Source organism: Mesorhizobium sp. LCM 4576 (genome assembly GCF_001854815.1).
In the GTDB taxonomy this organism is placed as follows: Bacteria; Pseudomonadota; Alphaproteobacteria; order Rhizobiales; family Rhizobiaceae; genus Mesorhizobium; species Mesorhizobium plurifarium.
Genome location: NZ_MDDT01000017.1, coordinates 1 through 57,671, shown reverse-complemented (window position 1 = coordinate 57,671; position 57,671 = coordinate 1). Strand labels below are relative to the sequence as shown.

General features: G+C 64.7%; 54 protein-coding genes (1 of these 54 running past the window's edge). 25 read left to right on the top strand and 29 right to left on the bottom strand.

The genetic code is table 11. The features are described from left to right. The 4 genes in view from LCM4576_RS09100 to LCM4576_RS09085 are tightly spaced (each overlapping or abutting the next) and all read right to left on the bottom strand, a layout consistent with a single transcriptional unit that may run on beyond the window. On the bottom strand, positions 1-815 hold the 5' portion of the coding sequence (locus tag LCM4576_RS09100; protein ID WP_071031796.1) for an ABC transporter permease. It extends 322 nt beyond the left edge of the window; the window shows 815 of its 1,137 coding nt (coding positions 1-815); the start codon lies at positions 813-815; the stop codon falls past the left edge of the window. Further along, positions 812-1,732 (bottom strand): ABC transporter ATP-binding protein, encoded by a 921-nt coding sequence (locus LCM4576_RS09095; RefSeq protein ID WP_071031795.1) that lies wholly within the window; start codon positions 1,730-1,732, stop codon positions 812-814. Before LCM4576_RS09095 ends, LCM4576_RS09100 begins: the two co-directional genes overlap by 4 nt. After that, on the bottom strand, positions 1,729-2,682 hold the full coding sequence (locus tag LCM4576_RS09090) for an HlyD family secretion protein (protein ID WP_071031794.1): 954 nt from the start codon (positions 2,680-2,682) through the stop codon (positions 1,729-1,731). The genes LCM4576_RS09095 and LCM4576_RS09090 overlap by 4 nt, the downstream gene beginning before the upstream one ends. Next, positions 2,679-3,383 carry a DUF1956 domain-containing protein gene (locus LCM4576_RS09085; RefSeq protein ID WP_071031793.1) on the bottom strand — a complete coding sequence of 235 codons (705 nt, stop codon included), beginning with the start codon at positions 3,381-3,383 and terminating at the stop codon, positions 2,679-2,681. The genes LCM4576_RS09090 and LCM4576_RS09085 overlap by 4 nt, the downstream gene beginning before the upstream one ends. Before the next feature lie 92 nt (positions 3,384-3,475). On the opposite strand from LCM4576_RS09085, the gene LCM4576_RS09080 reads away from it, so the two are divergent. Further along, positions 3,476-3,949, top strand: a complete 474-nt coding sequence (locus tag LCM4576_RS09080) for a CYTH domain-containing protein (RefSeq protein WP_040984866.1) — start codon at positions 3,476-3,478, stop codon at positions 3,947-3,949. Beyond that, positions 3,946-4,878, top strand: coding sequence for a CHAD domain-containing protein (locus LCM4576_RS09075; protein WP_071031792.1), 933 nt, complete (start codon positions 3,946-3,948; stop codon positions 4,876-4,878). Before LCM4576_RS09080 ends, LCM4576_RS09075 begins: the two co-directional genes overlap by 4 nt. Positions 4,879-5,067: 189 nt before the next feature. Here LCM4576_RS09075 and LCM4576_RS09070 read toward each other — a convergent pair whose 3' ends face one another. Then, positions 5,068-5,853 (bottom strand): helix-turn-helix transcriptional regulator, encoded by a 786-nt coding sequence (locus tag LCM4576_RS09070; RefSeq protein ID WP_071031791.1) that lies wholly within the window; start codon positions 5,851-5,853, stop codon positions 5,068-5,070. 112 nt (positions 5,854-5,965) lie between these two features. Here LCM4576_RS09070 and LCM4576_RS09065 point away from each other — a divergent pair, with 112 nt between their 5' ends. Both LCM4576_RS09065 and LCM4576_RS09060 read left to right on the top strand, forming a co-directional pair. After that, positions 5,966-6,826: an SMP-30/gluconolactonase/LRE family protein gene (locus tag LCM4576_RS09065; protein ID WP_071031790.1), complete on the top strand. Its 861-nt coding sequence runs from the start codon at positions 5,966-5,968 to the stop codon at positions 6,824-6,826. Between the two features lie 326 nt (positions 6,827-7,152). Then, complete coding sequence (locus LCM4576_RS09060) at positions 7,153-8,073, top strand: DMT family transporter (RefSeq protein WP_071031789.1); 921 nt, start codon at positions 7,153-7,155, stop codon at positions 8,071-8,073. 112 nt (positions 8,074-8,185) lie between these two features. Here the strand turns inward: LCM4576_RS09060 and LCM4576_RS09055 are convergent, their stop codons facing one another. The 3 genes from LCM4576_RS09055 to LCM4576_RS09045 all read right to left on the bottom strand — a co-directional run bounded on the left by LCM4576_RS09055 (position 8,186) and on the right by LCM4576_RS09045 (position 9,602). Continuing rightward, on the bottom strand, positions 8,186-8,455 hold the full coding sequence (locus LCM4576_RS09055) for a helix-turn-helix domain-containing protein (RefSeq protein ID WP_040984856.1): 270 nt from the start codon (positions 8,453-8,455) through the stop codon (positions 8,186-8,188). Positions 8,456-8,544: 89 nt separating this feature from the next. Next, entirely contained in the window at positions 8,545-9,246 is a 702-nt protein-coding gene (locus tag LCM4576_RS09050) for a phosphatase PAP2 family protein (protein ID WP_071031788.1), read from the bottom strand. Positions 9,247-9,263: 17 nt separating this feature from the next. Beyond that, positions 9,264-9,602, bottom strand: a complete 339-nt coding sequence (locus LCM4576_RS09045; RefSeq protein WP_040984852.1) for a hypothetical protein — start codon at positions 9,600-9,602, stop codon at positions 9,264-9,266. A gap of 533 nt (positions 9,603-10,135) precedes the next feature. On the opposite strand from LCM4576_RS09045, the gene LCM4576_RS09040 reads away from it, so the two are divergent. Beyond that, positions 10,136-12,133 carry a PhoX family phosphatase gene (locus LCM4576_RS09040; RefSeq protein WP_071031787.1) on the top strand — a complete coding sequence of 666 codons (1,998 nt, stop codon included), beginning with the start codon at positions 10,136-10,138 and terminating at the stop codon, positions 12,131-12,133. Positions 12,134-12,188: 55 nt separating this feature from the next. On the opposite strand, the gene LCM4576_RS09035 is transcribed toward LCM4576_RS09040, so the two are convergent. Next, on the bottom strand, positions 12,189-12,869 hold the full coding sequence (locus LCM4576_RS09035) for a GNAT family N-acetyltransferase (RefSeq protein ID WP_071031786.1): 681 nt from the start codon (positions 12,867-12,869) through the stop codon (positions 12,189-12,191). After that, positions 12,866-13,357 (bottom strand): MarR family winged helix-turn-helix transcriptional regulator, encoded by a 492-nt coding sequence (locus LCM4576_RS09030; RefSeq protein ID WP_071031785.1) that lies wholly within the window; start codon positions 13,355-13,357, stop codon positions 12,866-12,868. Before LCM4576_RS09030 ends, LCM4576_RS09035 begins: the two co-directional genes overlap by 4 nt. Before the next feature lie 233 nt (positions 13,358-13,590). Between LCM4576_RS09030 and LCM4576_RS09025 the strand changes: the two genes are divergently transcribed. After that, a complete protein-coding gene (locus LCM4576_RS09025) occupies positions 13,591-14,628 on the top strand; it encodes a phosphatidylglycerol lysyltransferase domain-containing protein (protein ID WP_071031784.1) in 1,038 nt (345 codons plus the stop codon). A 259-nt stretch (positions 14,629-14,887) separates the two neighbouring features. Here the strand turns inward: LCM4576_RS09025 and LCM4576_RS09020 are convergent, their stop codons facing one another. The 8 genes from LCM4576_RS09020 to LCM4576_RS08985 form a co-directional block, all read right to left on the bottom strand. Further along, the gene (locus LCM4576_RS09020) at positions 14,888-15,685 is read right to left on the bottom strand and encodes an ABC transporter permease (protein WP_071031783.1); all 798 of its coding nucleotides are present in this window, start codon (positions 15,683-15,685) and stop codon (positions 14,888-14,890) included. Continuing rightward, on the bottom strand, positions 15,682-16,608 hold the full coding sequence (locus LCM4576_RS09015) for an ABC transporter ATP-binding protein (RefSeq protein ID WP_071031919.1): 927 nt from the start codon (positions 16,606-16,608) through the stop codon (positions 15,682-15,684). Before LCM4576_RS09015 ends, LCM4576_RS09020 begins: the two co-directional genes overlap by 4 nt. Positions 16,609-17,026: 418 nt before the next feature. Beyond that, complete coding sequence (locus LCM4576_RS09010; protein WP_071031782.1) at positions 17,027-17,548, bottom strand: phospholipase D-like domain-containing protein; 522 nt, start codon at positions 17,546-17,548, stop codon at positions 17,027-17,029. Beyond that, positions 17,518-18,723: a phospholipase D-like domain-containing protein gene (locus LCM4576_RS09005; RefSeq protein WP_071031781.1), complete on the bottom strand. Its 1,206-nt coding sequence runs from the start codon at positions 18,721-18,723 to the stop codon at positions 17,518-17,520. The genes LCM4576_RS09010 and LCM4576_RS09005 overlap by 31 nt, the downstream gene beginning before the upstream one ends. 733 nt (positions 18,724-19,456) lie before the next feature. After that, on the bottom strand, positions 19,457-20,194 hold the full coding sequence (msrA, locus tag LCM4576_RS09000) for a peptide-methionine (S)-S-oxide reductase MsrA (RefSeq protein ID WP_071031780.1): 738 nt from the start codon (positions 20,192-20,194) through the stop codon (positions 19,457-19,459). A gap of 316 nt (positions 20,195-20,510) precedes the next feature. After that, positions 20,511-20,795: a hypothetical protein gene (locus LCM4576_RS08995; RefSeq protein WP_071031779.1), complete on the bottom strand. Its 285-nt coding sequence runs from the start codon at positions 20,793-20,795 to the stop codon at positions 20,511-20,513. 88 nt (positions 20,796-20,883) lie between these two features. After that, on the bottom strand, positions 20,884-21,588 hold the full coding sequence (locus LCM4576_RS08990) for a thioredoxin family protein (protein ID WP_071031778.1): 705 nt from the start codon (positions 21,586-21,588) through the stop codon (positions 20,884-20,886). A gap of 246 nt (positions 21,589-21,834) precedes the next feature. Beyond that, the gene (locus LCM4576_RS08985) at positions 21,835-22,935 is read right to left on the bottom strand and encodes a TadE/TadG family type IV pilus assembly protein (protein ID WP_244510727.1); all 1,101 of its coding nucleotides are present in this window, start codon (positions 22,933-22,935) and stop codon (positions 21,835-21,837) included. A 360-nt stretch (positions 22,936-23,295) separates the two neighbouring features. Between LCM4576_RS08985 and lepA the strand changes: the two genes are divergently transcribed. After that, positions 23,296-25,101, top strand: a complete 1,806-nt coding sequence (gene lepA, locus LCM4576_RS08980; RefSeq protein ID WP_071031776.1) for a translation elongation factor 4 — start codon at positions 23,296-23,298, stop codon at positions 25,099-25,101. A gap of 12 nt (positions 25,102-25,113) precedes the next feature. Here the strand turns inward: lepA and LCM4576_RS08975 are convergent, their stop codons facing one another. Next, positions 25,114-26,865, bottom strand: coding sequence for an NACHT domain-containing NTPase (locus LCM4576_RS08975; RefSeq protein WP_198540226.1), 1,752 nt, complete (start codon positions 26,863-26,865; stop codon positions 25,114-25,116). Positions 26,866-27,092: 227 nt separating this feature from the next. Between LCM4576_RS08975 and LCM4576_RS36770 the strand changes: the two genes are divergently transcribed. The 10 genes from LCM4576_RS36770 to LCM4576_RS08925 all read left to right on the top strand — a co-directional run bounded on the left by LCM4576_RS36770 (position 27,093) and on the right by LCM4576_RS08925 (position 38,247). Then, positions 27,093-27,605 carry a hypothetical protein gene (locus LCM4576_RS36770; protein WP_071031774.1) on the top strand — a complete coding sequence of 171 codons (513 nt, stop codon included), beginning with the start codon at positions 27,093-27,095 and terminating at the stop codon, positions 27,603-27,605. Between the two features lie 11 nt (positions 27,606-27,616). Next, positions 27,617-28,126: a hypothetical protein gene (locus LCM4576_RS08965; protein WP_071031773.1), complete on the top strand. Its 510-nt coding sequence runs from the start codon at positions 27,617-27,619 to the stop codon at positions 28,124-28,126. A 196-nt stretch (positions 28,127-28,322) separates the two neighbouring features. Next, the gene (locus LCM4576_RS08960) at positions 28,323-28,670 is read left to right on the top strand and encodes a hypothetical protein (protein ID WP_071031772.1); all 348 of its coding nucleotides are present in this window, start codon (positions 28,323-28,325) and stop codon (positions 28,668-28,670) included. 264 nt (positions 28,671-28,934) lie between these two features. Beyond that, positions 28,935-29,561, top strand: a complete 627-nt coding sequence (locus LCM4576_RS08955; RefSeq protein WP_071031771.1) for a CDGSH iron-sulfur domain-containing protein — start codon at positions 28,935-28,937, stop codon at positions 29,559-29,561. A 100-nt stretch (positions 29,562-29,661) separates the two neighbouring features. After that, complete coding sequence (locus LCM4576_RS34565; protein WP_083354596.1) at positions 29,662-30,036, top strand: endonuclease domain-containing protein; 375 nt, start codon at positions 29,662-29,664, stop codon at positions 30,034-30,036. Between the two features lie 165 nt (positions 30,037-30,201). Next, on the top strand, positions 30,202-32,223 hold the full coding sequence (locus tag LCM4576_RS08945) for a hydantoinase/oxoprolinase family protein (RefSeq protein WP_071031769.1): 2,022 nt from the start codon (positions 30,202-30,204) through the stop codon (positions 32,221-32,223). A 249-nt stretch (positions 32,224-32,472) separates the two neighbouring features. Beyond that, the gene (locus LCM4576_RS08940; RefSeq protein ID WP_071031768.1) at positions 32,473-34,647 is read left to right on the top strand and encodes a malate synthase G; all 2,175 of its coding nucleotides are present in this window, start codon (positions 32,473-32,475) and stop codon (positions 34,645-34,647) included. Between the two features lie 520 nt (positions 34,648-35,167). Further along, positions 35,168-35,758, top strand: a complete 591-nt coding sequence (locus LCM4576_RS08935) for a DUF308 domain-containing protein (RefSeq protein ID WP_071031767.1) — start codon at positions 35,168-35,170, stop codon at positions 35,756-35,758. A 24-nt stretch (positions 35,759-35,782) separates the two neighbouring features. Next, positions 35,783-36,391: a TetR/AcrR family transcriptional regulator gene (locus tag LCM4576_RS08930; protein WP_244508188.1), complete on the top strand. Its 609-nt coding sequence runs from the start codon at positions 35,783-35,785 to the stop codon at positions 36,389-36,391. Between the two features lie 536 nt (positions 36,392-36,927). Continuing rightward, positions 36,928-38,247 (top strand): serine hydrolase, encoded by a 1,320-nt coding sequence (locus LCM4576_RS08925; protein ID WP_244510725.1) that lies wholly within the window; start codon positions 36,928-36,930, stop codon positions 38,245-38,247. Positions 38,248-38,284: 37 nt separating this feature from the next. Here LCM4576_RS08925 and LCM4576_RS08920 read toward each other — a convergent pair whose 3' ends face one another. From LCM4576_RS08920 to LCM4576_RS08905, 4 genes are all read right to left on the bottom strand, one after another. Then, positions 38,285-39,814 carry a YifB family Mg chelatase-like AAA ATPase gene (locus LCM4576_RS08920; RefSeq protein ID WP_071031765.1) on the bottom strand — a complete coding sequence of 510 codons (1,530 nt, stop codon included), beginning with the start codon at positions 39,812-39,814 and terminating at the stop codon, positions 38,285-38,287. A gap of 146 nt (positions 39,815-39,960) precedes the next feature. Further along, positions 39,961-40,902, bottom strand: coding sequence for a glutathione synthase (gene gshB, locus LCM4576_RS08915; RefSeq protein ID WP_071031764.1), 942 nt, complete (start codon positions 40,900-40,902; stop codon positions 39,961-39,963). Between the two features lie 222 nt (positions 40,903-41,124). Continuing rightward, positions 41,125-41,535 carry a GtrA family protein gene (locus LCM4576_RS08910; protein WP_407067366.1) on the bottom strand — a complete coding sequence of 137 codons (411 nt, stop codon included), beginning with the start codon at positions 41,533-41,535 and terminating at the stop codon, positions 41,125-41,127. A 65-nt stretch (positions 41,536-41,600) separates the two neighbouring features. After that, positions 41,601-42,605, bottom strand: coding sequence for a glycosyltransferase (locus LCM4576_RS08905; protein ID WP_071031762.1), 1,005 nt, complete (start codon positions 42,603-42,605; stop codon positions 41,601-41,603). 128 nt (positions 42,606-42,733) lie between these two features. Here LCM4576_RS08905 and LCM4576_RS08900 point away from each other — a divergent pair, with 128 nt between their 5' ends. The 8 genes from LCM4576_RS08900 to LCM4576_RS08865 all read left to right on the top strand — a co-directional run bounded on the left by LCM4576_RS08900 (position 42,734) and on the right by LCM4576_RS08865 (position 52,208). Then, positions 42,734-44,530 carry a polysaccharide biosynthesis protein GtrA gene (locus LCM4576_RS08900; RefSeq protein ID WP_071031761.1) on the top strand — a complete coding sequence of 599 codons (1,797 nt, stop codon included), beginning with the start codon at positions 42,734-42,736 and terminating at the stop codon, positions 44,528-44,530. Positions 44,531-44,696: 166 nt separating this feature from the next. Further along, positions 44,697-46,046: a bifunctional diguanylate cyclase/phosphodiesterase gene (locus LCM4576_RS08895; protein WP_071031760.1), complete on the top strand. Its 1,350-nt coding sequence runs from the start codon at positions 44,697-44,699 to the stop codon at positions 46,044-46,046. Between the two features lie 296 nt (positions 46,047-46,342). Beyond that, the gene (locus LCM4576_RS08890) at positions 46,343-47,110 is read left to right on the top strand and encodes an SDR family NAD(P)-dependent oxidoreductase (RefSeq protein ID WP_071031759.1); all 768 of its coding nucleotides are present in this window, start codon (positions 46,343-46,345) and stop codon (positions 47,108-47,110) included. Then, on the top strand, positions 47,107-48,042 hold the full coding sequence (locus LCM4576_RS08885) for a 2-dehydro-3-deoxygalactonokinase (RefSeq protein ID WP_071031758.1): 936 nt from the start codon (positions 47,107-47,109) through the stop codon (positions 48,040-48,042). Before LCM4576_RS08890 ends, LCM4576_RS08885 begins: the two co-directional genes overlap by 4 nt. Continuing rightward, on the top strand, positions 48,039-48,674 hold the full coding sequence (locus LCM4576_RS08880) for a 2-dehydro-3-deoxy-6-phosphogalactonate aldolase (RefSeq protein WP_071031757.1): 636 nt from the start codon (positions 48,039-48,041) through the stop codon (positions 48,672-48,674). Before LCM4576_RS08885 ends, LCM4576_RS08880 begins: the two co-directional genes overlap by 4 nt. Before the next feature lie 2 nt (positions 48,675-48,676). Then, positions 48,677-49,549 (top strand): SMP-30/gluconolactonase/LRE family protein, encoded by an 873-nt coding sequence (locus LCM4576_RS08875; protein ID WP_371410017.1) that lies wholly within the window; start codon positions 48,677-48,679, stop codon positions 49,547-49,549. A gap of 104 nt (positions 49,550-49,653) precedes the next feature. After that, on the top strand, positions 49,654-50,706 hold the full coding sequence (locus LCM4576_RS08870; RefSeq protein WP_040986455.1) for a D-alanine:D-lactate ligase-like protein: 1,053 nt from the start codon (positions 49,654-49,656) through the stop codon (positions 50,704-50,706). Positions 50,707-50,939: 233 nt separating this feature from the next. Further along, a complete protein-coding gene (locus LCM4576_RS08865) occupies positions 50,940-52,208 on the top strand; it encodes a low temperature requirement protein A (protein WP_198540225.1) in 1,269 nt (422 codons plus the stop codon). A 72-nt stretch (positions 52,209-52,280) separates the two neighbouring features. Here the strand turns inward: LCM4576_RS08865 and LCM4576_RS08860 are convergent, their stop codons facing one another. The 6 genes from LCM4576_RS08860 to dnaK all read right to left on the bottom strand — a co-directional run. Further along, positions 52,281-52,568 carry a DUF1330 domain-containing protein gene (locus tag LCM4576_RS08860; protein ID WP_040986451.1) on the bottom strand — a complete coding sequence of 96 codons (288 nt, stop codon included), beginning with the start codon at positions 52,566-52,568 and terminating at the stop codon, positions 52,281-52,283. Between the two features lie 41 nt (positions 52,569-52,609). Continuing rightward, positions 52,610-53,293, bottom strand: a complete 684-nt coding sequence (pyrF, locus tag LCM4576_RS08855; protein WP_071031917.1) for an orotidine-5'-phosphate decarboxylase — start codon at positions 53,291-53,293, stop codon at positions 52,610-52,612. Positions 53,294-53,316: 23 nt separating this feature from the next. Continuing rightward, positions 53,317-53,913 (bottom strand): NADPH-dependent FMN reductase, encoded by a 597-nt coding sequence (locus LCM4576_RS08850; protein ID WP_071031754.1) that lies wholly within the window; start codon positions 53,911-53,913, stop codon positions 53,317-53,319. A gap of 143 nt (positions 53,914-54,056) precedes the next feature. Beyond that, positions 54,057-54,662 (bottom strand): phospholipid N-methyltransferase PmtA, encoded by a 606-nt coding sequence (pmtA, locus tag LCM4576_RS08845; protein ID WP_071031753.1) that lies wholly within the window; start codon positions 54,660-54,662, stop codon positions 54,057-54,059. A 148-nt stretch (positions 54,663-54,810) separates the two neighbouring features. After that, a complete protein-coding gene (dnaJ, locus tag LCM4576_RS08840) occupies positions 54,811-55,938 on the bottom strand; it encodes a molecular chaperone DnaJ (RefSeq protein ID WP_071031752.1) in 1,128 nt (375 codons plus the stop codon). 201 nt (positions 55,939-56,139) lie between these two features. Continuing rightward, a partial coding sequence (gene dnaK, locus LCM4576_RS08835; RefSeq protein WP_071031751.1) for a molecular chaperone DnaK occupies positions 56,140-57,671 on the bottom strand: 1,532 nt, incomplete at its 5' end.

The window sequence follows — 57,671 nt, the reverse complement described above, 5'->3', positions numbered from 1 at the left end:
ACCAGCACCGAGGAGAGCAGYAGCGTCAGGCTGCCGACGAAGGGGATGCCGAACAGGAGCTTCGCCGCCACCAGCACCACCWCCACCTGCACGGCGCCGACCACGAGGTAAGGCAGCACCTTGCCCAGCATGATCTCCAGCGGGCTTGACGGCATCGCGAGCAGGTTTTCCATCGTGCCGCGCTCGGTTTCCCGGGTCAGCGCCATTGCCGTCATCATCACCATGGTCATCTGCAGGATGACGCCGAGCAGGCCGGGCACGATGTTGTATTGCGAGACGCCTTCCGGATTGTAGCGCCGGTGCACGACGACATCGAGCTGGCCGCGCGCCGCTTCCCTGGCCGCGTCCTGGGTGCCCTGAGCCCTGAGCAGCGCCTGGCTGGCCACGGTGCCGAGCGTCGAGATGGCGCCGCTGGCAACGGACGGGTCGGTGGCGTCGGCCTCGATCAGTATCTGCGGATTGTCGCCGCRCTCGACGCGGCGCGCGAAATCGGCGGGAATGGTGACGACGAAGGAGACATCGCCGCGCGCCATCAGGAATTCGGCTTCCGCCGCACTTTGCGCCACATGGTCGAAGCGGTAGTAGCCGGTGGTCTGCAGCGCCGAGACCATCGCCCGCGTGTAGGGACCGCTGCTGGTCGCCACCAGCGCCGCCGGCAGGCTCTTCGGGTCGTTGTTGATCGCAAAGCCGAACAGCACGAGCTGCATCAGCGGCACACCCAGCATCATGGCGAAGGTGATGCGGTCGCGCCGCATCTGGATGAACTCCTTGATGAGCAGCGCGCCCAGCCTGGCGAAGGAGAAGACCGCGTTCATGCCATGTTGTCCTTCGAGCCGGACATGAACTGGATGAACACATCCTCCAGGCTGGTCTCGCCCGGCGTCACCGTCACGTCCTTGTGCTCCTTCTCGACATCGGCGAGCGCCTTCTCGAGCGCCGCGTTGTCGGAGCCGACGACATGCAGCGTCGCGCCGAACGGCGCCACCTGGTCGACGCCCGGCCGTCMCTGCAGCGCCTCGGCCACCTGGTCGAGCTTCGGCCCCTGCAGCACGAAGGTGGTCAGCCCGGCATTCTTCACCACCTCGTCCACCGTGCCGGTGGCGAGCATCTTGCCGTAGGAGATGTAGCTGATGCGGTGGCAGCGCTCGGCCTCGTCCATGTAATGGGTGGAGACGAGAACGGTCAGCCCGCCGCCGGCCAGCCGATGGATCTCGTCCCAGAACTCGCGCCGCGCCTTCGGATCGACGCCCGCCGTCGGCTCGTCGAGCAGAAGCAGCTTCGGCTTGTGCATGATGCAGGCGGCCAAGGCCAGCCGCTGTTTCCAGCCGCCGGAAAGCGTGCCGGCCAGCTGGTTGCGGCGGCTGGCCAGGCCGAGTTCTTCCAGCGTCCTCGCCACATGTTGCTCTACCGGCTTCAGCCGGTAGAGCCGCGCCACGAATTCGAGGTTCTCGCCGATCGTCAGATCCTCGTAGAACGAGAATTTCTGCGTCATGTAGCCGACCTCGCGCTTGATCCTGAGCGCGTCGGTAAGGATGTCGAAGCCAAGCACCGTGCCTTCGCCCTCGTCCGGCGTGAGYAGTCCGCACATGATGCGGATGGTCGTCGTCTTGCCCGAGCCGTTCGGCCCGAGGAAGCCGACGATCTCGCCTTCGGCGACCGTCATCGTCACATGGTCGACGACGGTCTTGTCGCCGAAGCGCTTGACCAGGCCGCGGACGTCGATGACGTTCATTGCCCGATATCCGCGAGATCGACATCGACGATCTGGCCGGGCTGCAAGGGTCCCGCATCGCCCTCCGGCCGGGCCTCGACGAGATAGACCAGCTTCTGCCGGTTTTCGAGCGAGTAGATCACCGGCGGCGTGAATTCCGGATCGGGCGAGACATAGCTGACGCGCGCCTTCAGCCCCGCCCCGCAGCCGTCGCAATGGACGTTGAGCTCGGTGCCGACCTTGACCGACGAAAACGCGCTTTCCGGCACATAGACGCTGAGCTTCACGGCGCCGTCCGGCAGCATCGAGATCACCGGCGAGGTCGGTCCGGCGGTGTCGCCGGGATTGCGGATGACGTCGTTGACGCGGCCGGGCGACGGCGCCGTCAGCACCCGCTTCGACAGCCGCMACTCGGCCTGCCGCAAGCTCGATTGCGCCTGCTTGACCTGGTTGTCGGCGGCCTTGATGGTTTCGGGCCGCGCCGRCAGATTGCCGACGGCGAGATTGGCCTCCGCCTGGCCGACCTGAGCATTGGCGGTTTCCAGTGAGGCCGAGGCAGTGTCGTAATCGGCCTGGGTGYCGGTGCCGCGCTTATAGAGGTCGCTGGCGCGGTCATATTTGCGCTTGGCGTCGGCGGCCTGGGCTTTGGCCATGTCGACCTCGGCCTTGAGCACGGCGATCTCCTCGGGACGCTTGCCGACCTGCAGGTCGGCAAGCTGCGCCTGGGCCTGCGCCAGCGCGGCCTCGGCCTGCGCCACCTCGATCCTGGCGTCGGCGTCTTCCAGCGTCGCCACCGCCGTGCCGGTCTCGACGCGGTCGCCGCGCCTGACCGTCACCGTCGCCACCTGGGCCACTTCGATCGGCGCCATCAGCACATATTCGCCCTCGACATAGCCGACAGCCAAGGGCGCCGCCGGCGCGCAGGCGCCGAACAGCTGGGCCGCGAGYGGCAGCGAACAGAGAAAGCTCATGATTTGTCCTTCTTGCCGGCGCGTGYATCGCGTGACGCCAGCATTGCCCTGAGATTGCCGGTCGTGRCCGCCACCACCTTGGCGGCCTCCTCATTGCCGATCTCGCGCCAGCCCATGCGGCGCATCACCGCCTCGCGGCCGATGCGGAAATAGATGACCTKGCCGATCATGGTGAAGACGGTGAGCTTGGTCGCCTCGCTCTCGGCCGGCTCGCCGGTCRCCTGCTCCCAGATTTGGCACAGCCGCCGGTGTGTCGGCTCGAACACGCCGGCATAGATGCGGTCGAGCGCGGCAGTCGGATGCGAGAGCTCGCGGAGTACGAATTGTACGATCTCGCCGGCCTGCGGGCTGACCACGACGAAACCCACCATCCGCTCGAGGGCGGCGAAAAGCTGGGCCCGTGCGGCTTCGGGGGTTGCCGGGGCGGCCGCCTGGGTTGCGCCCAGCGCCTGGCCGGCGATGCCCTGGATGGTTTCGACGATAAAGTCAGCGGCGGCGGCGCGCAGGCCCTCCTTGCCGCCGAAATGATAGGCGATCGAGCCGATATTGGCCTTGGCTTCCGCCGCGATCTCACGCGTCGAGGTACCGTCGAAACCCTGCCGTCCGAACAGTTTGAGCGCCGCGTGCACCAACGCCATTCGCGTCTGCTCGGCGGTGGTCGCTTCGCGCTGTTGCCTTTTTGGATCCGGTTGCCTCTTCATATCAGAAACTTTAATCAATCGATTGATTAAAGTCAAATTTGACCTCTGAGTCGGCTTGCCTTCTCGACCCCCACAGGCTTTAGTGCGCGGCCATGGGCAAGGAAGTCGAGCGTAAGTTCCTGGTCTCCGGTCCGGCATGGCGCGACGAGGTCGAGGCGGAGATCCGCATTCGCCAGTTCTACGTCGCCGCCCAGCCCGGCCGCACGGTGCGTGTGCGCATCAGCGACGGGCGCTCCGCCAAGCTGACGCTGAAGTTCGGCGTCAGGGCGCGCGAGCGCGACGAATTCGAATATTCCATCCCGCTTGCCGAAGCCCAGGAACTGATGGCCTTTGCCATCGGACGTGTCATCGAGAAGACACGCCACCATGTTAGACACCGCGGCTATCTCTATGAAGTCGATGTTTTCGGCGGAAAGCTCGCGGGGTTGGTGATCGCGGAGCTGGAGACGCCGGAGGACGTATCTGACGAAATGCTGCCCGACTGGCTCGGTCGCGAGGTCACCGGCGAGTCGAGATTCTACAACGCGTCGCTGGCCCTCGGGGGGATTCCGGAGATCGCCGCATGAGCTTCCGCATCGATCCGCGCCTGCCGCTGACCGGCGAGGTCAGGCGCATATTGGCCGACGAGATCGGCAAGGCAATCGGCCATCTTGAGGCGGCTCGCGAGAAGCCGGAGCAGGGGCTGCATAAATGCCGCAAGCGTCTGAAGAGTGTGCGCGCCTTGCTGCGCCTGGTTCGTTCCGGGGACGAACCGTTCTGCCAGACCGAGAACGAATGCTACAAGCAGGTGTCGGCGCTGCTTGCCGGACCGCGCGAGGCGACTGCCTTGATCGAGACTGTCGACCGCCTGGCTGACGCCTTTCCGGAACAATCCGCGGGCGGCGGTCTGGACGCCGTACGCGAGCGGCTGGTGCTGCGCCAGCACGAGCTCCATGCTGGTCCCGGCCTCGACGCCGCCATCAGTGCGGCCATCGCCGCGTGCCACGAAGGCCTGGAGCGCACCGACAGGCTGGCCCTGCCCGATCAGCCGGAACAGGCGGCCGATATCCTGGCCGAAGGCGCCCGCGCCACCTTGCGCCGCGCGAAGAAGGCGCTGGACAAGGCGGATGCGCGCGGCGAGGCCGACGATTTTCACGATCTGCGCAAGGCGGCCAAGACGCATTCCATGCATCTGTCGCTGCTCGGCCGCTTGTGGCCGACGCCGATCAAGGCGCGCCGCAAGGCGGTCGACAGGCTCGGCGAACTGCTCGGCGAACTGCACGACGTCTTCGTCATGCGCGCCCTGYTCGACGCCGAAGGCGAGCCGCTCGGCCCCGCCGACGAGACGAAGCTTCTGCGCAAGCTCTTGAAGCGCTCAGAAAAGAGCCTGACCAAGGCCTGCCTTGCCGATGCCGCCGAACTGTTCGGCGACAGCCCCAAGCGCTCGGCCAAGAGGCTCGCCCGCAAGGCGCGCGGCGATCTCGCCGCACCCCAGGAAGAAGCGAAAGCGGCGTGACGCCAGCCTTACCTTCTCCCCTTGCGGGAGAAGGTGGCCGCGAAGCGGCCGGATGAGGGGTGCTCCAGGGAATGAGGCGTTGGCGATTGCGGTTTTGGACGAGCGCTTCGGCCAAGCTGGAACACCCCTCATCCGTCTCGGCGCTGCGCGCCGATCCACCTTCTCCCACAACAAGGGGAGAAGGAGGAGCTACGCCGGCAGCGCCCGTCTTTCCTTCGCCGCCCTTGCACCCGCATCCCTCGGGTGCGGCCCGATCGGCATGATCGCCGGAAACGGCGTTGCGCCGAAGGCAAAGGTCCATTTGTAGCCGACCAACTGATCCTCGGGCGTGGTGTGCTGGTCGTGATGCGCAAGCAGCCTGGCGCGTTCGGCGAGGTCCTCGGCTTCGCGGCGCAGCATCTCCGCGGTTTGCGGCCGCATGCGCCTGGAAAAGCTGATGAAGGTCGCGCCCTCTTCCATATGGCCGAGCGCCCAGCCGACGAAGTTCTTGTTGGTCATCTCGAAATGCGGCTTCAGCGGCCCCTCGAAATCCCACTGGATCGGCGTGTCGACCAGCAGCCTCGCCGACAGGCCGCGCCCCAGCGCCACAAGGCCCAGCTCCTCGAGGTCGCGCAGATAGAGGAACATCGAGGCCTCGCTCAGACCTTGCGAGCGCATGATGCCTTCGGCCGTGAATTTCTCCGACAGCATGATGAAGACGAAGAGCAGCGCCGGCCGCGCCGCCAAGCGGCGCTCGATCTCGGGCGAGACGCGGTTGGCGGGACCCGGCCCGCGATTCATCGCGCCGAGCACGTTCTCCAGCTCGACATCGGCCGCTGCGCAGATCTCCATCAGCCGGTCGAGCTTGCAGTTTCGCTCATGGAAGATGCGCTTCACCGTCGGCTCGGAAACACCCATGCGCTCGGCCAGCGTCCGGTAGGTCAGGCCCTTGGCCTTCAGCGTCCGTTTCAGCGCCTCGAAGATCGGCCCGTTCATGGAATGCACCTCATTCGCGCGAATTCGTATCGGTTTTTGATACTAGCGTCGATCCATCTTTCCGAAAAGTATCGAAAAATCTAGCTCTCCCCCATCACCACAGGAGAGCATCATGAAGACCTTCATAGCTTCGACCGTCATCGCCGTCGCCGGCATAGCGGCGGCTCCGGCCGCGCAGGCCGGCGAGCTCTGGCGCGCCACCGGTTTCGAGCAGCCGGAATCGGCGCTTGTCGATGCCGCCCATAACCGCATCGTCGTCTCGAACATCGTCGGCAATCCCGGYGCGGCGGACGGCAATGGCTACCTGTCGCTCCTGTCGATGGACGGCAAGATCATCGCCCGCCACTGGGTAGACGGCATGGACGCGCCCAAGGGCATGGCAATTTCCGAAGATAGGCTCTACGCCGCCGACATCACCAAGGTCCGCGTCGTCGATCTTGCCAGCGGCAGACTGGTCGAGACCATCGATGTGCCCGGCGCGGTGTTCCTCAACGATATGACTGAGGACAGCGCGGGCAAGGTCTATGTCAGCGACATGCTGGCCGACACGATCTACCGCATCGACGGCGACAGGCCGGAGCCGTTCGTCAAGGATGCGCTGCTCGCCTCGCCCAACGGCGTGTTCGCCGATGGCGACAGGCTGATCGTCGCCTCCTGGGGCGCGGGCATCAACAAGACCGATTTCAGCACCGCCAAACCTGGCGGCCTGCTGTCGGTCGATCTTGCCACGAAGAAGGTCACGCCGCTGCCGGGCGCTCAAAACTTCGCCGACCTCGACGGCGTCATCGCCATGGGCGAAACCATCTACGCCACCGCCTACATGACCGGCACGCTCTACAGCTACAAGCCCGGCGGCGCGCCGACGGCCGTGGCGCAGTTCAAGCCGGGCAGCGCCGATATAGGCACGGATGGTGAAAAGATCTTCGTGCCGCTGATGGGCGAAGGGGAGGTCGTGGCGCTGACGCTGGATTGAGCCAGGCCGAAGTGAATAGCGCCGCGATCCTTCACACCCCCCTCTGCCCTGCCGGGCATCTCCCCCGCAAGGGGGGAGATTGGCAGTTTCGCCGACGGCACCCTTTTACGACGTTKGCGATTGGCGAAAGCCTACGCGACATTTGATCTCCCCCCTTGCGGGGGAGATGTCCGGCAGGACAGAGGGGGTGCTGTCCCGCCAGCGTCTCGGATCTCGGCACTGCAGCGGCAAGGCGAAATTTGTCGCCGCCCCCGATCGCGCTTGGACCGTCACATCGGCGGCGCTGCCATCTGGTTGCGCCGTCCGCACCGGGATATCCGGCCGCAATGAGCGAAGCCGCGAAGACACCAAACCTGACCGGCGCCCCGACGATCCCCGTGCTCATATGCGCGCTGGCGATCTTCCTGCTGTCCGGGATGGACGCGGCCATGAAGTCGCTCGCCATCGCGGTCGGCGTCTACAACACGCTGTTGTGGCGGAGCGTGGTTGCCACCTTGGTCGCGGGCGCGGCATGGTCGGCGGGGTCACGTTCGAAGCCCGCCCTTCCGGTGCTGGGCCTGCATGCGCTGCGGGCCGGGATCGTCGGCGTCGTCCTGGTCTTGTTCTTCTGGGGCCTGGCCAGGCTGCCGATCGCCGAGGCGATCGGGTTGAGCTTCGTCGCGCCGCTGTTTGCGCTTTTCCTCGCCGCATTGCTGCTGGGCGAACGCATAAGGCGGYAGGCGGTCTGGGCGTCGCTGGCCGGCATGGCGGGCGTCGCGATCATCCTGGCCGGCCAGTTCGGGGCGGCAAGCCATWCGCAGGATGCCCTGCTCGGCAYGGCCGCGGTGCTCGTATCGACAGTGTTCTATGCCTACAATCTGATCCTCTCCCGGCAACAGGCGCTGCTGGCCAGGCCGGTCGAGATCATGCTGTTCCAGAACCTCTTCGTCGCGATCATCCTCGGCCTCGCAGCACCGTGGCTCGCGATCGCGCTGCCGAGCGATCTCTGGCTTCCCTTGGCCGGGGTGGCGCTGCTTTCGCTCGCCGGACAATTCCTGATGAGCTGGTCCTATGCGCGTGCCGAAGCGCAATATCTGATCCCGACCGAATACTCGGCCTTCATCTGGGCGATCGCGCTTGGCTGGTTCTTCTTCGGCGAGAAGGTGGCCTGGACCACGCTGGCGGGGGCAGGCCTTATCGTCGCCGGATGCCTGATCGCCGCGCGCGCCAATCCAAAGCTTGCTGAACCGATCGAAGCGGCGATGTGAGTGACGCCGCTCAGAGCAATTCCAGGAAAAGCGTGAGCGGTTTTCCGTCCGGAATTGCGTAAAAACAACCAGATAGGGCGTTTCACCGTTTCCGTGAAACGGCGAAAACGCTCTAGCCTTGCGGGTTCTGCGCCGGGGTTGCCTTGAGGCGCACGCCCCTGCCGCCGCGCTCGCTGGCCTGGTTCTCGCCGATCAACTCGACACCCGCCTCGTCGAGCGCCTGGATGACCTTCATCAGGGTGTCGACCACGCCCCGGACGACGCCGCCGCTCGCTTCCATGCGCTGGATCGTCGGCAGCGAGACCCCGGCGCGCTCGGCGAGCGTCTTCTGGTCGATGCCTGTCAACGCCCGCGCGGCGCGCATCTGTGCGGCAGTGATCATCGGCCAGAACCTGTCCCTGAATCCACGAAAGATGTGTATTGTAGATATTACAATGCCTCAAGCATCATTTTATACGCTTTTGCCATCACCTAGTCGCTGTCGGCCACCACTTTGCGCCGTTGCAGCAAGCGCGCCGCAAGCCAGCACAGCATGGCCCAGGCAAAGCCCGCGCACCAGCCGGCAAGCACGTCGGAGGGCCAGTGCACGCCGAGATAGACGCGGCTGGTGCCGACCAGCACGGTGGTGAGCACGGCGAGGCCGAGCACGAAGATCTTCGTCCTGYGGTCCGGCAGGAAGCGCGCGGCCAATGAGCCAAGCGTCAGATAGGTCACGGCCGAGAGCATCGCGTGGCCGCTTKGGAAGGACAGCGACGTCTCGTTGACGAGATGCGAAACGAGGTCGGGCCGCGGCCGGTCGACCTCGAACTTGAGCAGGYTGGAGAGCACTTGCCCGCCCGCCACCGCCGCGAACATGAACAGCGCCGTCGTAGGTCTGCGGATCAAGAGGAGATAGACGATGGTCGCGGTCGTGATGAGCACCAGCACGACGGTGCTGCCGAGCGCGGTGACGTCGCRCACCGCGCCTTCCAGCCAGGACGGGCCGATCGGACTATCCGGCTGCCCGGCATGCCGGAAGGCGAGCAGGATTTCCGTGTCGAAGGCGTGCGGGGTCGTGGCGCGGRCCAGCTCGATCAGTTCCACCAGGCCCCATAGCCCGCCCGCAATCACCAGCCCGGCCAGCAGCACCGGAAATTCCAACTTGTTGAGCAGCGCGTTGGCGATCGGTTTCATGCGAGCCTTTGATCCCGCTACAGCCGCTGCATATAGGGCCCGAGCGTGATCAGGGCGACGGCGGCGATCGCCAGCACCATGCCGGTCGCCTGCAAGGCATTGAGCCGTTCGCCGAAGAAAGCGAGCGCCACGACATTGACCGCGACAAGCTGGATCACCGCCGACAGGCTGAACGACACCGACATGCCGAATTCGCGCACCAGCCTCAGCATGACCAGATTGCCGGCCGTATAGAGCGCCAACGTCAAAAGCAGCTTGGCGAGGCTCGGCGCCAACCCCCATTGCTTGGCCGCCATCGCCGCCAGCACGAACATCACGGTCGAAATGCAGAGCTGCGCCAGTCCCCAGAAACTCACTTGCCATCCCCTTTTGGAAGCGCCGTTCGCCACGCCGGCCGCAGCCCTTGTTTCCGAAGCGGACGAGGCCGTCAAGCTGGCGGTGTGGGGACAAGGGCGAAGGCTGCGRCAAGCCCCCTTCTCCCGAGCAACTGGTCTTTGACTATAGCGTGCATGGCAGCTTGGCGCATGCATTGTCCAATGGAGCGCTCGTCGACCCCCACTCCGTCTCGGCTTCGCCGAGCCACCTCTCCCCCGATCGACGGGGTAGAGGAAAGRCTCCCTTCCTTTCCCTCCGGAGGGGGGAAAGGTGGCGCTGCGAAGCAGCGACGGATTGGGGGAACCACGTGGCAATCGAGCGGCGGCCCGATCAGTCACGCCACTAACAGAAGATGTGTGCATAGTTGGCCACGGTACGAGGAGAAAGGGGCCGACATCGACGGCTTCGCCAACCGCCGAGGGCTATGCCGAAGCGATGTCACGAAAATGTGATCGGCGCGCTTTAGGGGTCGAAAGGTCAAATCCCAGCCACCTCAAGAAGCCAGAGGAACACCATGACCGCGACCCCTGAGACCCGTTTCCGCAGCAGCCAGCTCGAGGACAATGACGGCCCGCCCGTCAACCCGACCGACAACCGCACAATGGGTGAGATCATCGCCGCGCGCTTCTCGCGCCGTGGTTTTCTCATGGGTTCGCTGGCCGTCTCGGCCATCGCCGCCACCGTCAGCCCGCTGGCGCTGATCGCCGCCGACGAGGCGCGCGCCGCCGAGGCTTCGGCCTTCAAGTTCGACGAGCTCGAGGCCGGCATCGACGACAAGCACCATGTCGCGCCGGGCTACGATGCCGACGTGCTGCTGCCCTGGGGCGATCCGCTGTTTGCCGATTCACCCGAGTTCGATCCGCTGAAGCAGTCGGCTGAGGCCCAGGCCAGGCAGTTCGGCTACAACAACGACTATGTCGGCTATATCCCGATCGACGGCTCCGCCGAACATGGCCTTTTGGTCGTCAACCACGAATACACCAACCCGCATCTGATGTTCCCGGGCATCGTTTCGATCGTCGAGAAGGACGGCAAGAAGGCCGCCGAGGTGGCGCCGCTCTCGAAGGAGCAGGTCGATGTCGAGATGGCCGCGCATGGCGGCACCATCGTCGAGATCCGCAAGCAGGACGGCAAATGGCAGGTGGTGCGCGACGGCAAGCTCAACCGCCGCATCATGTCGACCACGGAGATGGCGCTCTCCGGCCCGGTTGCCGGTCACGACCGCGTCAAGACCAATGCCGATCCGTCCGGCGCCAAGGTCATCGGCACCCTCAACAATTGCGCCGGCGGCGTCACGCCCTGGGGCACCTATGTGATGGCCGAGGAAAACATCCACGGCTATTTCTCGGGCGAATTGCCCGAGGGCCACAAGGAAGCCGCCAACTACAAGCGCCTCGGCATCCCGGAAGGCGCCTATGAATGGGGCGCGCATTACGATCGCTTCAACCTCRCCAAGGAGCCGAACGAGCCGAACCGGTTCGGCTGGATCGTCGAGGTCGACGTCAACGATCCGGCTTCGGTGCCGAGGAAGCGCACCGCCATGGGCCGCTTCAAGCATGAGGGCGCAGAATCGATCGTCGCCAAGGACGGCCGCGTCGTCTTCTATCTCGGCGACGACGAGCGCTTCGACTATGTCTACAAATTCGTCACCGCCGGTAAGTTCAATGCCGATGACCGCGCGGCCAACATGAACCTGCTCGACGACGGCACGCTTCATGTGGCGAAGTTCGCCGAGGACGGTTCGGTCGAATGGATGCCGATCGTGTTCGGGCAAGGCCCGCTGACGGCGGAGAACGGCTTTGCGTCCCAGGCCGATGTGCTGATCGAGACGCGGCGCGCCGCCGACCTGCTCGGCGCGACCAAGATGGACCGGCCGGAGGACATCCAGCCCAATGCCGGCAACGGCAAGGTCTATGTCATGCTGACCAACAATTCCAAGCGCAAGGCCGATCAGGTCGACGCCRCCAACCCGCGCGCCGAGAATGCCTTCGGCCACATCATCGAGATCGTCGAGGACGGCGGCGACTTCGCTGGCACCAAGGGCAAGTGGGAAGTGCTGTTGAAATGCGGCGATCCTTCCGTTGCCGATGTCGGCGCCACCTTCTCGACCGCGACCACCGCGCATGGCTGGTTCGGCATGCCGGACAATTGCGCCGTCGATTCCGCCGGGCGCCTGTGGGTCGCCACCGACGGTCAGGGGCCGAAGGCAACCGGCCGCACGGACGGCCTCTGGGCGGTCGATACGGAAGGAGCGGCGCGGGCGACCTCAAAACTGTTCTTCCGCGTGCCGATCGGTGCCGAAATGTGCGGCCCGCTGTTTTCGCCTGACGACCAGACGGCTTTCGTCGCCGTCCAGCATCCGGGCGACGGCGGCGAGGACTGGGAAGGGTTCGGCCGCCCGTCCTATTACGAGGATCCCTCGACCCGCTGGCCGGACTTCAAGCCGGACATGCCGGTGCGGCCGTCGGTGGTTGCGATTACGAAGCAGGGCGGCGGCAAGATCGCGGTTTAGCCTGCGGACAAGGACTTGGCGTCGGGGATTGGCGGAGCCTCCCCGACCCCGCGTCTCATCCCGCCCGCTGAACCATCGCGATGTTCATCCCGCTGCGCAGCCGGAAGCCGATCGACTCGTAGAGCTTTATCGCCGCGRCATTGTTGGCAAAGGCGTGCAGATAAGGCACCTCGCCGCGCGCGACGATGYGGTTGGCCACAAACAGCGACAATAACCGGGCGAGACCGCCGCCGCGAAAATCCGGATGCGAGCAGACGCCGCTGAGTTCCGAATAGCCGGGCTGCTTCATGCGCTCGCCGGCCATCGCGGCCAGCCTGCCGTCGATCTTCACGCCCYAGAATTCGCCGAGGCTCAAGGCCTCCAGCGTGAACGGGCCAGGCTTCGTCAGCGAGGCAAGCGCAAGCATCTCGGCGGCGTCCTRCCGCGTCAGTTGCTCGATCCGATGGTCGGCGACCGTCCGCAAGCCTTGCCCGGCAATCATCTGCACGGCATCAGCGGTCATCGTCGCCACAAGCGCCGGCGGCAGGACAATGTTCTCGGCCTGAGCCAGGATGACGGTCTCGCCGGCGGAAACCAGCCTTCCGAGCGCGTGCAGGCTTTCCGAATCGTCCGTTGCCGTGGCGGCGAACGGGATGATCGAAGGCCGGTATCGGCGCGCGAGATCGCCACCCTCCGCGAAAGTCCGTTGCCGCGTCGTAAGCGCGCTCCACACAGGGCGGTCGAGAACATGTCTCACGGCGCGACCACCCTGGCGTTTTCGGCGCGGCGATGGAGCGGCGTCGCCGCCAGCCGGTCCTCTATTGCCGCAAGCTGGCCGRGCAGCGGCCCGGAAAGATCTGCGCACAAATCCGCCACGGCATTTTCGATGCCTGGCCAGATGTCGCGCTTCGCCTGGTCGACCAGCCGCCGGCCGTCGCGGCTCAGCGAAACGATCCTGCGCCGCTGGTCTTCTTCCGAGGGATTGACCTCGACAAGCCCCAGCTCGACAAGCAGCGCCACGCTGCGCGTCACGCCCGGTTGCGCGACACCCAAGGATTGCGCCAGCTCGCCGACCGGCAGCGGGCCCAGCCTGTCGAGCGCGGCGAGCAGCGGGTATTGGCTCGACTGGATGCGCATGTCCAGGCGGTCGAGCACGCGCTGYGTGTCGGCCTGCAATTGCTCGCCTATGCGCTTCATCCGGCTGCCGAGGCAGAGAAAGCCGAGGGATCGAAGAATGTCTTCCATGGTTGGCCCGCCATAAATCTATAACTTGATATATAACATTGCATGGAAATATCAAGCCGATCTTTTCGTCTCCGTCGCGGCAGCCGATGGGCGATAGCGGCGCTTTGCGACGTTTGCCCTTCATTCGCCGCCAATTGCACCCTATATCGCGCAGACGCGACGTGGCCGGCAGCGGTCGCCAGCGATTCGCGACCTGAGGGCGGCAGGTCATCACTTCTTGGCACGCGGAGCTCATGGCGCCCCTGCGCATCTATTTCGACAGGCTTCTCGACGCCGTGGCACCCAAGGTGCCGCGGCGCGAGTTGACGGATGACGAGCGCCTGGCGCTGGTGCGCCATTACGGTGATTTCTCGCTCGCCTATTCAACGRCCGTGCAACAGAAGCTGTCCTATTTCAGCGACGGCGACGGCTACATCGCCTTCGGCACCAAGATGAGCCGCCATTTCGCGCTGGGCGATCCGGTGGTCGATCCGGCGGATCGCGCGTTCTACATCAAGCGCTTCGTCGAAGCCRCCGGCGGACCATGGTTCGTCCAGATCGGCGCCGAGACGGCCAAGGTGCTCGCCGGCCTTGGCTACATGGTCAATCGCCTCGGCATCGACACCAGGCTGCTTTTGCCGGCACATGATTTTTCCGGCAAGCGCAACGAGACCGTGCGCTATTCCGAACGCTGGCTGACGAAGAAGGGTTTTGTCATCGCCGAGGACAGAGGCGACGGACTGCAAGAGGAGATCATCCAGCTTTCCGCCGACTGGCGCAAGGAGCGCATCATCAAGCGCTGGGAGATGGRCTTCCTCAACCGCCGCTTTTCCGAAGAGCTCGGCGCCGACATGCGCCGCTTCCTCCTGCACAGCCCCGAAGGCCGGCTTCTCGCCATCCTCGACTTCGACCCGCTGTTCCGGGACGGCAAGGTCATCGGCTACACCACATCCTTCAAGCGCAAGCAGGTCGATGCGACGCCGCACGCCGAGATCGGCCTGACCAAATTCGCCGTCGACCGTTTTCGCGAGGAAGGCATCTCCGAGGTGACGCTCGGCCTCTCGCCGCTGTTCGGCATCGAGCCCAGCGGCTTTGCCGAATCGGGCTTCTGGCGCGGCGCCTTCCAGYGCGCCTACAACTCGCCCTGGGTCAACCGCTCGCGCTTCAACCTGCAGGGCCAGGCAGCCTTCAAACGCCGCTTCCACGGGGTCGAGGAGCCGACCTATATCGCCTTCCGCAAAGGGACTTTCGCGGAGATGCTGGGGCTGCTGCGCCTGCTGAAGGCGATTTGAGCGGAGCTACCAAGAGAAGATCACTAGGCGCCGCGATCCTTCACACCCCCCTCTGTCCTGCCGGACATCTCCCCCGCAAGGGGGGAGATTGGCAGCTTCGGCGGCCGTGCTCTTCCTGCAACACCGGCGATTGGCGAAAGCGKGGCAACATCCGATCTCCCCCCTTGCGGGGGAGATGCCCGGCAGGGCAGAGGGGGGTGCTGTCCCGCCAGCATTTCGGATTTTCCTGGAACCACAGCGACGACGAGCGTCGGTCCCGTCAGTTCCTCAACCGATACCCGGTCCTGAAGATCCAGGCGACGATGGCGATGCAGATCRCCAAAAACACCAGCGTCATGCCGAGGCTGACGCCGACCGAGACGTCGGCCTTGCCGTAAAAACTCCAGCGGAACCCGCTGATCAGGTAGACGACCGGGTTGAACAGGGTGACCGTCTTCCAAATGCCGGGCAGCATGTGGATCGAATAGAAGCTGCCGCCGAGGAAGGTGAGCGGCGTGACGATCAGGAGCGGCACCAGCTGCAGCTGCTCGAAGGTCTTCGCCCAGATGCCGATGATGAAGCCGAACAGGCTGAAGGTCACCGCCGTCAGCACCAGGAAGGCGATCATCCAGAACGGGTGCTCGATCCTCAGCGGCACGAACAGCGCCGCGGTGGCGAGGATGATCAGGCCGAGCATGATCGACTTGGTCGCGGCACCGCCGACATAGGCGATGATGATCTCGAGATAAGAGACCGGCGCCGACAGAAGCTCATAGATCGAGCCAACGAATTTCGGGAAGTAGATGGCGAAGGAGGCGTTGGAGATCGACTGCGTCAACAGCGACAGCATCATCAGGCCCGGCACGATGAAGGCGCCATAGGCGATGCCGTCGATCTCGTTGATGCGCGAGCCGATGGCCGAGCCGAAGACGACGAAATAAAGCGAGGTCGAGATGACCGGCGAGATGATGCTCTGCAGCACCGTGCGGAAGGCGCGCGCCATCTCCACCCGGTAGATCGCCCATACTGCGCGAAAATTAGGGGCCGCACGAAAATTAGGGGCAGCGCGCAGGTTCATGGCTCTTGCCTCAGGAGATTGACGAAGATCTCTTCGAGCGAGCTGTTCTTGGTGTCGAGATCGCGGAACTGGATTCCGGCGGCCTCGAGGTCGCGGATCAGCGAAGCGACGCCCGGACGGTCGCTCTGGTTGTCATAGATGTAGGTRAGCTGGTTGCCGTCGGCGGACAGCTCCAATGCATAGCGGGAAAGCCCGTCCGGAACGGCCGACAGCGGCGCGCGCAGCTCCAGCGTCATCTGCTTGCGGCCGAGCTTGCGCATCAGCTCTGCCTTGCCTTCGACCAGGATGATCTCGCCCTTGTTGATGACGCCGACACGGTCGGCCATCGCCTCGGCTTCCTCGATGTAATGCGTGGYGAGGATGATGGTGACGCCGTCCTCGCGCAGGCGCCTGACCATCGCCCACATGTCCTGGCGCAGCTCGACGTCGACGCCGGCCGTCGGCTCGTCGAGGAACAAAACGCGCGGCTCGTGCGACAGCGCCTTGGCGATCATCAGCCGGCGTTTCATGCCGCCGGACAGCGTGATCGCCTTGGAATCCTTCTTGTCCCACAGCGAGAGGTCGCGCAGCACCTTCTCGACGAAGTCCTTGTTGGGCGCCTTGCCGAACAGGCCGCGGCTGTAGTTCACCGTCGCCCAGACGGTCTCGAAGGCGTCGATGGTCAGTTCCTGCGGCACCAGCCCGATCAGGCTGCGCGCCGCGCGGTAATCCCGGCCGATGTCGTGGCCATCCACCGTGACCGTGCCCGACGAGCGGTTGACGATGCCGCAAACGATCGAGATCAGCGTCGTCTTGCCGGCGCCGTTCGGCCCGAGCAGCGCGAATATCTCGCCGCGCTCGATGTCGAGATTGATTTCCTTCAGCGCCTTGAAGCCGGTGGCATAGGTTTTCGTGACACCGGAGATCGAGATGATGGATGACATGCTGAAATACGGCCGGCTGGAAAAGGTGATCTGATATAGGTCGGATGCCGCAAGGTGCAACCGTGAATCGCCGCCCTGCTGACAGTTCTGGACAGTGGAAGCCTGACTGAAGGTCCCGGTTGCAGCAGTGCAATCGCTTACGTCAGCGCCAGCCCCCTCTCCGTCTCGGCTTCGCCGAGCCACCTCTCCCCACTTTCGTGGGGCGAGGAAATATCAATCGCGAAGGGCGCGGCCTCGGAAAGCTTGGGTTCCTCGCCCCCGCCAAAGGCGGGGGAGAGGTGGCTCGGCGAAGCCGAGACGGAGAGGGGGAGCGCCCTATGCGATTATCCATCCCCTAGGCGCGCCAACCGCAAACGCCGGCGCTGCCCCTCATCCGCCCTTCGGGCACCTTCTCCCCGTTGAAACGGGGAGAAGGGACTCAAGCCGTCCAGAAGGCGATCTCCTGCGCCTTGGTCCCGAGCTCCGTCTTCAGCCATTGATCGTCGTCGTCGAGGTAGCTCCACGGCGTCTTGCCCTGGGCTCGCATCTCGCGGATGTAGGAGCGGTAGCGGTAGTGGCTGTAGACCGACATGGCATAGGTGGCATAGGCGGCGGCGAGCTTGCCGTGGCCGCGCACGATCACCAGGTTCTCGTCGTTCTTCTCGCTCGCCGGCGCCGAGAAATTGTGGCTGCCGGTCACCACCACGCAATCGGCTGAATGCGGGTCGGTCACCAGGATCTTCGAGTGCACGATGGCGTGGCCGATCTGCGACAGGAAGGTGCGGCGGTTAACCTCGGCGATCCACGGCCCGAGCGGCGCGTCGAGGCCTTGCGGCTGCGCCACCGCATAGCGGTCCGGCGTGAATTTGCGGTCGCTGCTCACCAGGTCGATGTCGAGGAAGTTCTGCTCGGTGCCGCCCTCGTCCGCGCTCAGCGTCGAGACCACGCCGCGCACATACATGCCCTTTTCCGGGCGCGCTGGCCGGCCAGCGTGTGCAGCCCCTGCTTGCCCGGCGTGAACATCAAAAACAGCACCGCCTGCTTGGCCGAGGTGATGACGTCGCGCAGCGCCGTCATGTCGGCGCCGTCCGAGGTGCGGGTAAACCACACGGTCGTCTTGGCGGTGCCGACCGTGAAGGTCTTCGGCGCATCGTTGTCCGCCATCAGCGCCGGCGTGAAGTTGGCCGGGTCGGTCTTCGGCGGCGAGGCGTCCCTGAGCAGGTCCCAATGCTTGCGGAAATGCGCCGCCACCGCCGCGTCCTCGATCAGCAGGCCGTTGTTGACCTGCGTGCAGAGGCCCRTCGTGCTCCAGTTGGTGCTGCCGGTCCACACCTTCTTCGGCTCGCCGTCTTCCGACACGACGACGAATTTGTTGTGGCCGAGGCCTTTCGATTTCAGCATCCGGTCGATGGTCGCGACGCCATGGTCGTTGAGGTTCTTACGCGCGTCCTTGTTGCCGTCGCCTTTTTTGTCGGAGCCGTTGGCGAGGATGAGATGGAGCCGCGGCCCGAGCCCGATCAGCGCCGTCTCCAGCGTCGCGTCGCCGAGCTCGTAGAGCGCGGCATGCAATTCGTCGCCGGCGCCTTGCGTCAGCCCGACCATGCGCAGGCCGAGATCGCCTTCCAGGAAAGCGCGGAATTTCGCGTCGCCATTGGTCTGCAGGCTCTTCTTGAAGGCCGCCGGCGAGAGCTTGTTCTTGGCCATGTAGCKGGCGACGAACTGCGACAGCACCAGCCCGCGGTTGAAGTAGCAGGAGAAACCGCCGCCGGCGTCGGTCGCAAGCGTCTTCCAGTCCGTCCAGTCGCTGGAAACGCCCTTGGTCAGCGGCTTGCCGGGACCTGCGCTCATCATCGCGGTGACCCGGTAGCGCACRACATTGCCGACATCGGCGGCATGGTCGGTCCAGTTGAAGCGCTGGAACGGCCAGACGTCCGACGGCCTGTGATCGCCGGATTTCGGCTTGTCCTTGGTGAAGCCGACGCGGTTCTCCACCGGCTCGATCTTCTCGCTCGCGCCGGYCTTGCGGCCGCGCTCGAGCAGGAAGCCGCGGCATCCGGCGATGAAGTCGCTGGGCGCCCAGGCGACGAAGGCGTCGTCGCCATTGGTGTAGACGGAAACCTTTATCGCGACGGCCATCTGTCGTTCCTCCCCATCTGTCGTTCCTCCCGATACGGCGCCGACATGTCGGGCCCATCGATGCAGCCAACAAAACACCGCGCCGGAGCAAAACCCCGGATCAGTTGAAAGAAAATTTTCGAAAAGGGTGACGGCGACGATTATGTGGCGGCAGAAGATCGGGTGTCAATGTTTTGCAGTGTCAAGTACAATTCTATGAACTGCTTCACACTGTGTTTTTGTTTGCCAGCAAAATAAAGGCGGATGGTTTCGGGGGCCATGGGTTCAAACGGCAGACGGGCCTGGAGCACTCCAGGAAAAGTGCGAGCGACGCCGTTTGTCGGTGGGCAGATTTTCACCGTTCCTGTCCGTGAAATCGGCGCAAACGCCGGGGATTGGCTGAAGCCGCCCGAACGTCGTCATTCCAGGGCGGAGCAAGGAGCGGAAGCGGCGTCGCGGAGACCCTGGAATCCATGCCAGGACGCTGACCAAAGCGTGCAGCGGAGCAGAATTCTGCACCGTTGCGGCGCGTCGAAGTCACGGCATGATCCTCGGGTCTGCGCGCGTCGCTTCGCTCCTTGCTCCGCCCGTGGATGACGAAGCCACCGGGCCCGGAGACGTTTCGAAATTCGCTCCGGCGAGTCATATGGTGGTGGTTTCGAGAACCGGAGCGGAGCGGACATCAGTCCGTGAGCACCGGAAGCGCAGAAACCGCCAGCAGATGGCCGCCGGAGTAGAATTTCCAAACGGTCTCTCAGCTCTTGCTGGAGGCCAGCACAAGCACCGGCTTCTCGCTGTACAGCTTGGGGAACAGCGACTTCAGATTCTCGATCTTGGGCAGGTCGTTGTAGACGATATAGGGATAGGTCGGGTTCAGCGTCAGGAAATCCTGATGGTAGTCCTCGGCCGGATAAAAGGTCTTGCCGGTTTCGAGCGTGGTGACGATCGGCTTGGAAAACACCTTGGCCTTGTCGAGCTGGGCGATGTAGCTCTCGGCCACCTTCTTCTGCTCGTCATTCTYGGCGAAGATCGTCGAACGGTACTGCGTGCCCTGGTCCGGCCCCTGGTAGTTKAGCTGCGTGGGGTTATGCGCGACCGAGAAATAGACCTGCAGCAGCTGGCCGTAGGTGACCTTCGACGGGTCGTAGGTGATCTCGACGGATTCGGCATGCCCGGTGCGGCCGGTGCCGACCACTTCGTAGACGGCGTTCTCGGCGCTGCCGCCGGTATAGCCGGACACCGCMTTGCTGACGCCCTTGACGTGCTGGAATACGCCCTGCACGCCCCAGAAGCAGCCGCCGGCGAAGATCGCCTTCTCGGTGCCGACCGCCGCCTTCTCGTCCAGAGCCGGCGGCGGGATCACCACCGCGTCCTCGGCCGAGCGCGCCGGGCTCTGCCAGAAGACGGCCGCGGCGACCGCCGCGAGACCAAGCGCTGCGAGCGCGCCGCGGGTGAAGAATGGCCGCGCGGCTTTTGTCTTGATGCCGTTCATGTCCTGATCTCCTGTTGTTGCTCCAATATATACGATCGAAGCCCTGGTGGGGTTCTCACTTTGCCGTGCGGCGGCGTGTAACCGCCGACGGCGCTCCCCCTCTCCGTCTCGGCTTCGCCGAGCCACCTCTCCCCCGCTTTGCGGGGGCGAGGAACCCAGGCTTGCGGAGGCCGCGCCCTCGGCGATGAGCGTTTCCTCGCCCCCGCCAAAGGCGGGGGAGAGGTGGATCGGCGCGCAGCGCCGAGACGGAGAGGGGGCTGCGCCGCCCCATGCGATTGCCTCGCAGGCTGGCGACGCGACGGATCGCAAGCTCACCTCACTGAGCGGTGCTATCCGCCGGCTTCATCGCGTCGGTTGCCGGCTTCATCGCATCCGCCGGCTTCATCGCATCCGTTGCCGGCTTCATCGCCTCGGTGCTCATCGCGTCGGGCTTCATGGCGTCGGCCGGCTTCATCGCGTCCGTCGCCGGCTTCATGGCGTCGGTCGCCATCGCGTTGGCGGGCTTCATCGCGTTGGTCGCGTCGTCGGCGCGGGCGCCGGCAACGAAGACCGAGGCGGAAAGCGCGAAGGCCAGCGCCGGAAGCGTGAGGAACTTGGTCATGGGTCGTACTCCTTGGGTTATGGCGCGCGACTGCGAGCCAGGTGATGCGTTGCCGCCTTCTGCGGCGCCGCGCGAAAGGGGTGAAAAATCAGTTGGCGGCGGCGGCCAGGATCGGTCCGCCGCCAGGCGCCTGCACCAGCACTGCAGTGCTCAAGCCGCCCGAGGCCGCCGGCAGCGGCAGCGTGGTGGCCGCGCCGTTCCAGCTGCCGAGCTTGGTGAGCGCATGCACGACATTGGCGTGCGGCAGCGTGCGGCCGGTGTTTTCGCCGCGCGCCACCGGCACCTCGACGACGCCTCTCGTGTAGCGAACCAGCCAGATGTCGGCGCCGCCGCCCGGCGCCTTGCCGGCGCCGATGCTGACCTTGCCGTGGCCGAGCGAAAGCTCCGGCCCCTGGGTGCGGCCGCCTCCCTTGTTGATCAGACTCTTGGCGATCAGCTTCTGGATCTCGCCGGGAGCCGCGCCCACGCCGTCGCTTCTGCCGTTCACCACCACTTGCGGCGTGAACGGTCCGTCACGGCCGAGCGATGGCTCGTAGGTTACCTGGCGGTCGGTGAATTCCTTGCGGCCGAACGTGTCCTTCCAGCCGAGATAGTCCCARTAGGTGACGTTGAACGACAGCGCCAGGACGCCCGGCTGGTCCTTGACCTTGATCAGGTTGGCGTTGGCCGGGGGGCAGGACGAGCAGCCCWGGCTGGTGAACAGCTCGACCACGGTCAGCGGCTGTGYGAACGCGGCGCCGAGCGTGGCGRCAAACATCGCGCCGGCGAGCAGGCTTGTCTTCAATCCGGTCATGGGAAGCAATCTCCGTAGCGGGTCATGCTCCGATTTCGCCGGGGTGGAGGGGTTCGTTACAGCTTCACCGGTTTGTGATGTGGGAGTTCTCCCTTCTCCCCTTGTGGGAGAAGGTGGCTCGGCGCGCAGCGCCGAGACGGATGAGGGGTGCTCCAGGGAACGCCAACGCCTCACTCCGCTGGAACACCCCTCATCCGGCCGCTTCGCGKCCACCTTCCCCCCACAAGGGGGGAAGGAGAGGCGCCGTCACTGCGTCAGCACCGTCTCCGACGGGCGCTGGTTGTAGTCGCATTTGCCTTGCACGGTGTAGAAGAAGTCGGCGTCGGTATAGGCTTCCGRCACGGGCGAGCCGCCGTCTTCCCAGCCCTGGTAGCCGGCCTGGCCGCAGGGGACGGCGGTGAAGATGTCGACCTTCTGGCCGGTCGCCACTTCGGCCAGGTTGGTCGGGCTGGTGCCGATGAAGAGGYGGTTCGAGGTGGTGGGATCGTTCGATTTGAGCACGGCTGGTTTGCCCGACGGCACGTCCATCTCGAGATAGAGCTGATCCATCTGGCTGAYGTCGATCACCGCGCCGGCGCCATTGGCGGGATAGAAGGTATCGACGCAGTAATAGGTCGTGCCGTACTGGTCGGTCTGGATCGCCGTTCCGGCCGGCACGGATTTCTGCAGGCTCTTCCGCGTGCCGGTGGTGCAGGCCTGCTTCTGCACCGTGGTGGAGGTGGAGCCGTTGACCGTGTTCACGGTCGTGGTGCCGTAGCCCTTCGGATCGCCATAGCCATTATAGGCATAGGTGATCGTCATCAGCTTCTGGGCGGTGGTATCGCCGAACTTGGTGYCCCACAGGATCATGGTCTTTGCCCAGTAGCCCGACACCTTCGTCACCCTGAAGGTGGTCTGCACCAGCGCCGGCGTCTTGCGCACCGACGAGCCGACGCCRACCGGCACCGTGTCGATACGGGCGACCTGCATAAAGTCGGTCGGCATCAGGTAGCCCGCCTTGGCGGTGAAGGTCGCCGTGCCGGCAGCATCGACATTGACGCCGGTCAGCGTCGCCGTGCCCTGCCCGCTATTGGCCGCATAGGCCTGCTRCAGCGCCGTCTGGCGGTCGGACAGCGATGTCGTGGTCGGCAGCGTGGTGATCGAGATGATCGCGGCATCGAGCGCGTTCTGCATGTCGCTTCGCGTCGTCACCGCCGAGGTGTAGTCGACCGAAAAGCCGACTGCCGCCACCAGGGGGATCGTCAGCAGCACCATCATCGGCATCATCGAGCCGTCGCGGCGGGCGAGAAATCGCCTCAACGGGCTGGCCACCGCGGCCAGGCTGAACTTTCGAGCGGAACGGGACATTTCAGGCCTTCGTCGTCTTGGGCAGCAAGTTGGTCGGGCGCGAAGCATGCGCCAAAGCGGTGCATGAATATTTAAGCGGTTTTGAATATTTCGTGAGCGGGACGTGAAGTACAGCCGATCTCCCCCCTTGCGGGGGAGACGCCCGGCAGGGCAGAGGGGGGTGCTGTCCCGCCGACATTCAACCGACACGAGCACCCACGCCCGGACATTCCCCTGGCCCTGAAAAGCTCGAAAACCATGGAATCAACGCCGCGATCCGTCACACCCCCTCTGGCCTGCCGGCCATCTCCCCCGCAAGGGGGGAGATCAGCTAACCCCCGCCGCTTGCCCGCTTCCCCCGCCCCTGCTAAAGCGCGCCGCATGACGACGCCGCTCGACCACATCCRCAATTTCTCCATCGTCGCCCATATCGACCATGGCAAATCCACGCTTGCCGACCGGCTGATCCAGCTCACCGGCGCGCTGGAGGAGCGCGACATGAAGGAGCAGGTGCTGGACTCGATGGATATCGAGCGCGAGCGCGGCATCACCATCAAGGCCCAGACGGTGAGGCTCAACTACCGCGCCAAGAACGGCGAGGATTACGTGCTGAACCTCATCGACACGCCCGGGCATGTCGACTTYGCCTATGAGGTGTCGCGTTCGCTCGCCGCCTGCGAGGGCTCGCTGCTGGTGGTCGACGCTTCCCAGGGCGTCGAGGCGCAGACGCTCGCCAATGTCTACCAGGCCATCGACAACAACCACGAGATCGTCGTGGTGCTGAACAAGGTCGACCTGCCGGCGGCCGAGCCCGAGCGCATCCGCGAGCAGGTGGAGGAGGTGATCGGCCTCGACGCCTCCAACGCCGTGCTGATCTCGGCCAAGACCGGGCTTGGCGTACCGGACGTGCTGGAGGCGATCGTCCACCAGCTGCCGCCGCCGCGCGAGGGCGACATCAACGCGCCCTTGAAGGCCATGCTGGTCGACAGCTGGTACGACGCCTATCTCGGCGTCATCGTGCTGGTGCGCATCATCGACGGCGTGATGAAGAAGGGCCAGACCATCCGCATGATGGGCACCGGCGCGAAATATCTCGTCGAGCGTACCGGCGTCTTCAAGCCGGCCCGCGTCAATGTCGACGAGCTCGGCCCCGGCGAGTTCGGCTTCTTCACCGGCTCGATCAAGGAAGTGGCCGACACCCGCGTCGGCGACACCATCACCGAGGACCGCCGCCCGACGCAAAAGGCGCTGCCCGGCTTCAAGCCGGCGCAGCCGGTTGTGTTCTGCGGCCTGTTCCCGGTCGACGCCGCCGATTTCGAGGACCTGCGCGCCGCCGTCGGCAAATTGCGCCTCAACGACGCCAGCTTCTCCTTCGAGATGGAAACCTCCGCCGCGCTCGGCTTCGGCTTCCGCTGCGGCTTTCTCGGGCTTTTGCATCTGGAGATCATCCAGGAGCGGCTGGAGCGCGAGTTCAACCTCGACCTCATCGCCACGGCGCCATCCGTCGTCTACCGCATGAACCTCATCGACGGCACGGTGAAGGAGCTGCACAACCCGGCCGACATGCCCGACGTGGTCAAGATCGCCTCGATCGAGGAGCCGTGGATCCGCGCCACGATCCTGACGCCCGACGACTATCTCGGCGGCATCCTGAAGCTTTGCCAGGACAGGCGCGGCATCCAGGCCGATCTCTCCTATGTCGGCAAACGCGCCATGCTGACCTACGACCTGCCGCTCAACGAAGTGGTGTTCGATTTCTACGACCGGCTGAAGTCGATCTCCAAGGGCTACGCCTCCTTCGACTATCATTTGACCGACTATCGCGAGGGCGACCTGGTGAAGATGTCGATCCTGGTCAATGACGAGCCGGTCGACGCGCTCTCGATGCTGGTGCACCGCTCGGCCGCCGAAAAGCGCGGCCGCGCCATGTGCGAGAAGCTGAAGGAGCTGATCCCGCAGCATCTCTTCAAGATCCCGATCCAGGCCGCCATCGGCGGCCGCATCATCGCCCGCGAGACCGTCTCGGCGCTGCGCAAGGACGTCACCGCCAAATGCTACGGCGGCGACGTGACCCGCAAGCGCAAGCTGCTCGACAAGCAGAAAGAGGGYAAGAAGCGGATGCGCCAGTTCGGCAAGGTGGATATCCCGCAGGAGGCGTTTATCCAGGCGCTTAAGATGGGGGATTGAGGGGTGGGTTGACTACCTCACAAGAGAGAGAACCGCGTTTCTTCTCTCTCTTCTCTGCGAGATGTCATTCTTGGTCCTAGTCATGAATGACACTATGTCATCCCTAAGTCTTGTGAAAATAGCCAATTTCTGCTTACTACCACCGTCTCTTTCACCGAACTCAAAGGTGTAGCGCTTCTTAACGTTAGGGCTTATTTTCTGCAAGTCGGCTATTAGATCGGGCTCATGCCATCTCTTGTAGATTCTACGAAGCAGGTACCAAAAAGCCCAATGTTTTGGCGTCCCATCCCCCTTGTTAATTAAGAAGGAAATATCAAGGGCGCCTTCACTACCTATTGGYGTAAGCGTCAGCCCGAGATAGAATAGCGAAAGTGCGTCATATAGGTTCGAGATAGCCGCTATCTCGTCGATAACCTCATGCAGCTTTTTCTCTAGGTATGTTTCCTCCAAGTAAATCGGGTCGATTGAGAACATCAGCGGGATTACTTCTTCATCATYATCTCTGTAAACGAAATGCTCGACCAATGACCACTTATCATTTAGCTCCTCACTTCGAAGAAAAACCGCAGAAAAATACTCTTGGAACGAGCGATGTAAAAAATAATATTCGTCACCGTCCTTGATAATTAGAGACACTGACTCAACGAAATCCATTAGGATCTTGTCAACCGAACACGAAAAGTCACAGAAACTAACCGATTTAGCGATAAAGTTCCTGATTTCGTCGTTGCTGAATTTGTAGGTATTTTCATTGTATGAAAAGAAGCAGAATGCTCGCCAAAGTCGAATGAAGTCGTCTTCCGCGAGACCCGAATGATAGGATCTTGTGTACATAAACTTCATGTCATCATGATCCTTTCGTAAGGTTTCAAAGGCCTTACGATAGAAGAGATGCATCTTCTCCGGTATTTCCCCGCCGCTCATAAACGTGCGTATGGTCATATTTAGGAGCAAAGGGTTCTCAAGAAAAGGAAGATGGGTTTCTAGGAGGTCATTTAGCTTTTCAAGAAACTGAGTTTTAATTGTGTCGCTTATAGGTGATCGATCGATCAACGATCGCATCTTTCTTTCGTCAAAAGGGTCAATCGTATAGTTGAAAAGGTCGTGCCATCCCGTAAAGTCAGGGGTAGGTCGGCTGGTAAGTATCATTTTTAGCTGATCATATTTTCTGGAAAGTCCAACGATATTGCGCGCAATAAGGCTTCGCAGGTCCGGCTTTATTTCGTCGTACCCATCGAGGATGTAGACAAATCGACCACTCTTTTGGAGGTTTGCAAAAACGTCGGCTGTAATGAAGGCGGAAGAAGACCGCAGCTCCGAAAGCGCGAATGCTTCTAGGTCAGGTTGTGGTCCGTCCAAGTCCCGTAGCTCGACAAAAACAGGGATAAGGCCGTGGTTCACTCTGCAGAATGAGCAAAAAAGATACTTCGCCAGCGACGATTTACCCTGCCCGGCAATCGCACTAAAGCAAATGAGCCGCTCTCTGTTAAGTAACTCATATATTGACCGAAACTCAAACTTGTTGTCGCGAGAACTAAAAGATGGCTCGACGAAGATATCCTCAAGGAAAATTGGGGTCAGTGGTGAWAGAAGGGTTTTGGTCTTTGAGAGCCTGGCGTATTTGTCAGTGAGATAAYGGGTGAGTCCGAGTTCTAGCTCCGAAATTAGCCTTGAGACACCATAAGACACGGTGCCCTTTAAGGCAGAATATATGTCTTCGCCGATTTTGTTCAGCATCGTCAGAGGTGCGAGTATTAAATCCACGAGGCAGAGCTCCTTCGACAAGCAGGCGTGAATGGTAGTCGAGAAGTATGTCGGCTCTGCTTTTGGAGAGCAAGTGCGGGCGGATTTGGAGAGAGCTGCACTGCGGACGCCCGATAGAGGCGGTAAGGTGTTCAACGCGCAAACCCCGGCCGTCCCGGCAAGTTGGCTTGTCCCTTCTAGATTGGACCACCGCGTTGTATCCTCTCCCCGGCTTGGGGAGACACCACATGCGCTCCACCTCGGATACCGTCRCCGCGATCGGCCTCGCCATCGGCGGCGCTTTGGGCATGGCGGGCACTTTCGTTGCCAGCGACGCGCTGCGCGAGACGCTGTGGACCATCGACGGCGTGGGCGTCGTYGTCGCGGCGGCGCTGCTCACCATGAAATACCAGCGGCTCGGCAATGATCTCGTCGCGGCCGGGTTCCTGACTTTCCTCGCCCGCGAAAGCCTGCTTCTGGCCGGCAACGCGGCGGGCTTGCAGGCCTCCGTGCCTTCCTATGCCGGCGGCATTGCGCTGTGGGCGGCGGGGCTGGTGATGGTCAGCGCGCCGGCCACTTTCGCGCTCTGGATGCGGTTCACGGCCTTCGTCGCCACCGCGCTCTTCGCCGTCTCGGTCCTGATGATCCTGTGGGGCGCGCCGCTGCTGCCCACGTCGTCGCCCTTGCCTGCGCTCGGCTATCCGTTCCTGGTGCTGACCTTCATCGGCTGGATCTGGACTCTTCTGAAGGCGGAGCGTTGAGTGGCAAGGCCATGGCCRCGCCGCTCGAACTCCGCAACAGCCCGTCGGGAAAGATCCTTCCCGCCGTCGGGCCGTTCCTGATCGGCGGCATTTTCGGCTTCGGCGCGCTGCAGGGCGTGGCCTCGGGCGCGGACGKCGGGCATGTGCTGTGGATCGCGCTGCTCGCCGCCGCCTGTCTCGCGCTCGGCGCTTTCATCGCGCGCGGCGCCTTCGACACGTCGGTCAAGGTGGTGATGAACAGCCAGGGTTTCCGCGATGCCCGCGCCGGCGACGTGCTGGTGCCGTGGAGCACGGTGCGCAGCGTGCGGCTTGCCGCCGGYGGCAAGGGCGCGGCGATGCTCAATTTCGAGCTCACCGAGGAGYCGCCCGACGCGATCCGCTATTCCTCCGCCAACGCCTTCGGCCTGATGYCGTTCGGCCGGAACATCGTGCACATGGAGATCTCCTCGCTGGATGCGAGGGGGCAGGACCTGGTGGACGCGGTGAAGACATTCGCGCCGCATGTGGTGGTGAGAAGGTAGYGAGGCCCCCTCATCCGGCCGCTTCGCGGCCACCTTCTCCCCGAGGGGAGAAGAGGACAGCGGAGGCGCCGGCGCCCTCCTCTCCCCTTGGGGAGAGGTCGGATTGCCCCGAATTGCCCTTCGCAATTCGGCTGGCAATCCGGGTGAGGGTGCTTCCAGATGCCACCCGTGCTCTACTTCCCCGGGGGACCTCGCCATGATTCGCGCTCTGCTCGCCTTCCTTCTCCTCACCGCGCCGGCCTTTGCCGCCGACATGTCGGTGTTCGTGCGCAACCAGCGTTCCGACGGGGTGGCGCTGGAGCTGTTCAGCCGCGACAGCCAGAAAGTCTGGCCGGGCGGCGACAAGGTGTTCCTCATCCGGCCGAAGGCGCGCAAATCCGTGCCGATCTCCTGCGAGCCCGGCGAGCGCATCTGCTGGGGCGCCTGGGTGAACGGCGACGATTCCGTCACCGCCGGCGTCGGCCCCGACAACGACCAGCCCTGCGACACCTGCTGCTTCATCTGCACCGARCATTCGACCGAGACGGTGGACCTGGCGGAGTGAGCGCTTCTTCCAGCGACTTCTGCGTGCTTGGGTTCCTCGCCCCCATGAAATGGGGGAGAGGTGGCCGCGAAGCGGACGGAGAGGGGGCCTTCGTAGGGTGCTCCCCTCTCCGGCTCGGCTTCGCCGAGCCACCTCTCCCCACTTTGTACCCACTTTGTGGGGCGAGGAACCCCTGTCTCCCAAGGCTGCGCTTGCAGCCAGCTTGACGCCCTTCGCGCCGCCGCCCTAGCCTTGYGTCACCCAGCAACAGGAGACCCCACCCAAATGGCAGGCACGGTCGAAGGCGAGAAGATCGACGTTTCCTTCAGCGGCAAGCGCTGCATCCATTCGCGCAATTGYGTGCTCGGCAACCCGCATGTCTTCGTGCCCAACGCGCCGGGCGAGTGGATCCATCCGGAGGCGGCCAGCGTCGAGCAGGTGGTGGCGCTGGCGCAGAACTGCCCGTCGGGCGCCATCACCTACAACCGCAAGGACGGCGGGCCGCAGGAGAAGCCGCCGGTGGTCAACACCGTGCGGGTGCGCGAGAACGRCCCGCTGGCGGTGCATGCCGAGATCGTGCTCGGTGACGAAACCTTGTTCCGCGCCACGCTCTGCCGCTGCGGCCTGTCGCAGAACAAGCCGTTCTGCGACAACAGCCACATCAAGGGAGGCTTCACCRCCACCGGCGAGCCGCCGCTGAAGGAAGCGCAGGTGCTGGAAGCGCGGGACGGCCCGCTCAAGGTCACGCCCACGGTCAACGGCCCGCTCAAGGTCGAAGGCAATGCCGAGATCGTCACCGGCACGGGGCATACGATCGCGCGCACGACCAAGGTGTTCCTGTGCCGCTGCGGGCATTCGGCAAACAAGCCGTTTTGCGATKGGTCACATAAGCGGGTGGGGTTCGAGGGGTAGGCGTCGAAGCTGCCAATCTCCCCCCTCGTGGGGGAGATGTCCGGCAGGACAGAGGGGGGCGCCGTAGAGCGCGAACCTTAACAATCACCGAGCGATACAAATGCCCCATACACCGCTGCCCCCAAAACACCGCGCCAACGCCAGATCAATGCGCAAGGTAATGACAGCAGCCGAGTTGAAGCTTTGGAACGAGCTTCGTGCCCATCGGTTGATGGGCCTAGGCTTCCGGCGTCAGTTTCCGATCGCCGGATATATCGTAGACTTCGCTTGTCCGCAGAAGAAGCTCGTCGTTGAGGTCGACGGATCTCAGCACGGAGAAGCTGATGCCGTTGCAGGGGATGAGGCGCGGACAGCGCGACTGGAGAAAGATGGCTGGACCGTTTTGCGATTCTGGAACGACGATGTCATTCGCGACATCGATAATGTTTGCCAGCATATCGTGATCGTGACCGGGCTCGGAAGTCCATCCGAATAGCGCGATTAGGTCGGCGGGACAGCGCCCCCCTCTGCCCTGCCGGGCATCTCCCCCACGAGGGGGGAGATTGGCTAACCTCCCTGGCCCAGCCCTCCCTTCTTTATCCGCCAGCCGGTATCAGCTAAGGGCTTCGCAACAAGCCCTCGACCCTGGACTGCCCGCAAAATGACCGCCAAGCCTCACCCTCTCTTCCTCGGCATCGACACCGGCGGCACCTACACCGATGCGGTGCTGTGGTCCGAGGAGGGCGGGCCTAAAGGCAAGGTGCTGGCCAAGGCGAAGTCGCTGACCACGCGCCACGATCTCGCCGTCGGCATATCCGGCGCGGTGGATGCGGTGCTGGAGAAATCCCGGAGCGATCCTGCCTCGATAAAACTCGTCTCGATGTCGACGACGCTCGCCACCAACGCGCTGGTCGAGGGGCAGGGTGGGCGCGTGGCGCTGGTGATGATCGGCTTTTCCGAGGCCGACCTTGCCCGCGATGGCCTCAAGACCGCGCTCGGCACCGATCCGGTGGTGTTCTGCCGGGGCGGCCATGACGTGCACGGCAATGCCGCCAAGCTCGACCTTTCCGGCCTCGAGGCGGCGCTGCCGGAGCTCGGCGGCTCGGTGTCGGGCTTCGCCGTCTGCGCCTATTTCGCCACCCGCAACCCGGCGCATGAGCTGGCCGCGCGGAACCTAATTCGCGACATCACGGGCCTGCCGGTCACAGCAAGCCATGAATTGTCGGCCAAGCTCGGCGGCCCGCGCCGCGCGCTCACCACGCTGCTCAACGCCAGGCTGATCTCGATGATCGACCGGCTGGTCGCCGCGACCGAAGGGTTCCTCGCCAAGCGCGGCATCGCGGCACCGCTGATGGTGGTGCGCGGCGACGGCGCCCTGGTCTCGGCGGCCTTCGCCCGCCAGCGGCCGATCGAGACCATTTTGTCCGGCCCCGCCGCCTCTCTCGTCGGCGCCCGCCACATGACCGGGCTGGACGACGCCATGGTCTCGGACATCGGCGGCACCACCACCGACGTCGCCGTGCTCGACGGCGGCCGCCCGCGCCTCGATCCGGAAGGCGCCACCGTCGGCGGCTTCCGCACCATGGTGGAGGCGGTCGCGATGCGCACCTTCGGCCTCGGCGGCGACTCGGAAGTCACGCTGGAAGACGGCGCGCTCGACCCGAAGATCCTGCTCGGGCCGCGCCGCCTGGTGCCGCTGGCGCTGTCCGGCCTGGTGCATGGCGAGGCGGTGACATCCGAGTTGGAGCGGCAGTTGCGTGCGCCGAACCCAGGCCGCATGGACGGGCGCTTCGCCTTGCGCACTGGCGTTCCGGACCGGCTCGCCGCCGGCCTCACCGGGCCGGAAGCGAAACTCTACGAGACGATCRGCGCCACCCCACTGGCGCTCGACCGGCTGCTGTCGTCGAACGCGCAGAACGCCACGCTGAACCGGCTGGTGGCGCGGGGCCTGGTGCATATCTCGGGCTTCACGCCGTCGGATGCCGCCCATGTGCTGGGCAAGCAGTCGAACTGGGATGCCGCCACCGCGCGCCTCGGCGCCGAGCTTTTCGCCCGACGGCGCGACGGCCGCGGCCAGACGATCGCGGCGACGCCGGAGGAGATTTCGCAGCGCGTGCTGACGACGCTGACCCGCTGGTCGGCCGAATATATCCTCGAAACCGCCTTCGCCGAGGACGGGCTGGACGGCGCGGYCACCGTCGCGCATGCGCTGGTGCAGCGCGCGGTCGACGCGCATCCCGGCATCGCCCGCTTCACCGTTGCGCTCGACCGCCCGGTCATCGGCCTCGGCGCTTCGGCGCCGCTGCACTATGCCGGCCTGCCGCCGCTGGTCGGCAATGGCTGCATCGTGCCGGAGGACACCGACGTCGCCAACGCGCTCGGCGCCGTGGTCGGCCAGGTGCGCGTCTCGGCCGAAGCCCGCGTCAGCCAGCCCAAGGAAGGCCTGTTCCGCCTCGCCTCCGGCCAGACGGTGCGCGACTTCACCGAGGAGGAGAAGGCAATCGAAGCGGCCGAAGCCGATGTGCGGCAGATCGCGGCCGAACGCGCGAAAGATGCGGGCACCGACAGCGCCGAGATCGACGTCGCCACCGAGTTCAAGGTCTCGACCATCGAGGGCCAGCGCATGTTCATCGAGGCGCATGTGGTGGCCGTGGCGTCGGGACGGCCAAGGATCGCGGTGTGAGGGCGGCTTCCCCCTTCTCCCCTTGTGGGAGAAGGTGGATCGGCGCGCAGCGCCGAGACGGATGAGGGGTGTTCCAGCGGAGTGAGGCGTTGGTTTTCCCTGGAGCATCCCTCATCCGTCGCCTTCGGCGACACCTTCTCCCACAAGGGGAGAAGGGGAAGGCCGCGCCTCCTACACCCTAAGCCGAATTGACCCCGCAACCCCAAACATGCCAAAGGCCCCGGCAAAGCTATATCTGGAGACGTGCAGATGACCGACCGCATCGAGATCGCCGGGTTGCGGATTGCCCGGGAGCTCCATGACTTCGTGGCCGAAGAAGCCACGCCCGGCACCGGCATCGACCCGGAAAAATTCTGGGAAGGCTTTTCGGCGATCGTCCACGACCTCGCGCCGAAGAACCGCGCGCTGCTCGCCAGGCGCGACGCCATGCAGGAAAAGCTCGACGGCTGGTACCGCGAGAACGGCGCGCCGATCGACATGGAGGCTTACAAAGGCTTCCTGAAAGAGATCGGCTATCTGGTGCCGGAAGGYCCGGCCTTCAGCGTCTCGACGGTCAATGTCGATCCCGAGATCGCCGTCGTCGCGGGGCCGCAGCTGGTCGTACCGGTGATGAATGCGCGCTATGCGCTCAATGCCGCCAACGCCCGTTGGGGCTCGCTCTATGACGCGCTCTACGGCACCGACGCCATTCCCGAGACCGGCGGCGCTGAGAAGGGCAAGGGTTTCAATCCGGCGCGCGGCGCCAGGGTGATCGCCTGGGCGAAGGATTTCTTCGACCAATCGGTGCCGCTGACCACCGGCAAATGGGCCGGCGTCAACGGGCTCTCGGTGGCGAACGGCGCGCTGAAAGCCRGCGAGGGCGCCGGCGCCACGACGCTGGCCGACCCAAAACAGTTCGCCGGCTATCGCGGCGATGCCGCCACGCCGGAAGCCGTGCTTCTGGTGAAGAACGGCCTGCATATCGAGATCGTGATCGACCGCGCCAACCAGATCGGCAAGACCGATCCGGCCGGCATCGCCGACGTCATCCTGGAATCGGCCTTGACCACCATCCAGGACTGCGAGGATTCGGTCGCAGCCGTCGATGCCGAGGACAAGGTCGTCGTCTACCGCAACTGGCTCGGCCTGATGAAGGGCGATCTCGCCGAAGAGATCACCAAGGGTGGCAAGACTTTTGTCCGCAAGCTCAATCCCGACCGCCGCTACACGGCGCCGAACGGCGGCCAGCTGCTTTTGCCGGGGCGCTCGTTGATGCTGGTGCGCAATGTCGGCCACCTGATGACCAATCCGGCGATTGTCGATCGCGACGGCAACGAGGTGCCGGAGGGCATCATGGATGCCGCGGTCACCGCGCTGATCGCGCTGCACGATGTCGGCGAGAATGGCCGCCGCGCCAATTCCCGCGCCGGCTCGATGTATGTGGTGAAACCGAAGATGCACGGGCCCGAAGAGGTCGCCTTCGCCGTCGAGATCTTCGACCGCGTCGAAGCGCTGCTCGGCATGGCCAGGAACACCATCAAGATGGGTATCATGGACGAGGAGCGGCGCACCACCGTCAACCTCAAGGAGGCGATCCGCGCGGCGCGCGAGCGCGTCGTGTTCATCAACACCGGCTTCCTCGACCGCACCGGCGACGAGATCCACACCTCGATGGAAGCCGGCCCGATGATCCGCAAGGGCGACATGAAGCAGGCCGCCTGGATTTCCGCCTATGAGGCGTGGAACGTCGACACGGGGCTCGAATGCGGGCTCGCYGGCCATGCCCAGATCGGCAAGGGCATGTGGGCGATGCCGGACCTGATGGCGGCGATGCTGGCTGAGAAGATCGCGCATCCCAAGGCCGGCGCCAACACCGCCTGGGTGCCCTCGCCGACGGCCGCGACGCTGCACGCCACGCATTATCACAAGGTCGACGTGCACGCAGTCCAAGCGGCGCTGAAGAGCCGGCCGAAGGCCAARCTCGACGACATTCTGTCGGTRCCGGTAGCAAGGCGGCCGAACTGGACGCCGGACGAGATCCAGCGCGAGCTCGACAACAACGCGCAAGGCATCCTCGGCTATGTCGTGCGCTGGATCGACCAGGGCGTCGGCTGCTCGAAAGTGCCCGACATCAACGATGTCGGCCTGATGGAGGACCGCGCCACGCTGCGCATCTCCTCGCAGCACATCGCCAACTGGCTGCGCCACAAGGTGTGCTCGGAAATCCAGGTCCGGGATTCGCTGCAGCGCATGGCGGCGATCGTCGACCGCCAGAATGTCGGCGACCCGCTCTACCGCCCGATGGCGCCGGACTTCGACAATTCCATCGCCTTCCASGCCGCCTGCGACCTGGTGTTCAAGGGGACCAGCCAACCCAACGGCTATACGGAGCCGGTGCTGCACGCGCGGCGGCTGGAGCTGAAGGCACGGGAGCGCCTGCGGTAGGCGCCGGCGGCCGATCGCCTGAACGGCAGCGGCTCGTCATGGAACGTTTCCGATGTATTTCAAACCGACATAAGGCCCGCCCACGGCAACGTTGTTGTTGGGCTGCGCTAGGTGAGATGCAGTCAACTTCCGACTCTTGCCGCCAGCTTTTACGGCAGGCTTTCGTATGCCTTGTTTGACCTTATGGGTTCCGGAGCCATGTTTTACAACATGGTTCCGTGCGCCATGCCCTCCTTGACCTGCGGCTGAAGCGTGCAAAACACTGCCCAATATCAACGCCGCGGCAGCCACGACGATCCCTTTCCTGAACATACCCTTCGCCTCCTCTATTAATTCACTTCGACACAAGCCTATGGYGGTTCGCGCCCGCGCGCCAGGCGGGGAAAACGGCCGTCGCCAGCCGGCAAGTGCGCCGATCACATAGATGAGATGTCAAGGTGATCGCCGGCCGGCCCAGGATGCCTTGACAGTTAGAAATCTACCTACTAGTTGGTAGGCAAACTAAACGAGAGATCCGACCATGTCTGGACAAATGAACGATCACAGCCGCGCCCCGTCTTCGAACGCTTGGCTCAAAAGCTACTATTATCTGCGCTTTGCCGTATCGGCGGCCTGGGTCCTAGCGACCTTCACCGTCGCCGGGACGGTTCCGACGCTCGCCGCGGTCATGCTGGTGGCTTACCCCGCCTGGGACGCGCTCGCCAACTATGTCGACGCGAAGCGCAGCGGCGGTCTCGGCCGCAACYGGTCGCAGCTGCTCAATTTCGTCGTCAGCATCCTCACCGCGATCGCGGTCGCCATCGCGCTTGGCCACAGCATGAACGCGGTGCTCGCGGTCTATGGCGTCTGGGCCGCGATCTCCGGAGCGTTTCAGCTGCTCACCGCGCTGCGTCGCTGGAAGACCAATGGCGCTCAGTGGGCGATGATCCTGAGCGGCGCCCAGTCGGCGCTGGCCGGCCTATTCTTCGTCAGGATGGCGGGCGRCACGGAGGCAATCGGCATCGCCAACGTGGCGCCCTATGCCGCTTTCGGCRCCTTCTACTTCCTGGTGTCCGCCGTGTGGCTTTCGGTCAGCGATATCCTCGCCAAGTCGCCGCAAGCCGCGCGTTGAGATTTCCGACGCTGGAGGTTAGGCATGTCCATGGATAAGCCCTCGAACACTGCCCCTTCGAATACCGCCGATGACATACTGGCCGCCGCGCGACGCTTCATCGTCGCCGGCGGCTATAACGGCTTCAGCTACGCCGATATCGCCGAGGTGGTCGGTATCCGCAAGGCCAGCATCCATCATCATTTTCCGAGCAAGGTCGACCTCGTGCAGACCCTGGTCAGGCGCTATCTCGAGGACGCCGTCACGGGCATGACGGAACTGGAACGCAATGTGCCCGGGCCGGCCGAGTTGCTGCGAACCTATACCGGCTTCTGGGCGCAGTGCATCAAGGACGCGAGCAGGCCGATCTGCGTCTGCGCCTTGCTCGCCAGCGAACTTCCGGCCCTTCCGCCTGAGGTGGCCGTGGAGGTCCGGGCCTATTTTCAGTTTCTCTCGGGGTGGCTGACCCGCGTCTTCGAGCGCGGCGCCGCGCAGGGGACATTGACGATCGCCGCCGCGCCGCGCGCCGAAGCGGAAGCCTTCATGGCGACCGTGCACGGGGCGATGATTTCCGCGCGGGCCTATGGCGATGTCCTGACCTTCGGYATGATCCTGGCGCCGACATTGCAGAAGCTGATCCCCGCAACCGACTGACGTGAACAATGGAAGGATTGGTGCGGGACGGTTCGACCGCGACCTAAGATGGATTACGCCGCGACCGCCGTTGATTGCACAGGCGACGCGCGCGGCCTGATCGGACTCGGTTTCAGTCAGACCTATGCGCCAAGTTATGYGACCTCAGCCAATAGATTAGATTATGCTAATATGATATAAGCAAAGGCGAGAGGGCGCAAATCCATGGGCCGGTTTCTGGGGCATCTAGCCTGGGTATGTCTTGTTTCGGCCAGCCACGCCAACGCCCACAGCTGGTATTCGGGCAAAACCGACCCGGTTCTCCATCTCGAATGCTGCGGCGGTCACGATTGTCATCCTGTCACGTCAAGCGATGTCAGATCGACGCCGGAGGGCTATTACGTCAGGCAACCGCAGCCCTATGCCCGCAATGACCCGCCGACGGGCGAATGGTTTGTCCCACGAGATCGCGTCCAATCGGCTCCCGACGACAAGTACCATATCTGTGAAAATCTCTATCCGACGTACCGCGTCGGCAAATTGCGGATGCGATGGACATGTTTCTTCGCGCCGCGAACCACCGCATCGCTTTCAAACTGAGGCGCTTCACAAAAGGCCTTCCATTGCGAGGGGACATTGGTGCGATGAGTCAATTTGGCGGCGAACCAGTTCGCGACCCCGCGGATCTCGGCTTCGACACGACGCGGCTGAAGCGACTGAAGCGGTGGATGCAGCGCTATGCCGACACCGGGCGCTGGCCTGGTGGCGCCGTGCTCATCGCCCGCCACGGAAAGCTCGCCTTTTTCGACTGCGCCGGATACGCCGACGTCGAAGCCAGGCGGCCTTGGCAACGTGACCTCATCGCCCGCATCTACTCGATGACCAAACCGGTCACCGCCGTCGCRCTGTTGATGCTGTACGAGGAGGCGCGCGTGCATCTCGACGATCCGGTCGAAGTCTACCTGCCGGAATTCAAGGACATGCAGCTTTTGATACCGGGCGCAACCTCGCTCGACCAGACGGTGCCCGTCAAAACGAGGCCGACGATCCATCATCTGCTGACCCACACATYGGGCCTGAGCCTCTTTACCGGCCCGCGCCTGCTTGGTGAGGCCTATGCCAAGGAAGCGCTCGGCCTCGCCAAGGACTATGGCGGGCTCGACAAGATGGTGCGCAGGATCGCCGAGCTACCATTGGAATGGGAGCCCGGCACGCGGTGGCAATACAGCGCGGGGTCCGATGTCATCGGCCGCATCGTGGAAGTCGTTTCCGGACTGACGCTCGACAAGTACTTTGCGAAGCGCATTTTTGAGCCCCTCGGCATGGCCGACACCGGCTTCTCCGTACCGGACACCGGGATCGGCCGCTTTCCCCCGATGTATGAGGTGACCGCGGCCGGCATGGCCTTGAACGAAGCGCCAGAGGTTTCGGCATGGCGRCAAGGCAAGGTTGATACGTTTTGCGGCGGCGGTGGGCTCGTCGGAACCATCGACGATTACTGGCGGTTTGCCGAAATGCTGCGTGCTGGAGGTGAGCTGAACGGCGAGCGCATCCTCAGTTCCCGCACTCTGAGATTGGCGGCATGCAATCATCTGCCGGGCGATCTTGCTTCGTTGGCAACCGAGGTTTGGGCCGAGACTCAGTTTGACGGCGTCGGGTTCGGTCTGTTGGGYTCCGTCGTCCTCGATCCGGCCAAGGCGCAAATTTCGGCGCAAGCGGGCGATTATGGCTGGGGCGGGGCGGCAGGCACCTTCTTCTGGGTGAGTCCGGTCGACGACATGGTGGTCATTCTCTTCACGCAACTGCTGCCTTCGAGCGCTATTCCGGTGCGCAAGGAGCTGCGCGCGCTCGTCCATGGTGCGCTGACGGGAGCGTGAGGCTCGTCACTCTGACAGCGCCTGGGTGATTGCGCGATCAAGCCGCCTGCGCCATCCGCTCCGCGCTCATGCGATAGGAAATCGCCTCGGCGAGATGGATGCGGCCGACGGTTTCGCTGGCGTCGAGGTCGGCCAGCGTGCGCGCCACCTTCAAGACGCGGTGATAGGCCCGCGCCGAGAAGCCGAGCTTTTCGCTGGCGTCCTTGAGCAGCGTCAGGCCGGCGGCATCGGGCTTGGCGACCTCCTCGATGATCGAAGGCGGGCAATGCGCGTTGGTGGTGGCGGCAGCCCCCAGCCGTTCCAGCCGTTCGCGCTGGATGGTGCGCGCACGCGCCACGCGCTGCGCCACCGCGGCGCTCGTCTCGGCCTTGTCCGGCCGGATCAGGTCGCTTGCCGAGACCGCCGGCACCTCGATCCGAAGGTCGATGCGGTCGAGCATCGGACCGGAAATGCGCGCCTGGTACTCGGTGCGGCAACGGTCGCCGCGCAGGCAGCGATAGCCGGGCTCGCCCGACATGCCGCAGCGGCACGGATTCATCGCGGCCACCAGTTGGATGCGCGCCGGATAGGTGACGCGGTGGTTGGCGCGCGCGATCATGCAGTCGCCCGTCTCCAGCGGCTGGCGCAACGCGTCCAGCGTCTGCGGTGAAAATTCCGGCAATTCGTCGAGGAACAGCACGCCGTGATGGGCGAGCGAGGCTTCGCCTGGACGCGCGCGCAGGCCGCCGCCGACCATCGCCGCCATCGAAGCGGAGTGATGCGGGGCGCGGAACGGCCGCCGGTCGGTGAGCTTGCCTTCGCCGAGCTCGCCGGCGACGGACGCGATCATCGAGACTTCGAGCAGCTCCTTGGGCGCCAGCGGCGGCAGGATCGAGGGCAGCCGCTGCGCCAGCATCGACTTGCCGGCGCCGGGCGGCCCGACCATCAGGAGATTGTGCCCGCCGGCGGCCGCCACCTCCAGCGCCCGCTTGGCGCTTTCCTGGCCCTTGATGTCGGCGAGGTCGGGAAGATCGCGCGCCGCCAGCTGGATGCCGGCCTCGGGCCGCGACAGCACCTGCGTGCCGCGAAAATGGTTGGCGATGGCGATCAGGCTGCGCGGCGCAAGGATGTCGAAATCCTTGCCGGCCCAGGCCGCCTCCGGCCCGCAGGCGAAGGGGCAGATCAGGCCCTTGTTCTCCGCATTGGCGCCGATGGCCGCCGGCAGCGCGCCGGCCACGCCCGCGATCGTGCCGTCGAGCGACAATTCGCCAAGCACCACATAGCCGGCCAGCATGTCGCCCGGAATGGCGCCAAGCGCCGCCATCAGGCCGAGCGCGATCGGCAGGTCGTAATGGCTGCCTTCCTTGGGGAGATCGGCCGGCGCGAGGTTCACCGTCACCTTCTTCGACGGCATCGACAGGCCGGATGCATGGAGCGCTGCCTGCACGCGCTCGCGGCTTTCGGCCACCGCCTTGTCCGGCAGGCCGACGATCTGCATGCCGACCTTGCCCGGCCCGACCATCACMTGGACATCGACCGGCAAGGCCTCGATGCCCTGGAAAGCCACCGTGCGAACCCGCGCCACCATGTTTCCCGCGCCCCCGGATGCAGTTCCCCGCGACGCTGCCATCAGCCCGCGCAAGACCTCACGCCAGACAACCACAGTTTTGYGGCCGAGGCAAGAACATTACGGGAACATCGTTCCCGCTCATGCAACGGGCGTCGTGGCGAGAATTACCCCCGCTTCCCTTCCACGCAATCCCAGAACAGGGCCGCGATATCCGCGCCGCCGAAGCGCTGCACTTCGCGCACGCCGGTCGGCGAGGTGACGTTGATCTCGGTCATGTAGTCGCCGATCACGTCGATGCCGACGAGGATGAAACCGCGTTCCTTCAGCGCCGGTCCGATGCGGGCGCAGATCTCGCGCTCGCGCTCCGTCAGCTCGGTCTTCTCGGCGCGGCCGCCGACATGCATGTTGGAGCGGGAATCGTGCTCGGCCGGCACGCGGTTGATGGCGCCCACCGGCTCGCCGTCGATCAGGATGATGCGCTTGTCGCCCTTGCGCACGTCCTTGAGGTAGCGCTGCACGATATAGGGCTCGCGGAACAGCTGGCCGAACATCTCGAGCAGCGAGGCGAGGTTGCGGTCGGCCTCGTGCAGATGGAAGATGCCGGCGCCGCCATTGCCGTAGAGCGGCTTGACGATGATGTCGCCGAATTCCTTGCGGAAGGCGGCCACCTCCTGAGGGTCCTTGGTGATCAGCGTCTCCGGCATTAGGTCCGGGAACTCGGTGACGAAGATCTTTTCCGGACTGTTGCGCACCCAGGCCGGATCGTTGACCACCAGCGTCTTGGGATGGATGCGCTCCAATATGTGCGTGGTGGTGATGTAGTTCATGTCGAAGGGCGGGTCCTRCCRCAGCAGCACCACGTCCATCTCGGAARGGTCGGTGCGCACTTTCTCGCCGAGCGAATAGTGGTTGCCCTTCTCGTCGCGCACCTGCATCTCCTCGATGCGCGCGAACACCTTGCCGTCCCGCATCGACAGCCGGTCGGGCGTGTAATGGAAGAGCTTGTGGCCGCGCCGCTGGGCCTCCAGCGACAGCGCGAAGCTCGTGTCGCCGGCGATCGACACGGTGGAGACATGGTCCATCTGGACAGCGATTTTCAGCGGCATCTCGGGTCTCCGGCGAACTCAGCCGCCGATATAAGGAAATTGGCGGCGTCTGCCAATCGTGCTCGCTTGGTGCAGACGCTCAGAGACTGCTTCGAAATTCGCTCTGGCGAGTCATATGGTGGTGGTTTCGAGAACCGGAGCGCAGCGGACTTTTGGTCCGTGAGCACCGGAAGCGCAGAAAACGCCATCAGATGGCCGCCAGAGTAGAATTTCCAAACGGTCTCAGCGGTCGAAGACCAGCCTGGAATAGCCCAGGAAGGACAGCGTCATCGCGACGATCGAGGCGATGGCGAGCGCCGCCAGCGGCGGCAGCGCCGGCAGCGCGAGCAGGATGGCGCAATAGACCAGGTAATTGACGATGCTGGTGGCGATGCCGACGCCGCCATAGCGGGCGCCTTCCTCCGCGAGGCCCCGGCTCGACGGCGCGAAGGTCAGGTGGCGGTTGATCTGCCAGGTGACGCAGAGCGCGAAGCCGATCGACAGCACGCGCGCCAAGAGCGGGCCGAGCGGCGTGGTGGCAAGCAGCAGCCAGAGCGCCGCCGCGTCGGCGGCGAAACCGATGCCGCCGGCGACGGCGAAGCGGAAGAGGCGGCCCACTAGATCGTGATGGCGTTTTCCTTGGATCGCCCTCACGATCTAACTCGTTGTTGGAGCATGATCTTCTCCGAAAACCGGTTCCCACTTTTCGGGATCATGCTCTAAGCCGCCCGTGGGGCCTTGCCCGGCTCGCTCTTCGGCAAGGCCTGCCCGGCTGCCTGGCGCTCGGCACGGCCGGAGGAAATCGACAAATAGAAGATGCGCTTCTGCTCGGCCCGGCCGCGCGACACCGAATCGAGGATGAAGCCGGTCATCATCGAGAGCATGGCCAGAAGCAGCATGCCGATCGACAGCACCCAGGTCGGCATGCGCGGCACGAGCCCCGTCTCGGCGAATTCGACCAGCACCGGGATCATCAGGCCGATGCTGGCGGCCAGGAAGAACAGCGCAAAGGTGCCGAAGAAGCGCAGCGGCTGCGTCTCCTTCACCAGCATGGCGAACATCCACAGGATCCTGGCGCCGTCGCGGAAGGTCGACAGTTTCGACGACGAGCCCTCCGGGCGGCGGCCGTAATCGAGCGCCATCTCGCTCACCGGCAGTTTCAGCTGCGAGGCATGCACCGACATCTCGGTCTCGATCTCGAAGCCGCCGGAAACGGCTGGGAAACTCTTGACGAAGCGGCGCGAAAACACCCGGTAGCCGGAGAAGATATCGGTGAAGTCGGTCCCGAACAGGCCCTTGTAGAGGCGGTTGAAGACGCGGTTGCCGAAGGCGTGGCCGTTGCGGCCGGCATCGTCGGTCACGCCGCGCCTGGTGCCCACCACCATGTCGGAGCGTTCGGTCTGCAGGACGTTGATCAGCTGCGGCGCATCCTCCGGCGCGTAGGTGCCGTCGCCGTCGGCCATCACATAGATGTCGGCGTCGATGTCGGCGAACATGCGCCGCACCACATTGCCTTTGCCCTGACGCGGCTCGCGCACGACGATGGCGCCGGCGGCGCGGGCCTTCAGCGCCGTGAGGTCCTTGGAGTTGTTGTCGTAGACATAGATCGCGGCCGAAGGCAGCGTCTCACGGAAGCGCCGCACGACCTCGCCGATCGTCAGCTCCTCATTGTAGCAAGGCAGGAGCACGGCGATGACCGGCTCGTGGCGGACTRCATGCGRCATGTCTGTCTCCGGGCGCCCGACCCAGCCTCCGACCGTCTCTCATGCCGRCCCCGTCGAGCCGTTTTACTATTTATTGAAGCCGTTAAGGCTAGGTTTAAACCGATCCTCTCCTTCAAAGGCCACGGCAAATGGGCACAGCCGAGAACGGCGCCGCCACCTGGAAGTCCGATCTGGCGCTGGCGCTGCTGGCGGCCCTGCTCGCCTTCGCCTTCGACGCGTGGACAGGCTTCGGCCAATTGACCGATGCAGGCGGCGACAACGACAATCTGCTGCGCCTCGTCGAGGTCCGCGACCTGCTGGCGGGCCAGGGCTGGTTCGACCTGCACCAGTACCGGATGGGGATGGAAGGCGGCTTCGTCATGCACTGGTCGCGGCTGGTCGACGCGCCGATCGCCGTGATCGCGCTTGCCGCCTCGGCGCTCACCGGCAGCAGGCCGCTCGGCGAGGACGTGGCGGAGGTGCTGTGGCCGGCGCTGCTCTTCTGGTCGACCTTGTTCTTCACCGCCCGCGCCRCGCGCAGCTTCGGCGGCGGTGGCGCGGTGCTGCCCGYCATCCTGGTCGGCGCCGCCGGCTATTACTTCATCGGCATCTACGACCCCGGCGCGCTCGACCACCACAACGTCCAGCTGATGCTCACCATGGCGAGCCTCGCTTTGCTGCTCGAAGCGCCCGCGCGGCGCCGGGCCGCGCTGTTGTCCGGCCTCTGCGCCGCGCTGACGCTCGCCGTCGGCATGGAAACCGTGCCTTATGTCGCCACCATCGGCCTTTGCGTGGCGCTGCTGTTCGTCGCCGATCCGGACGGCGAGCGGACGATCGCCCGGGATTTCGGCCTCGGTTTCGCCGGCATCGCGGCGGTTGTCTTCGTCACGACGGTTCCGCCTTCCGCATGGGGCGCGGCGCAGTGCGATGCCTTCTCGGTCGCGCAGTTCATCGTCGCGGCCACTGCCGGCGCGGGGCTGGCAGCCATCGCCTCCATCGAGCCCGCCGTAGGCAGCTGGCGGCGCCGGCTGGGGTCGCTCGCCGTGCTGGGGGCGGTTCTCGGCCTGGTCGTTGCGGTGTTCTTCCCGCAATGCCTCTCCGCGCCCTATGGCTCCCTCGACCCGCGCCTCAAGGAGCTGTGGCTTGACCATGTCGACGAGGCCCAGTCGCTGCTCACGCTCATCGTCCGCGATCCGGCGCGCGTCGCGGCGCGCTATGCGACGCCGCTGGTGGCGATCATCCTGATGGCGCTGCGTCTGCGCCGCGGCGGCTGGCGGCGGCAGGACAGCCTCGTCACGGCACTGCTGGCCATCGCTTTCGCGGTCGGCGCCTGGCAGGTGCGCGCCACTACCTTCTCGATCGCCTTCGCGGTCATCCCGCTGTCGGCCTGGATCGCCAAATGGCGGGCGCGAGCCGAAACCAGCTCCTCGCTCGGCGTGGCGCTGCGCCTTGCAGCCGTCTGGCTGGTCTCGATCAACCCGGTCTGGACAGGCGTCGCCGCGGCCGCCTCTGTGGCGTTGGATAAAGGCAAACCCGTCGGCGACGGCGGGGCCGCGGACACGACCTGCGAGAAGAAGGCCAGTTTCGCGCCGCTCGGCGGCATGGCCGATACCACCGTGCTGGCGATCTCCAATCTCGGAGCGCCGGTGCTGGCCTATAGCAGCCATCGCGTCTTCGCCGGCCCCTATCACCGCAATGTCGCCGGCAATCTCCTGGCGCTGGACGCCTTTCTCGGCTCGGCCGATGACGCGCGCGCAATCGTCGAGGCGCATCGTGTCGGCCTTGTCGCCGTCTGCCCCGGCAATGTCGAGACCGTGATCCTGACCCGAAAGGCGCCGCAGGGCTTCCTGGCCGACCTGCTGCGCGGCAGGGTGCCGGACTGGCTCGAGCCGATCAGCGAGAAAGAGAGCCCGGTCTCCCTCTATCGCGTCAGGCAAGCCGGCTAAGAGCAATTCCAGGAAAAGTGCGCGGCGGGTTCCGCGAATAACCGCGTGAGGAGGTTCGAAGCGCGACCTTTTTTGGGGACCTTCGGAAAATCGATTTTCTCGATACTTTTCCTAAACGCTTTGCTGCCAGTGTGAAGAGAAATACCGCCGTAAGAACAGGGACATGATGCAAACGACGTTTGGCACCGGTCAGCCAGGCAAGGAAAACACGGATCTGGCCTTTACGGATTCGTTGACCGGGCTCGGCAACCATCGTCGCTTCTTCGACAAGGTCGATCRCCTGATCAGCGACCGCGCCGACGATCCCGCGCCCTTCACCGTCGGCATTCTCGACCTCGACGGCTTCAAGCCGATCAACGACCTGTTCGGCCACAAGGCCGGCGACGACATCCTGGTCCAGGTGGCGATGCGGCTGCGCGCCTCGATGGATGGCTATTCCACCGTATGCCGCATCGGCGCCGACGAGTTCGCCTATCTCTACCCGATGGTGTTCTCGGAGGAGCAGGCGGCCGAGAAGTCGCGCATGCTGATCGAGATCCTGTCGGCGCCCTACGATGTCGGCGAGCGCACCGCCAGGCTCTCGGCCTCGGTCGGCTGCTCGCTGTTCTATTCCGGCGACGAGACCACCGAGATTCTGATCAACAAGGCCGAGACCGCGCTCTATCACGCCAAGCGTTCGGGCCGCGGCCGCGTCGTCGTCTACACCCGCGAGATGGAGGAGGCGGCCAAGCGCGTCACCCGCATCGAGCAGGCGCTGCGACGCGCCGTCTCGGCCGGCGAGGTCGAGCCGCATTTCCAGCCGATCGTCGACCTGAACAGCCGCCGCACCATCGGCTTCGAGACGCTGGCGCGCTGGACCGACCGCGATCTCGGCGTCGTGCCGCCATCGGTCTTCATCCCGATCGCCGAGGAACGCGGCATCATCGGCCCGCTGTCGCAGTTGGTGCTGCGCAAGGCGACCGAGGCGGCGCGCAGCTGGCCGAAAGAGCTGTTCCTGTCCTTCAACCTGTCGCCCTCGCAGCTCGTCGACCAGAACACCGGCCTGCATATCCTGGCGATCCTCGAGCGCACCGGCTTCGATCCGCGCCGGCTGGAGATCGAGATCACCGAGACCGGCCTGATGAACGACCCGGCCTCGGCCGAGAAGATCGTCGAGGATCTGCGGCGCGTCGGCATCCGCGTCTCGCTCGACGATTTCGGCACTGGACAGTCGTCGCTCGGACGCCTGCGCGAATTCCATTTCGACAAGCTCAAGATCGATCGCGCCTTCGTCTCCTCCATCCTCGACGACCGCCCGTCCGAGCATATCATCCGCGCCATCCTCGCCATGTGCGAAGGGCTCGGCATGGATGTCGTGGCCGAAGGCATCGAGGACGAGGCTCAGGCCGATCGCCTCGTCCAGTTCGGTTGCGCCGGCGGCCAGGGCTACCTGTTCGGCAAGCCGGCCGATGCCGACGCCACGCTCGGCTATCTGCGCGATTCCTATCGCGGCGCGCTGCACGCCAAGGCGATTTGACCGGGCTTTTGGGAATCGCATAGGGCGGCGCCGGCCCCCTTATCCGGCCGCTTCGCGGCGACCTTCTCCCGCTGGGGAGAAGAGGCTAGCGCCGACGCCGGCAATCTCCTCCCCCTCGGGGTCCGAAGGACGGGCGAGACCCGTGGCTCGCCCCGGAATGGTCAGCCGAACGAAGCGGAGGCAGGGTGAGGGGGAGTGCCTCATTTGTCGGACATAAGCTGCCGAATCCGCCTTTTCACCCTTGCCCCCCGGCCCGGCGTGGCTAGGATGCGCGCCGGCCAAAGGGAGAAAAGATCATGATGCCATCGGCGCTTTTCGCCGACCTCGACGGCGCCTCGGTGCTGATCACGGGCGGTGGCTCCGGCATCGGCGCGGCGCTGACCGAAGGTTTCATGCGGCAGAACGCGAAAGTCRCCTTCATCGACATCGCCGACAAGCCGAGCGCGGCCCTTGCCGACCGGCTGGAGAAGGAGCTCGGCCGCCGCCCGCTCTATCTCAAGGCCGATTTGCGCGACATCGGGGCGCTGCGCGCCGCCGCGGCGAAAGCTGCCGAGGCGCATGGCGACGTGACGGTGCTGGTCAACAACGCCGCGCTCGACGACCGCCATGCCGTGGAGGATGTCACGGTCGAGTTCTGGGACAACAATCTCGCCATCAACCTGCGGCCGCATTTCTTCACCGCGCAGGCCGTGGCGCCGGGCATGAAGCGCGCCGGCGGCGGCTCGATCATCAACTTCACCTCCACCTCCTATCTGATCAACCATCCCGATATGCCGGCTTATACCGCGGCTAAGGCAGGCATACTCGGCCTGACAAAAGGCCTCGCCGGCAAGCTCGGGCAGAACCGCATCCGGGTCAACGCGGTGGCGCCCGGATGGGTCATCACTGAACGCCAGCGCGAGCTTTGGGTCACGGATGAAGGGCTGGCCGCCCATGTCGCCAAGCAATGCATCAAGGACGTCATGCAACCTGACGACATGGTCGGCACGGTGCTGTTCCTGGCCTCGGATGCCTCACGCATGCTCACCRCCCAGATGCTGATCGTCGACGGAGGCTTCCTGTGAGTCCGGCGCCCGCGGTCGCCGCGCTCGACTGGGGCACGACCAGGCTCAGGGCCTGGCTGCTCGACGGCTCAGGCAAGGTGCTTGCCGAGCGGCGCGGAGACGACGGGCTGATCACCGCCCGCGAAAAAGGTTTTGCCAGGGTGCTGGAAGGCCATCTGGACGCCATGGGCGCGCCGGACACGCTGCCGGTCATCATCTGCGGCATGGCCGGTTCCCGGCAGGGCTGGATCGAGGCGCCCTACGTCACCGTGYCGGCGCCGATCGGCGCCATCCTTGCGGGTGCGGCCCGCATCGAGGGCCTGAGCCGCGACATCCGCATCGTGCCCGGCCTCGCGCAGCGCCTGACTGAGGCGCCGGACGTCATGCGCGGCGAGGAAACCCAGCTTGCCGGCGCCGGTTTGCCGGCAAAGGGGCAGCACCTCGTCTGCATGCCGGRCACGCATTCGAAATGGGTCGCTGTCGCGGACGACGCCGTCGAAGGCTTCGGCACCTGGCCGACCGGCGAATTGTTTTCCGTATTGGCCGCGCACTCGATCCTGAAACATTCGCTCGGCGAGCATCCCGCTCCGGTCGCGGCGGACAGCCCATTCTTCCGGCAATGGTGCGAACGGGCCTTGGGCGAGGGCGGCGACGTCACCTCGAAACTGTTTGCCATCCGCGCCGCCGGGCTTCTGCAGGACTTGCAGTCCACCGATGCGGCGGCATGCCTGTCCGGGCTTCTGATCGGCGGCGAGATCGCCTCGGCCAAGCGACGCTACGGCGCAAGCGAGGCGCCGGTCGTGCTGGTCGCCTCAGGCGCGCTGGCGACGCTTTATGGCGCGGCGCTCGGCCTTGCCGGCCTTGCTTTTCGCACGGTCGACGCCGATGAAGCGGTGCGCGCCGGCCTCGCCGAGGCCGCGCGCGAGAACGGCATGATTGGAGGCGCTTCATGAGCCAGACCGCACCCTTCCCGAAGCTCAAGCGCGGCCTGGTCGCCATCTTGCGCGGTCTCAAGCCGTCCGAGGCCGTGGCGATCGGCCGGGCGATCCATGACGCCGGTATCGAGGCGATCGAGGTGCCGCTCAATTCGCCGGAGCCGTTCGTCTCCATCGCCGATCTGGTCAAGACGCTGCCGCAAACAGCGCTGATTGGCGCCGGCACGGTGCTGACCGCCGCCGATGTCGACGGCCTGCACAAGGCCGGCGGCAAGTTGCTGGTCAGTCCGAACATCGATGCCGAGGTCATGGGCCGCGCCATGCATCATGGCATGGTGACGATGCCGGGCGTGTTCACGCCCACCGAGGCCTTCCAGGCGATCCGGTTAGGAGCCTCGGCGCTGAAATTCTTCCCGGCGAGCGTGCTTGGATCGAGCGGCATCGCGGCGGTGCGCGCGGTGCTGCCGGCAACGACGCTGGTCGGCGCCGTCGGCGGCGTCTCGGACAAGGACTTTGCCGGCTACAAGGCGGTCGGCGTCAGCGTCTTTGGCCTCGGGTCCAGCCTCTACAAGCCGGGCGCGTCGGTCGAGGACGTCGCGCTGCGCGCCCGCGCCGCGGTCGCCGCCTGGGACGAAGCCTTCGGAGGATGACGATGGACGGCGTTTCGGTTTTTTCCGATCATATCTGCGAACTTGGCGAAGGCCCGAGCTACGATCCCGCCACCGACACTTTGTTCTGGTTCGACATCGTCAATGGCAAACTCCTGGAAAAGCCGCTCGCCGGCGCGCTGAAAATCCATGATCTCGGCGTCATGGCCAGCGCCATCGCCGTCATCGACGACGAGCGCCAGCTCATCGCCACAGAGACCGGCCTGCAGGTCCGCGACGTGAAAACCGGCAGGCTGACGATGCACACGCCGATCGAGGCCGACAACCCGCTGACGCGCTCCAACGATTCGCGCGTCCATCCCTGCGGCGCGCTGTGGACCGGCACGATGGGCAAGGGCGAGGAGAAGGGCGCCGGCTCGATCTACTGGTTCTTCAAGGGCGAATTGCGCCGGCTGTTTTCGGGCATCACCGTCTCGAATTCCATCTGCTTCTCGGAGGACGGCAAAATCGCCTACTACACCGACACAGCGACCGGGCTGCTGATGCGCGTCGCCTGCGATCCGGCGACCGGTCTGCCGGCCGGCGAAGTGAAAGTGTTCGTCGATCACCGCTCCTCGAAAGGCTATATCGACGGTTCGGTCGTCGATCGCGACGGCGTGCTGTGGAACGCCGTCTGGGGCGGCAAGGCGGTGAAGGCCTATGCGCCGGACGGCACGCTGCTGCGCGAGATCGCGATGCCGGTGACGCAGGCTTCCTGCCCCGCCTTTGTCGGCGCGAAAGCCGATCGCCTCGCCGTGACCTCGGCCTGGAGCGGCAAGGACGAAAAACAGCGCGCTCTCGATCCGCAGGCCGGGATGACCTTCCTGCTCGATATCCCGGTCAACGGCCGCTTCGAGCCGCGGGTGCTGATCGCCTAAGGCAGGTCAGCACTATCAGGCAATCGCCTTGGCCCGGTCGGTTTCCCGCAAGCCGGCCGCTGCGGCCATGCGATGGTAGCGCCTGATTTCGCCCGGAGCATTCGATGCCGCAGCCGACGCTGATCCTTGTCTACGAACCGGAAAGGCCCTGTTTCGACCGGCTCGTCGCCGCCGGCTATCCAACGGAGCGCGCCATCGAGATCTCCTCTTATCTGGCGCAGTCGACCGACCTCGCACCGGAGTTCGACCTGCTCGCGGCAGCTTGCGGGAAGCGGGGGATCGCTTTCAAGCCTGTCGAGCTCGACAATGCGGCGCCGGTTCTGGCGAAGGCCGATCCCGCGAGCACGCTGGTCTGGACGTTGACCGACGGCATAGCCTATTTCCGCGGCGGGGCAGCACCCGCAATGGCCCGCCTCAACGGCCTGCGCACCATCGGCGCCGACGATTCGCTGTTCGCGCTCTGCCAGGACAAGCTCCGCTCCGGCGCCGTGCTCGGCGCGCTCGGCCTGCCGGCGCCGCAGGCCGGCCTTGCCCGCAACGGCGAGTGGCTGGTCGAACCGCCGGCCTCGCCGAAAGGCTGGTTCGTGAAGCCCAACCGACTGGGCGCCAAGATCGGCATCTGGCCGGATTCGCGCATCGGCTATCTCGGCCACGCGCTGGAGCTTAGCCGGCGTGTCTTTTCCCACTATCGCGACGACGTCGTCGTCCAGCCCTATGTCGCCGGCCGCAATGTGCGGGCGAGCTTCCTGGGGTTGAAGCCCGAAACCGGCGTCGAGGCCTTGGGCATCTTCTTCGTCGATTCCGGCGGCGATTTCCAGACCATGGCCGACTCGATGGCGCTTTATGGCGATACCGGCCAGGCGGCGAAGGATGCGGGCACCTATGTCGAGCCGGAGCTTGAGGCGGTCGGCGCCAGTCAGCCGGAGGCGGATCGGAAAATCCGCGCCGTCGCGCAGAGGCTGATCGGCGGCCTTGGCTTGCGGGATGTCTTTTCCATCGATTTCAGGGTCGAGGCCGACGACACCGTGCACCTCATCGAGTTCGAAGTCTGCCCCGGCCTGCCCTGCTTCGATTTCCGCGACTATTGCCGCAGGGAGTGGGGCATGAGCCTTGCCGATGCGATGGCCGAGACGGCAGCGAGCCGGTTGCGGTCGTGACACTCATGATTGGCTGAGACCTAACGACTTCGTCATTCCAGGGTCTGCGCTGCGTCGCTACGCTCCTTGCTCCACCCGTGGATGACGAAATGATGGACGTTCCGGCGAATCTCCAATGAACCGTGGGCGCCTTGCTGTCTCCGCCGCTCGCACAGGCCCGCATTGCAACACCCGCGCCTTGACGCATGGTTCTTCGCCTCTACTGTCGCGGCTCTGTCAACGAGAGCCGCGCAATGAACACAACGCCCGTCAGCGTTCAAAGTCTCCACCATCATCTAAGGCGCATGGGCGGGCGCGACCCGCATGAGACGCATCGCGTCGCCACGCCGCTCGAGCTGCTCTTCGACCTGACCTTCGTCACCGCTTTCGGCCTTGCCGCCTCGCAGCTGGCGCACGCCCTGGCAGAGGGCCATTACGCGGTCGGCCTGCTCGRCTTCRGCTTCGCCGGCTTCGCCATCTGCTGGGCCTGGATCAATTTCTCTTGGTTCGCCTCGGCCTATGACACCGACGACTGGCTTTTCCGCCTCATCACCATGGTGCAGATGATCGGCGTGCTGGTGCTGGCCATCGGCCTGCCGCGCATGTTCGCCTCGATCGAGCATGGCGAGCATCTCGACAATTCCATCATGGTGCTGGGCTACGTCATCATGCGCGTCGCCATGATCTTCCAGTGGCTGCGCGCGGCAAGGCAGGATCCGGCGCGTCGCGACATCTGCCTCACCTATGTCACGGCTATCGCCATCGCCCAGATCGGCTGGGTGGTGCAGATCCTGGTCGATTTCTCGATCGAGACCAGCGCCGTGCTCGCCGTCGTCCTGMTGCTGGTAGAGCTCGCCGGGCCCGTGCTCGCCGAGCGCAGAAACGGCGGCAYGCCCTGGCACGCGCATCACATGGCCGAACGCTATAGCCTGTTCGCCATCATCGCGCTCGGCGAAGGGGTCGTCGGCACGCTGGCCTCGCTGTCGGCCGTGGTCGAGGAGCAGGGTTGGAACCTCGATGCCGCCCTTGTCGGCGTCGCCGGCACCGGTCTCACCTTCGGCATGTGGTGGTGCTACTACATGCTGCCCTCGGCGCCGGTGCTGCATGCGCACCGCGACCGCTCATTCGTCTGGGGTTACGGCCAGATGGTCATCGTGGCCGCGATCGTCGCCACCGGCGCCGGCCTGCATGTCGCGGCCTATTTCATCGAGCACAAGACCCAGACCGGGCCGCTGGCGACACTGCTCTCGACCGCGATTCCGCTGACCATTTTCCTCGGCGGGATCTATGCGCTCTACTATTACCTCGTGCAGCGCTTCGACCCGTTCCACATCTGGCTGCTGCTGGCCACGGCGGCGGTCACCGCACTCGCCGTCGTCGCCGCCATTGCAGGCGTGGACATGGCGGTGTGCCTGATCATCCTGACGCTGGCGCCGGCGGTCACCGTCGTCGGCTACGAAATCCATGGTMATCGCCACCAGGCGGAATCRCTCGCCATGGACGAGCGGCACACGCTGCACTGACGGAGGGGCGAGAGCTTTAGTGCGTTRCGCAATTCCTGACGGAAAACCGCTCACACTTTTCCTGGAATTGCTCTAGATGCCCTCGACCAGCACGATCTCGCCGTCGGCCACTTTCTGGCGGATGGCGACGGCGCGCTGGTATTCCGGCGAGTGGTAGCAGTCATGCGCCGCCGCCAGCGATTCGAACTCGATGATGACGTTGCGGGCGCGCCCCGGACCCTCGGCCTTTTCGTGCTCGCCGCCGCGCGCCAGGAACTTCGCGCCGAAGCGGTCGAAGGCGAGCTTCGCGGCCGCGACATAGTCCTTGTAGCCCTCGGCGTCGCGCACATCGACACGGGCGATCCAATATCCCTTGGGCATTCTTCTTCTCCTGTTTGCGTTGTCCGAACGAGGACTGGTCCTCAGGCCGAMAGCATCTCTGCGAGGATCGCCTCGGCCGCCGCGCGCCGGTCCGGCGCGGCGACGATCGGCCGGCCGACGACCAGGTGGCTGGAGCCGTTGCGGATCGCCTGCGCCGGGCTCACCACGCGCTTCTGATCGCCATGGTCGCTGCCCGACGGCCRGATGCCCGGCGTCACCACCGCCAGGTCGGGGCCGACGATGCGGCGCACCGCTTCGGCCTCCTCGGCCGAGCAGACGACGCCGCCCATGCCGGCATGCAGCGTCTGTTCGGAGCGCCTGAGCACCAGCGTGTGCGGGTCGTATTCATAACCGGCGTCGATCACGTCCTGCTCGTCCATCGAGGTCAGCACCGTCACGCCGAGCAGGCAAAGCTCGCTGCCCCTGGCCGCCTCGACAGCCGCTCTCATGGTTTTGGGATAGGCATGCAGCGTCAGCATCGTCACGCCCATCTTGACGATGTTCTCGACGCCCTTGGCGACCGTATTGTCGATGTCGAGCAGCTTCATGTCGAGGAACACTTTGGTGCCGCCGCTGGCGAGCTCCCGCGCGAAGTCGAGCCCGCCGGCGAAGGCGAGCTGGTAGCCGATCTTGTAGAACGAGATGGCGCCTTCGRGCTCGCGCACCGCCTTCTCGGCTTCCTTCAGCGTCGGCACGTCGAGCCCGACGATCAACCTGTCCCGCATCGTGTCGGCCTCCGCGAAATTGATCACGCCTCGATCCGGGTGGACAGCATGCGCGAGGTTTCGATCAGTGTACGGCATAGGCGCTCCATCGATTGGTGTAGTCTGGCGTCCCTGAATCGTCCGTCCTCGGCGAAGGCTTCGCCGGCCTCGGAAACCGAGCATTCGGGCGTGATCACCTCCATCTGGCAACGCACCAGCACCGCGCGCAGATGGTTGATGYAGCGTATGCCGGCGAACTTGCCTTCCGAGGATGAGCAGAGAGCGACGGGCTTGCCGTAGAGCGGCCTGAACGAACGGCTGCCCTCGCGCCGTATCCGRCTCWCCCAGTCGATCGCGTTCTTGAGCAAGGGCGGGATCGAGCCGTTATATTCGGGCGTCGCGATCAGCAACCCGTCATGCGCGGCGATCTGGCGGCCAAGCTTGATCGCGTTCTCGGGGATGCCTTTTTCCTTTTCCAGGTCCTCGTCCATGATCGGCAGTGGATAGTCGCGGAGCGAGATGCGCGTCACCTCCGCGCCCTGCATGGCGAGCTCCTTCTGCGCCACATCGGCCGTCCGGCCGCTATAGGCGCCGGTGCGGACCGAGCCGGCGAAGACGAGGATTCGTGGGATCACTGCCATTGGCCACCCTTGTTCGGGGACAGGTACAGCCAAGGAGCATTCAAATCAACGGCCGGATGAGGGAATAGGCATTAGGCAGTAGGGGAATGGGCGGTTCGATTTCCAGACTTTTCCCTACTGCCTATTCCCTACTGCCTTCTCGTCTAATGCGCTGCGCGCCGGTAGATCCACAGCTGCGTCGGCGGGATGTTGCGGAAGATGAAATCGAAATGYTCGACCGTGTAGTCGCCGCGCCCGRCCGGGATCGGCGACAAYGGGCCGTAGGTGAGCTGCACGATAGGCCGTCCGGCGGGAATGCGGTCGAGCAGGCTTTCGACATAGGCGATGCGCTGGGCGACCGGGAAATTGAGCAGCGGCACRCCAGAGACGACCGAATCGAACACCATGTCGCGCTTGTCGCCGAGCGTGGCATTGAGATTGAAGGCGTCTCCCTCGATCACGTTGACTCCGGGATAGAGCCCGCGCAGATGGCGCACGAAGTCGGTCGAATATTCGACCGCGTAGAGGTTTTCGGGCTTCACGCCCTGGGCGAGGATGGCGCGGGTGATGACGCCGGTGCCGGGGCCGACCTCGAGCACAGGCAGGCCGGATCTCGGATTGACGATCGACGCCATCTTGCGGGCGGTGATGGAACTGGTGGGAACGATCGAGCCGACCGTCTTCGGCTTGTCGATCCAGCCTTTGAAGAACTTCAGCTCGTCGTCGAATTTTTCGGCCAGCGCTTTGCGCAACCCGGGACTACGTGCCATCACGAGCTCTCCTCAATGCTCCGCCCCCGATCCGCTACTTAGCAGGTGGGTGGGACAAGGCAAGGCGTCAAGCTGGCATAAGGTGTTGATGACGCTTGGGAAGCCGATCGCGCCCTCCCATGCCGTGCGAAATGCGGGGCTGCGGCGATCAGCTCTCGCCGAACGATTCGAAGAAGTCCTTCATGCGCGCGAAGAAGCCGCTCGACTGGGGCGAATTTTCCTTCGAGGAGAGCTGCTCGAACTCTTCCAGCAATTCGCGCTGGCGGCGCGTCAGGTTCTGCGGCGTCTCGACCGCCGTCTGGATATAGAGGTCGCCGACATTGGGCTGGCGCAGCACCGGCATGCCCTTGCCCTTCAAGCGGAACTGGCGGCCATTCTGGGTGCCTTCCGGCACCTTCACCTTGGTTTGCGTGCCGTCGAGCGTGGTGACCTCGAAGGAACCGCCAAGGGCGGCCGTCGTCATCGAGATCGGCACCTTGCAATAGAGATCGGCGCCGTCGCGCTGGAAGAATTCGTGCGGCTTGACCGCGAGGAAGATGTAGAGGTCGCCGGACGGTCCGCCGCGCAGGCCCGCCTCGCCCTCATTGGCAAGCCGGATGCGGGTGCCGTCCTCGATGCCGGCCGGGATGTTGACCGACAGCGAGCGCTCCTCGGTGACGCGGCCCTGGCCGGCGCATTTCGGGCAGGGATCCTTGATCGTCTGGCCGCGGCCCTGGCATTGCGGGCAGGTCCGCTCGATAGAGAAGAAGCCTTGCGTGGCGCGCACCTTGCCATGGCCATGGCACATCGAGCAGGTCACCGGCTGCGTGCCGGGCTTGGCGCCGCTGCCGGAGCATTCCGAACAGGAGATGGAGGCCGGCACATGGATCTGCGCGGTCTTGCCGGAGAAAGCTTCTTCCAGCGTGATTTCCATGTTGTAGCGCAGGTCGGCGCCGCGCTCGCGGCCGCCCGACGAGCGGCGCTGGCGACCGCCCATCATGTCGCCGAAAATGTCCTCGAAGATGTCGGCGAAGCCGCCGGCGCCGAAGCCGTGCGCCGCGCCGTTCATGCCGCCCTCGAAGGCAGCGTGGCCGAAGCGGTCATAGGCGGCGCGCTTCTGCGGGTCCTTCAGCGTCTCGTAGGCTTCGTTGATTTCCTTGAACTTGTGCTCGCAGGCATGGTCGCCGGGGTTGCGGTCGGGGTGGMACTGCATGGCGAGCTTACGAAAAGCGCTCTTTAGCTCCTTGTCGTCGGCGCCCCTTTGCACGCCCAGCGTTTCGTAGAAATCAGCTTTCATTTTTTCCCGCTGTCCGGATGCTCAATGTCTTCAAGCATTGTTGGCAATCTTTGCCGGCATGGTCTTGGATTTAGGAGCGATGTTTCCCGGATGCTAGTACCAAGCCGGGGCAGCTCCGGGTTTTTCGTCATTTTTTCGGTCAGGGTTGCAAAAAAGCCCGGCCTTGCGCCGGGCTTTTGCACTTATTCGCCGTCAGCCGGCTCAGGCCGACTTCTTCTTGTCGTCGTCTTCGTTGATTTCCTCGAAGTCGGCGTCGACCACGTCCGAATCCTTGGCGGCATCCGCCTTGGCGTCGGCTTCGGCCGCTTCCTTCTGCGAGGCCTCATACATGGCCTGGCCGAGCTTCATCGAGGCTTCGGCGAGCGCCTGCGACTTGGCCTCGATGTCGGCCGGGTCGTCGCCTTCGGCGGCGGTCTTCAGCGCGGCAATCGCATCCGAGATCGCGGCGCGGTCGGCCTCCGAGACCTTGTCGCCATAGTCCTTGAGCGACTTCTCGGACGAATGCACCAGCGCCTCGGCCTGATTGCGGGCCTCGACGAGAGCACGGCGCTTCTTGTCCGCCTCGGCATTGGCCTCGGCATCCTTCACCATCTTCTCGATGTCGGCGTCGGACAGACCGCCCGAAGCCTGGATGCGGATCTGGTGCTCCTTGCCGGTGCCCTTGTCCTTGGCCGAGACGTTGACGATGCCGTTGGCGTCGATGTCGAAGGTGACCTCGATCTGCGGCACGCCACGCGGAGCCGGCGGKATGCCGACCAGGTCGAACTGGCCGAGCARCTTGTTGTCGGCCGCCATTTCACGCTCGCCCTGGAAGACGCGGATCGTCACAGCCGACTGCGAATCCTCGGCGGTCGAGAAGGTCTGGCTCTTCTTGGTCGGGATCGTCGTGTTGCGCTCGATCAGCCGGGTGAACACGCCGCCCAGCGTCTCGATGCCCAGCGACAGCGGCGTCACGTCGAGCAGCAGCACGTCCTTGACGTCGCCCTGCAGCACGCCGGCCTGGATGGCGGCGCCGAGCGCGACGACCTCATCCGGGTTGACGCCCTTGTGCGGCTCCTTGCCGAAGAACTGCTTCACGATCTCCTGGATCTTGGGCATGCGGGTCATGCCGCCGACCAGAACCACTTCGTCGATCTCGCCAGCCTTCAGGCCGGCATCCTTGAGCGCCGCCTTGCAGGGCTCGATGGTGCGCTGCACGAGGTCCTCGACCAGGCTTTCGAACTTCGCCCGGGTGAGCTTCATCGTCAGGTGCTTCGGGCCGCTGGCGTCGGCGGTGATGAAGGGCAGGTTGATCTCGGTCTGCGTCGTCGACGACAGCTCGATCTTGGCCTTCTCGGCCGCTTCCTTCAGGCGCTGCAGCGCGAGCTTGTCGGCCTTGAGGTCGATGCCCTGTTCCTTCTTGAACTCGGCCGCCAGATATTCGACGAGCCGCATGTCGAAGTCCTCGCCGCCGAGGAAGGTGTCGCCATTGGTCGACTTCACCTCGAACACGCCGTCGCCGATTTCGAGCACCGAAATATCGAAGGTGCCGCCGCCAAGGTCATAGACGGCGATGGTCTTGCCGTCCTTCTTTTCCAGGCCGTAGGCAAGTGCTGCGGCCGTCGGCTCGTTGATGATGCGCAGCACCTCGAGACCGGCGATTCGGCCGGCGTCCTTGGTCGCTTGGCGCTGGGCGTCGTTGAAATAGGCCGGAACGGTGATGACCGCCTTCTCGACCTTCTCGCCGAGATAGG

Bases quoted from the DNA above. Each gene is read 5' to 3' on its own strand.
- LCM4576_RS09080 (WP_040984866.1), top strand. From the start codon at position 3,476: ATGGGCAAGGAAGTCGAGCGTAAGTTCCTGGTCTCCGGTCCGGCATGG.
- LCM4576_RS09070 (WP_071031791.1), bottom strand. From the start codon at position 5,853: ATGAACGGGCCGATCTTCGAGGCGCTGAAACGGACGCTGAAGGCCAAG.
- LCM4576_RS09055 (WP_040984856.1), bottom strand. From the start codon at position 8,455: ATGATCACTGCCGCACAGATGCGCGCCGCGCGGGCGTTGACAGGCATC.
- LCM4576_RS09010 (WP_071031782.1), bottom strand. From the start codon at position 17,548: ATGTATGTGCGCGGCGTGGTCTCGACGCTGAGCGCGGACGAGGGCGGC.
- LCM4576_RS08995 (WP_071031779.1), bottom strand. From the start codon at position 20,795: ATGACCAAGTTCCTCACGCTTCCGGCGCTGGCCTTCGCGCTTTCCGCC.
- LCM4576_RS34565 (WP_083354596.1), top strand. From the start codon at position 29,662: ATGCCCCATACACCGCTGCCCCCAAAACACCGCGCCAACGCCAGATCA.
- LCM4576_RS08880 (WP_071031757.1), top strand. From the start codon at position 48,039: ATGAGCCAGACCGCACCCTTCCCGAAGCTCAAGCGCGGCCTGGTCGCC.
- LCM4576_RS08875 (WP_371410017.1), top strand. From the start codon at position 48,677: ATGGACGGCGTTTCGGTTTTTTCCGATCATATCTGCGAACTTGGCGAA.
- LCM4576_RS08870 (WP_040986455.1), top strand. From the start codon at position 49,654: ATGCCGCAGCCGACGCTGATCCTTGTCTACGAACCGGAAAGGCCCTGT.
- LCM4576_RS08860 (WP_040986451.1), bottom strand. From the start codon at position 52,568: ATGCCCAAGGGATATTGGATCGCCCGTGTCGATGTGCGCGACGCCGAG.